The 57,671-nt window shown below is 32.7% G+C and carries 49 protein-coding genes (2 of these 49 cut by a window edge); 25 read left to right on the forward strand and 24 right to left on the reverse strand.

Going from position 1 to position 57,671, the window contains the following annotated elements; genetic code table 11:
* The 9 genes from mdh to IRZ83_RS04700 all read right to left on the reverse strand — a co-directional run.
* Window positions 1-831, reverse strand: the 5' portion of a protein-coding gene (gene mdh / locus IRZ83_RS04660) for a malate dehydrogenase (RefSeq protein WP_029268795.1). The gene continues 102 nt to the left of window position 1, outside the view; 831 of the gene's 933 nt are visible here — the first part of the coding sequence; its start codon is at window positions 829-831; the stop codon falls past the left edge of the window.
* A 109-nt stretch (window positions 832-940) separates the two neighbouring features.
* Window positions 941-2,881, reverse strand: coding sequence for a DNA topoisomerase (ATP-hydrolyzing) subunit B (gene gyrB, locus IRZ83_RS04665; RefSeq protein WP_029268794.1), 1,941 nt, complete (start codon window positions 2,879-2,881; stop codon window positions 941-943).
* A gap of 358 nt (window positions 2,882-3,239) precedes the next feature.
* On the reverse strand, window positions 3,240-5,972 hold the full coding sequence (locus IRZ83_RS04670; RefSeq protein WP_194567121.1) for a M16 family metallopeptidase: 2,733 nt from the start codon (window positions 5,970-5,972) through the stop codon (window positions 3,240-3,242).
* Between the two features lie 259 nt (window positions 5,973-6,231).
* Window positions 6,232-7,842: an asparagine synthase B gene (gene asnB, locus IRZ83_RS04675; protein ID WP_194567123.1), complete on the reverse strand. Its 1,611-nt coding sequence runs from the start codon at window positions 7,840-7,842 to the stop codon at window positions 6,232-6,234.
* A gap of 310 nt (window positions 7,843-8,152) precedes the next feature.
* Window positions 8,153-9,829 (reverse strand): asparagine synthase B, encoded by a 1,677-nt coding sequence (gene asnB / locus IRZ83_RS04680; RefSeq protein ID WP_194567125.1) that lies wholly within the window; start codon window positions 9,827-9,829, stop codon window positions 8,153-8,155.
* A 339-nt stretch (window positions 9,830-10,168) separates the two neighbouring features.
* Window positions 10,169-10,618 carry a hypothetical protein gene (locus tag IRZ83_RS04685; protein ID WP_194567127.1) on the reverse strand — a complete coding sequence of 150 codons (450 nt, stop codon included), beginning with the start codon at window positions 10,616-10,618 and terminating at the stop codon, window positions 10,169-10,171.
* Window positions 10,619-10,785: 167 nt separating this feature from the next.
* Window positions 10,786-12,537: a TonB-dependent receptor gene (locus IRZ83_RS04690; protein ID WP_194567129.1), complete on the reverse strand. Its 1,752-nt coding sequence runs from the start codon at window positions 12,535-12,537 to the stop codon at window positions 10,786-10,788.
* Window positions 12,538-12,683: 146 nt separating this feature from the next.
* Window positions 12,684-13,547: a PhzF family phenazine biosynthesis protein gene (locus IRZ83_RS04695; protein WP_194567131.1), complete on the reverse strand. Its 864-nt coding sequence runs from the start codon at window positions 13,545-13,547 to the stop codon at window positions 12,684-12,686.
* An 83-nt stretch (window positions 13,548-13,630) separates the two neighbouring features.
* Entirely contained in the window at window positions 13,631-16,645 is a 3,015-nt protein-coding gene (locus IRZ83_RS04700) for a tetratricopeptide repeat protein (RefSeq protein WP_194567133.1), read from the reverse strand.
* A 290-nt stretch (window positions 16,646-16,935) separates the two neighbouring features.
* Between IRZ83_RS04700 and IRZ83_RS04705 the strand changes: the two genes are divergently transcribed.
* Together IRZ83_RS04705 and IRZ83_RS04710 are read left to right on the forward strand one after the other, a co-directional pair.
* A complete protein-coding gene (locus tag IRZ83_RS04705; RefSeq protein WP_029268776.1) occupies window positions 16,936-17,619 on the forward strand; it encodes a cell division ATP-binding protein FtsE in 684 nt (227 codons plus the stop codon).
* Window positions 17,619-18,488 (forward strand): glycosyltransferase family 2 protein, encoded by an 870-nt coding sequence (locus tag IRZ83_RS04710; RefSeq protein WP_194567135.1) that lies wholly within the window; start codon window positions 17,619-17,621, stop codon window positions 18,486-18,488. The genes IRZ83_RS04705 and IRZ83_RS04710 overlap by 1 nt, the downstream gene beginning before the upstream one ends.
* Here IRZ83_RS04710 and IRZ83_RS04715 read toward each other — a convergent pair.
* From IRZ83_RS04715 to IRZ83_RS04725, 3 genes are read right to left on the reverse strand one after another with little or no spacing between them, the layout of a single operon-like run.
* A complete protein-coding gene (locus tag IRZ83_RS04715; protein WP_194567137.1) occupies window positions 18,465-19,568 on the reverse strand; it encodes a glycosyltransferase family 4 protein in 1,104 nt (367 codons plus the stop codon). The genes IRZ83_RS04710 and IRZ83_RS04715 overlap by 24 nt on opposite strands.
* Window positions 19,565-19,969, reverse strand: a complete 405-nt coding sequence (locus IRZ83_RS04720; RefSeq protein WP_029268769.1) for a sugar 3,4-ketoisomerase — start codon at window positions 19,967-19,969, stop codon at window positions 19,565-19,567. Before IRZ83_RS04720 ends, IRZ83_RS04715 begins: the two co-directional genes overlap by 4 nt.
* A 4-nt stretch (window positions 19,970-19,973) precedes the next feature.
* Entirely contained in the window at window positions 19,974-21,065 is a 1,092-nt protein-coding gene (locus IRZ83_RS04725) for a glycosyltransferase (protein WP_194567139.1), read from the reverse strand.
* 54 nt (window positions 21,066-21,119) lie between these two features.
* Here IRZ83_RS04725 and IRZ83_RS04730 point away from each other — a divergent pair, with 54 nt between their 5' ends.
* A complete protein-coding gene (locus IRZ83_RS04730; protein WP_194567141.1) occupies window positions 21,120-22,055 on the forward strand; it encodes a glycosyltransferase in 936 nt (311 codons plus the stop codon).
* Here the strand turns inward: IRZ83_RS04730 and IRZ83_RS04735 are convergent.
* From IRZ83_RS04735 to IRZ83_RS04765, 7 genes are all read right to left on the reverse strand, one after another.
* The gene (locus tag IRZ83_RS04735) at window positions 22,052-22,798 is read right to left on the reverse strand and encodes an acyltransferase (RefSeq protein WP_228520659.1); all 747 of its coding nucleotides are present in this window, start codon (window positions 22,796-22,798) and stop codon (window positions 22,052-22,054) included. The two genes, IRZ83_RS04730 and IRZ83_RS04735, sit on opposite strands and share 4 nt — an antisense overlap.
* Window positions 22,785-24,287 (reverse strand): oligosaccharide flippase family protein, encoded by a 1,503-nt coding sequence (locus IRZ83_RS04740; protein ID WP_194567142.1) that lies wholly within the window; start codon window positions 24,285-24,287, stop codon window positions 22,785-22,787. The genes IRZ83_RS04735 and IRZ83_RS04740 overlap by 14 nt, the downstream gene beginning before the upstream one ends.
* 3 nt (window positions 24,288-24,290) lie before the next feature.
* Complete coding sequence (locus IRZ83_RS04745; RefSeq protein ID WP_194567144.1) at window positions 24,291-25,403, reverse strand: DegT/DnrJ/EryC1/StrS family aminotransferase; 1,113 nt, start codon at window positions 25,401-25,403, stop codon at window positions 24,291-24,293.
* Window positions 25,400-26,350, reverse strand: coding sequence for a FemAB family protein (locus tag IRZ83_RS04750; RefSeq protein ID WP_194567146.1), 951 nt, complete (start codon window positions 26,348-26,350; stop codon window positions 25,400-25,402). Before IRZ83_RS04750 ends, IRZ83_RS04745 begins: the two co-directional genes overlap by 4 nt.
* A gap of 98 nt (window positions 26,351-26,448) precedes the next feature.
* Window positions 26,449-27,051 carry a trimeric intracellular cation channel family protein gene (locus tag IRZ83_RS04755; RefSeq protein ID WP_029268755.1) on the reverse strand — a complete coding sequence of 201 codons (603 nt, stop codon included), beginning with the start codon at window positions 27,049-27,051 and terminating at the stop codon, window positions 26,449-26,451.
* 206 nt (window positions 27,052-27,257) lie between these two features.
* Window positions 27,258-28,103: a hypothetical protein gene (locus IRZ83_RS04760; RefSeq protein ID WP_194567148.1), complete on the reverse strand. Its 846-nt coding sequence runs from the start codon at window positions 28,101-28,103 to the stop codon at window positions 27,258-27,260.
* Window positions 28,104-28,412: 309 nt separating this feature from the next.
* A complete protein-coding gene (locus IRZ83_RS04765; protein ID WP_029268750.1) occupies window positions 28,413-29,156 on the reverse strand; it encodes an RDD family protein in 744 nt (247 codons plus the stop codon).
* A gap of 20 nt (window positions 29,157-29,176) precedes the next feature.
* On the opposite strand from IRZ83_RS04765, the gene IRZ83_RS04770 reads away from it, so the two are divergent.
* The 16 genes from IRZ83_RS04770 (at window position 29,177) to IRZ83_RS04845 (ending at window position 45,738) form a co-directional block, all read left to right on the forward strand.
* Window positions 29,177-30,148 (forward strand): stage II sporulation protein M, encoded by a 972-nt coding sequence (locus IRZ83_RS04770; protein WP_194567150.1) that lies wholly within the window; start codon window positions 29,177-29,179, stop codon window positions 30,146-30,148.
* A gap of 21 nt (window positions 30,149-30,169) precedes the next feature.
* Window positions 30,170-30,943 carry a DUF4129 domain-containing protein gene (locus tag IRZ83_RS04775; protein WP_194567152.1) on the forward strand — a complete coding sequence of 258 codons (774 nt, stop codon included), beginning with the start codon at window positions 30,170-30,172 and terminating at the stop codon, window positions 30,941-30,943.
* Window positions 30,936-32,141 carry a DUF4350 domain-containing protein gene (locus IRZ83_RS04780; RefSeq protein ID WP_029268744.1) on the forward strand — a complete coding sequence of 402 codons (1,206 nt, stop codon included), beginning with the start codon at window positions 30,936-30,938 and terminating at the stop codon, window positions 32,139-32,141. The genes IRZ83_RS04775 and IRZ83_RS04780 overlap by 8 nt, the downstream gene beginning before the upstream one ends.
* Before the next feature lie 103 nt (window positions 32,142-32,244).
* Complete coding sequence (locus IRZ83_RS04785; RefSeq protein WP_194567154.1) at window positions 32,245-33,258, forward strand: AAA family ATPase; 1,014 nt, start codon at window positions 32,245-32,247, stop codon at window positions 33,256-33,258.
* A 48-nt stretch (window positions 33,259-33,306) separates the two neighbouring features.
* The gene (locus IRZ83_RS04790; RefSeq protein ID WP_194567156.1) at window positions 33,307-33,906 is read left to right on the forward strand and encodes a hypothetical protein; all 600 of its coding nucleotides are present in this window, start codon (window positions 33,307-33,309) and stop codon (window positions 33,904-33,906) included.
* Window positions 33,907-33,933: 27 nt separating this feature from the next.
* A complete protein-coding gene (locus IRZ83_RS04795) occupies window positions 33,934-35,265 on the forward strand; it encodes a DUF58 domain-containing protein (RefSeq protein WP_194567158.1) in 1,332 nt (443 codons plus the stop codon).
* 37 nt (window positions 35,266-35,302) lie between these two features.
* Window positions 35,303-35,656, forward strand: a complete 354-nt coding sequence (locus IRZ83_RS04800; RefSeq protein WP_194567160.1) for a hypothetical protein — start codon at window positions 35,303-35,305, stop codon at window positions 35,654-35,656.
* Window positions 35,657-35,763: 107 nt separating this feature from the next.
* Window positions 35,764-36,849, forward strand: coding sequence for a phosphoglyceromutase (locus tag IRZ83_RS04805; RefSeq protein ID WP_194567162.1), 1,086 nt, complete (start codon window positions 35,764-35,766; stop codon window positions 36,847-36,849).
* Window positions 36,850-36,894: 45 nt separating this feature from the next.
* Window positions 36,895-37,827, forward strand: coding sequence for a DUF2167 domain-containing protein (locus tag IRZ83_RS04810; RefSeq protein WP_194567163.1), 933 nt, complete (start codon window positions 36,895-36,897; stop codon window positions 37,825-37,827).
* Window positions 37,828-38,022: 195 nt separating this feature from the next.
* The gene (locus tag IRZ83_RS04815; protein WP_194567164.1) at window positions 38,023-38,811 is read left to right on the forward strand and encodes a TrmH family RNA methyltransferase; all 789 of its coding nucleotides are present in this window, start codon (window positions 38,023-38,025) and stop codon (window positions 38,809-38,811) included.
* Between the two features lie 251 nt (window positions 38,812-39,062).
* Entirely contained in the window at window positions 39,063-41,288 is a 2,226-nt protein-coding gene (locus IRZ83_RS04820; protein WP_029268730.1) for a RelA/SpoT family protein, read from the forward strand.
* Window positions 41,289-41,370: 82 nt separating this feature from the next.
* Window positions 41,371-41,913, forward strand: coding sequence for a hypothetical protein (locus IRZ83_RS04825; protein WP_194567165.1), 543 nt, complete (start codon window positions 41,371-41,373; stop codon window positions 41,911-41,913).
* A gap of 184 nt (window positions 41,914-42,097) precedes the next feature.
* Window positions 42,098-42,556, forward strand: coding sequence for a Fur family transcriptional regulator (locus tag IRZ83_RS04830; protein ID WP_029268726.1), 459 nt, complete (start codon window positions 42,098-42,100; stop codon window positions 42,554-42,556).
* Window positions 42,557-42,650: 94 nt separating this feature from the next.
* Complete coding sequence (locus tag IRZ83_RS04835; protein ID WP_194567166.1) at window positions 42,651-43,922, forward strand: adenylosuccinate synthase; 1,272 nt, start codon at window positions 42,651-42,653, stop codon at window positions 43,920-43,922.
* 54 nt (window positions 43,923-43,976) lie between these two features.
* Window positions 43,977-44,558 carry an NUDIX domain-containing protein gene (locus tag IRZ83_RS04840; RefSeq protein WP_029268722.1) on the forward strand — a complete coding sequence of 194 codons (582 nt, stop codon included), beginning with the start codon at window positions 43,977-43,979 and terminating at the stop codon, window positions 44,556-44,558.
* Window positions 44,559-44,850: 292 nt separating this feature from the next.
* Entirely contained in the window at window positions 44,851-45,738 is an 888-nt protein-coding gene (locus IRZ83_RS04845) for a L,D-transpeptidase (protein ID WP_029268720.1), read from the forward strand.
* Window positions 45,739-45,810: 72 nt separating this feature from the next.
* Here the strand turns inward: IRZ83_RS04845 and guaB are convergent, their stop codons facing one another.
* The 4 genes from guaB to IRZ83_RS04865 form a co-directional block, all read right to left on the reverse strand.
* Window positions 45,811-47,283 carry an IMP dehydrogenase gene (guaB, locus tag IRZ83_RS04850; RefSeq protein ID WP_194567167.1) on the reverse strand — a complete coding sequence of 491 codons (1,473 nt, stop codon included), beginning with the start codon at window positions 47,281-47,283 and terminating at the stop codon, window positions 45,811-45,813.
* 138 nt (window positions 47,284-47,421) lie between these two features.
* Window positions 47,422-48,822 carry a DUF5723 family protein gene (locus tag IRZ83_RS04855; RefSeq protein WP_194567169.1) on the reverse strand — a complete coding sequence of 467 codons (1,401 nt, stop codon included), beginning with the start codon at window positions 48,820-48,822 and terminating at the stop codon, window positions 47,422-47,424.
* Window positions 48,819-49,370: a hypothetical protein gene (locus IRZ83_RS04860; protein ID WP_029268713.1), complete on the reverse strand. Its 552-nt coding sequence runs from the start codon at window positions 49,368-49,370 to the stop codon at window positions 48,819-48,821. The genes IRZ83_RS04855 and IRZ83_RS04860 overlap by 4 nt, the downstream gene beginning before the upstream one ends.
* 74 nt (window positions 49,371-49,444) lie before the next feature.
* Entirely contained in the window at window positions 49,445-50,311 is an 867-nt protein-coding gene (locus IRZ83_RS04865) for a hydroxymethylglutaryl-CoA lyase (protein ID WP_194567171.1), read from the reverse strand.
* 214 nt (window positions 50,312-50,525) lie between these two features.
* Here IRZ83_RS04865 and IRZ83_RS04870 point away from each other — a divergent pair, with 214 nt between their 5' ends.
* Together IRZ83_RS04870 and IRZ83_RS04875 are read left to right on the forward strand one after the other, a co-directional pair.
* Window positions 50,526-51,140: a SatD family protein gene (locus IRZ83_RS04870; protein WP_194567172.1), complete on the forward strand. Its 615-nt coding sequence runs from the start codon at window positions 50,526-50,528 to the stop codon at window positions 51,138-51,140.
* The gene (locus IRZ83_RS04875) at window positions 51,137-51,853 is read left to right on the forward strand and encodes a DUF3307 domain-containing protein (RefSeq protein ID WP_194567173.1); all 717 of its coding nucleotides are present in this window, start codon (window positions 51,137-51,139) and stop codon (window positions 51,851-51,853) included. The genes IRZ83_RS04870 and IRZ83_RS04875 overlap by 4 nt, the downstream gene beginning before the upstream one ends.
* Here the strand turns inward: IRZ83_RS04875 and IRZ83_RS04880 are convergent.
* Window positions 51,839-52,873, reverse strand: coding sequence for a quinone-dependent dihydroorotate dehydrogenase (locus tag IRZ83_RS04880; protein ID WP_194567174.1), 1,035 nt, complete (start codon window positions 52,871-52,873; stop codon window positions 51,839-51,841). The two genes, IRZ83_RS04875 and IRZ83_RS04880, sit on opposite strands and share 15 nt — an antisense overlap.
* Window positions 52,874-53,136: 263 nt before the next feature.
* Here IRZ83_RS04880 and IRZ83_RS04885 point away from each other — a divergent pair, with 263 nt between their 5' ends.
* The 4 genes from IRZ83_RS04885 to pepT form a co-directional block, all read left to right on the forward strand.
* Window positions 53,137-54,357 carry an OprO/OprP family phosphate-selective porin gene (locus IRZ83_RS04885; RefSeq protein ID WP_194567175.1) on the forward strand — a complete coding sequence of 407 codons (1,221 nt, stop codon included), beginning with the start codon at window positions 53,137-53,139 and terminating at the stop codon, window positions 54,355-54,357.
* 155 nt (window positions 54,358-54,512) lie between these two features.
* Entirely contained in the window at window positions 54,513-55,460 is a 948-nt protein-coding gene (locus IRZ83_RS04890; protein ID WP_194567176.1) for a DUF6515 family protein, read from the forward strand.
* A 100-nt stretch (window positions 55,461-55,560) separates the two neighbouring features.
* On the forward strand, window positions 55,561-56,691 hold the full coding sequence (locus IRZ83_RS04895) for a formylglycine-generating enzyme family protein (protein WP_194567177.1): 1,131 nt from the start codon (window positions 55,561-55,563) through the stop codon (window positions 56,689-56,691).
* A 66-nt stretch (window positions 56,692-56,757) separates the two neighbouring features.
* A protein-coding gene (gene pepT / locus IRZ83_RS04900; RefSeq protein WP_194567179.1) for a peptidase T crosses the window boundary here: on the forward strand, window positions 56,758-57,671 show its 5' portion. It continues 364 nt past the right edge of the window; only the first 914 of its 1,278 coding nucleotides appear in the window; it begins with the start codon at window positions 56,758-56,760; its stop codon lies off the right edge, out of view.

The following is a 57,671-nucleotide window of genomic DNA, read 5'->3' on the forward strand; positions in this document are numbered from 1 at the left end:
TTCAACTCCGTTTTTACCTATTATACAAGGTACTCCAATACAGATATCTTTTTGTCCATATTCTCCTTCTACAAAAACAGAACAGGCAATCATTTTCTTTTGATCATTTAAAATACTATCTACTAAATAGGCAACAGAAGCTCCTGGCGCATACCAAGCAGAAGTTCCTAAAAGACCTGTAAGAGTAGCTCCACCAACCATTGTGTCAGCAGCTACTTTCTGCAATACTTCTTCTGAAAGAAATTCAGTTACAGGAATTCCGTTATAAGATGCCAAACGTGTTAATGGAATCATAGTAGTATCACCATGTCCTCCAATAACCATTGCTGAAATATCATTTGCCGGTTTATCTAAAGCCAAAGAAAGATAAGTTCTAAAACGAGAGCTGTCTAAAGCACCGCCCATACCTATAATTCTGTTTTTTGGCAATCCAGTTGATTTTAGTGCTAAATATGTCATCGTATCCATCGGATTCGAAACAACAACTATTATAGTATCAGGAGAATATTTCAATACATTTTCAGCAACTGTTTTTACAATTCCTGCGTTTATACCAATCAATTCTTCACGAGTCATTCCTGGTTTTCTTGGAATTCCAGATGTAATAACTACTACATCACTTCCAGCAGTTTTAGAATAGTCGTTAGTTACACCAGATACTTTGGTATTAAACCCTGTATTTGTTGCACATTGCATAATATCCAACGCTTTCCCTTCGGCAAAACCTTCTTTAATATCCAACAACACTACTTCGCTTGCAATTCCTCTATAAGAAATAACATCTGCACATGTAGCTCCAACATTTCCTGCTCCTACAATGGTAACTTTCATATTTTATACTTTATCGGTTATTAATTAGTTTGTTTATTTGATAAATCGACAATTCGTTTAATCGTTTAAGTAAATTTAAACAATTAAACGAATTGAAGGTTAAACTTTGTTATGCATCGATATTTGCGTAAACTGCATTTTTCTCAATGAATTCTCTACGTGGTGGCACTTCGTCTCCCATTAACATAGAGAAAACTCTATCAGCCTCAGCCAAACTGTCAATAGTTACCTGACGTAAAGTTCTGAAGTTTGGATCCATTGTAGTTTCCCATAATTGCTCCGCGTTCATCTCTCCAAGACCTTTATAACGTTGGATAGCTGCACTTCCTCCCATTCTTTCGTTAGCTTGATCACGCTGTACATCATTCCAAGCATATTCTTTTTTATTTCCTTTTTTAACTAAGTATAAAGGCGGCGCTGCAATATAAACGTGACCTTCTTCGATCAATTCTTTCATAAAACGGAAGAAGAACGTTAATATTAAGGTAGAAATGTGACTACCATCGACATCGGCATCACACATGATAATTACCTTATGATATCTTAGTTTTTCAAGATTTAAAGCCTTACTATCTTCTGCGGTTCCAACTGTAACTCCTAAAGCGGTGAAAATGTTACGAATCTCTTCGTTTTCGAATACTTTATGGTGCATCGCTTTTTCAACATTCAAAATCTTACCACGTAATGGCAAAATCGCTTGAAAATTACGGTCACGACCTTGTTTTGCTGTTCCTCCAGCCGAATCTCCCTCGACAAGATAAACTTCACATCTTGCAGGATCTTGTTCAGAACAATCAGATAATTTCCCTGGTAATCCTCCACCGCCCATAACGGTTTTACGTTGTACCATTTCACGTGCTTTTTTCGCCGCATGACGAGCCTGAGCCGCTAAAATTACTTTTTGAATAATGATTCGGGCATCATTTGGATTTTCTTCCAAATAATTTTCTAGCATTTCTCCAACTGCTTGAGAAACTGGAGAAACTACTTCTCTGTTTCCAAGTTTAGTTTTTGTCTGACCTTCGAATTGTGGTTCTGCAACTTTTACAGAAATAATAGCTGTTAAACCTTCACGGAAATCATCTCCTGCAATTTCGAATTTCAATTTATCCAACATTCCAGAGGCATCTGCGTATTTTTTAAGGGTTCTTGTTAAACCACTTCTAAAACCTTGTAAATGCGTTCCTCCTTCATGCGTATTAATATTATTTACATATGAGAAAATATTCTCTGTATAACTTGTATTGTAAATTAAGGCAACTTCAACAGGAATCTCACCTTTTTCGTTATCCATGCTGATTACATGAGAGATAATTGGCTCACGGTTTCCATCTAAATAACGGATGTATTCTTTAAGACCTTCATCAGAATGAAAAACTTCAACTTTAAATTCTCCTTTTTCGTCTACTTCTCTTTTATCTGTAAATGTGATTGTTATTCCTTTGTTTAAGAAAGAAAGCTCACGCATACGAGCTGATAACGTATCATAAGAGAACTCTGTAGTTTGAGTAAAGATGGTATCGTCTGGGTAAAAAGTCTGACGTGTACCCCTTTTATCTGTTTCTCCGATTTGTTTTACCGGATACATTGCTTTACCTCTTTCGTATTCTTGCTCGTAGATTTTTCCGTCTCTGAAAACTGTCGATTTCATGTGAACTGAAAGTGCATTTACTACAGAAACCCCAACACCGTGCAAACCTCCAGAAACTTTATAAGAATCTTTATCAAATTTACCTCCGGCACCAATTTTAGTCATTACTACCTCAAGAGCAGAAACTCCCTCTTTTTTATGTAAATCAACTGGAATACCACGACCGTTATCTTCAACTGTTACCGAACCGTCTTCGTTAATTGCAACACCAATGGTATCACAATGTCCGCCCATCGCCTCATCAATAGAGTTATCAACAACCTCATAAACCAAATGATGCAGCCCTCGAACCCCCACATCTCCAATATACATCGACGGACGCATTCTTACGTGCTCCATTCCTTCTAATGCCTGAATACTATCTGCTGAATAATTGTTCTTCTTGATTTCTTCGCTCATATAATTTATTCTAAAAAATGTAATTATTGTCTAACACGCAAATATATAAAAACGCAAATTATATATCCGTTAAAATACGATTTAAAGCACTTAAGTTATTAACACAATTGTCTGAAAAACCAAAAAATAAATTCCAAATTCAAAAAATTGGTGTCTTTAAAAAACCAAATTCCAAATTCTTGCCAAAATTCCAAATTCATAAAGATAAAACAATATATAAAATCAAATAATGAAACTCCATTTTAAAAAAACAAAATCCGAAACAACCAAATGTCATTTCGGATTTTATATTTTAAAACTAACAAACAATGCAATCCAATTGGAATTTGGAAGTCACGATGTTTGGAATTTCTTTTTATTATCTTTTATTAAAATCTCCAGCGTAAACAGATGTCATTTTATCTAAGGTTAAATATTTCTTTAAAACAGCATTCACTTCTTCTACTTTTAATGCTTTAACTTTATTTTCTAAAGTATCATAATCTTCTAAAGGAATTCCGTATTCTAAATAAGTATTCACTAAATTCATCAAAGTGTCATCATTTCCTAATCTTGTTTTTCTTTCATTTTGCCAGCTTTTTAAGTTTGATTTTAGCTCTTCATCTGTAAAACCATCTTTTAGCGCTTTTGCAATTTCTTCTTTAGTCGCCACTTCTACAGCACTCTTTTTTGTCGGATTTAAAAAAGCATAATATTCCCAATACGCTACATCATTTGTAATAGGCACATCAATGAAAGAACCTGCTCCATAACTTATCCCTTCTTTCTCTCTCAACCTCATTGGAATTCTAGCACTCAGAAAACCACCGCTTCCTAAAATTTCATTTGCCATAACAAATGCAGGAAAATCAGCACTGTTTCTGTTCATTTTAAAACTTATTTTTCCTAACGCTACAGCATTTTCTTTGTCTGGCGTAACAAAATCTTTATCTAGTTTTTTAGTTTCAAAATAAGTAGGTTTCGCAAGTTCGTATTTTGATTTAGAATTCCACTTTCCAAAAGTATTTTCTAAAATTTGTACTGTAGATTTTGATTCTAAATCTCCAACTACACTTCCTACTCCGTTGTTTCCTCCTAAAATATTTGCATAAAAATCAACCAGCTCTGATTGTTTTATTTTTTTATAAGCATCTATTTGTTCCTGAACTGTCGATGTATAAAAAATACTTTCTTTAGGATACGAAGATGTTTGCCTTGCTATCTCATTTACAGCAATAGATTGCGGATCATTAAGATTAGCCTCAAGATAGGTATTGTATTCACTAATTGTTTTAGTTAATTCGTTTTGTGGAAAAGTTGAATTTACAAGCAAATCGCCTAAAATCTCCATCACTTCTTTAAAATTCTCCTTGTAAGTATTGATGCTAACACCTAAAACCTGCCCAGAATAACTAAAATAGATACTAGATTTTAATTGATCTAATCGATCCTGAATCTGTTCTTTGCTTTTCGTTTTAGTGCCTGTTTTAAGAAGCTGTGCCATGATAGCTCCAACATCTGTTTTTCCTTGTAAATCTTTTTCGTTACTTACTGGAAATTTAAAATTAGCCTGAACTTTCCCTCCTTTTATTTCTTTTTTAATCAATCCGTATTTTAAGCCATTGCTAAGTTTTCCTTCTGTTAAGTTTTGTTTTAGATTTTTGATCGAAGCTTCAAATGGAGCTGCTTCTTTCTCCAAAGCTTTTCCTTTATAATCTTTCGTTAAAGCCACAACTTGCTCATCTGTATACTCAATAGATTTTACTCTTTGTTCGTCTTTCGACGGAATAAATATTCCAACTGTTCTATTATTGCTTCTAAAATATTTCTCTGCAACTCGCTGCACATCTTCTTTTGTCAATTTTTCAACAGCATCTCTGTACAAATATCCCAATCTAAAGTCACCGGCACCAATAATTTCGGTAAGATTAATAGCAAAAGAAATGGTATTATTTTTTATTCCATCTATTTGTTTTATAAGCTTCGCTTTAGCTCTCTCTACATCTTGATCTGTGTATTTGGTCGTCGCAATTTTATCCAATTCTCCTCTCACAATATCTTTTGTAGTTCTAATATCCTTATCGTTTGGGACTGCAACTCCAAAATACATAAAACTTGCATCTCTAACATTTGGCTGCCATACATACAAACTTGAAACTTTTTGGGCTTCTACTAAAGCTTTATATAAATATCCTGATGGATCTGAGGTCAGAATTTCACCCAACGCATCAATCGCAGCAAAATCTTTATCTGCATACGGCACTGTATGGTATAAGGCTCCAACATTTTTGCTGTCTCCTGCTCTATTTAACTCTACAAATTTTTCTCCATCTTGTGCTGGTTCAATAGTATACGTTTTATCCAAAACTCTTTTAGGTTTCGGAATAGCTCCAAAATATTGCCCAACATACTGCAAAGCTTTTTGCTCATCAAATTTACCAGCAATTATTAAAGTCGAATTGTCTGGCTGATAGTACTTTTCATAAAAAACTCTAAGTCTATTTGCTTTTACTCTTTCTATATCTTCTTTACTTCCAATGGTGCTTCTGCCGTAATTGTGCCATAAATAAGCTGCAGAAAGAATTCTTTCCTGCAAAACACCATCTGGATTATTTTCTCCTATTTCAAATTCGTTTCTTACTACTGAAAATTCTTTGTCAAGATCAGTTTGTAAAATAGTAGCATTAATCATTCTGTCAGCTTCCATTTCAAGGCTCCATTTTAAGTTCTCATCGCTTGACGGAAAAACTTCGTAATAATTAGTTCTGTCCAACCAAGTTGTTCCGTTGGCATTTCCTCCTTTGTCTGAGAGCATTTTTTTAATGTCACCTAAATTTTTAGTGCTTTTAAAAAGCATATGCTCTAACAAATGCGCCATTCCTTTTTCACCATATCCTTCATTTCGAGAACCAACACTATAAACAATATTGACTACCATATTGCTTTGAGAAGCATCTGGAATTAAAAGAACTTTCAATCCATTATTTAATGAATATTCTTTAACACCTTCGACATTTGTAATGTATTTGGGTGTTTCAGCTTTTTGCGCATAAACTGAACTCAACGAAACGAATGAGCAGTACAAAATTCCACTTAGTATTAGGTTTCTCATAGATTGTGTTTAATTATTTGGATTTAATTATTCTTGGTAATCAAATATAGTATTTTTCCTAAACACGCTAAACTGAAATTAACTTAGTTTTAATAATTTAGCTCAAAATAAAATGGCAATATTAAATTCTAATTTTTGAAATTCGAAATTCCAAAAATTGATTAAAAAAAAATCCGAAACAACATTTCAAATGTTAGTTTCGGATTTTGTATTTCTTTCCTAATTGGGATTTGTAATTTAATTTTTTTTTAAATTTAATCTAAATGCTAATAATAGATTTCAAAGCATCAGCTCTTACGTGTGCAGCATTTGCTCTTCCGCTCGGATCAAGATTGTCTTGCCATTTCGGAATCCATTTGCGAACCGTTTGCGCCGCACTAACCTGTGGATAAAATTTATGAAAAATGGATCTGTATAAATACGCTTCTTTTGTTGTTGGCGAATTATACGGAAATTCAGCAGCAGCGCCAGCCAATTGTTCATCTGAAACTTGAGAAGCACAATATTCGATCAATTCATCAACCCAGCTGTAACCAACTCCGTCAGAAAACTGCTCTTTTTGACGCCATAAAACTTCCGCCGGCAAGTACGGGTTTTCGGGTGTATCAAAAGCTTTTCTTAAGATATATTTTTCAATTCCATCATACGTTTTTGGCTGTTTCTCCTCTGTTTTAATTCGGATTGATACATCTAAAAAGGCTGCGTCTAAAAAAGGAGTTCTAGCTTCTAACCCATGAGCCATTGTTGTTTTATCCACACGCAATAAATCGGCAGTAAATAATTTTTGAACTCTTTCGATTGTTTCATCTTGAAATTCTTCTGTTGAAGGGGCGTTTCTAAAATACAAATGTCCTCCAAAAATCTCATCAGCACCTTCTCCAGATAAAACTACTTTTATTTCTTGTTCAGCAATCGCTTTAGAAAGCAAATACATTGGAACTCCCGATCTTACCGAAATAATATCATAAGTTTCTATATGATAAATTACTTTTTCTAAAATCTGGACCCCTTCTTCTACCGTAAAATGAACTTCATGATGTTCTGTTCCTAAAAACGCCGCTGCTATTCTTGCAGCTTTATTATCAGGAGCATCTGCATCTAAACCAATAGAAAACGAATGCAGCTTTTCGCCTTTATCTTTTAACAATCTCGAAGCAATTGATGAAATTAAAGAAGTATCTAAACCGCCTGATAACACAACTCCAACTGGAACTTCGCTCATTAAACGTTTACGAACCGCCTCGATTAAAGTTTCGCGTATTAAATCTAAATCAAGATTTTCAACCGCATTTCTGTGATCTTCGTATTCAGGCTGGTAATATTTTACAAAACCTGTTTTAGCAGTATAATAATGTCCCGGAGGAAAAGTCGAAAATGATTTACATTGATCTGCAATTGATTTCATTTCTGAAGAAAAATAAATTCTTCCTCTTTCATCTAAACCATAATACAAAGGCTTCACACCAATCGGGTCTCTTCCTGCAATATAATCATCACCGTCAATTATGACGAAAGCAAAATCTCCATCAAGTTTGTTACAGAAATTATAACCGAATTCCTCATACAAATGCACGATAACTTCAGAATCGGATTGCGTTCTAAATGTATGTTCTTTTAAAACCGTATTTTTTAATTCCTGATAATTATAAATCTCACCATCGTGTACCATCCAAGCTCGGTTTGTTCCTTGAATTGGCTGTTTTCCTGAATGCAAATCAATAATTGATAAACTTTCATGGCAAATAACACTGCCGTTATCCATAATATGCAAGTCACGTTCATCAGGCCCTCGATGCGACATTCTGTTAGAAAGCTCTTTTACGAGTTGCGGGTCTTTTCCTTTACCAATAACGGCCAATAATCCAGACATACTCTTCTATTTTTTATTTATTATTTTTTAATCGCTTCCCAAATAAAGCGAAGACTTATAAAACTGATTATAATTATGCAATATTTCGCAAAACTAATATTATTTTCTATTTTTCTTTACTATCAATATTATAATCTCACCGATTTAACTTTATTTAAGCAAATGCCAAATATAAAAAAGTAAAGCCAAATAATTGCCGAAAATTATTTTTAAGTAGTTGAAATAATAGAATTTAACAATTTAAGACACAAAAGACGTTCTCCTTCGAGAACGTCTTTGCTTAATATATACTAAATTCAAAAATTAATTATTATACTTTGGCATAGGCATCGTCATGTACACTTGCTACAGCTCTGCCTGACGGATCGTTCATGTTTTTGAAAGCTTCATCCCACTCTAAAGCGATTTTTGTACTGCAGGCAACACTTGCTTCCTGAGGTACGCATAAAGCGGCCGCATCACTTGGGAAATGTTCAGCAAAAATAGAACGATAGTAATATTCTTCTTTAGAAGTTGGCGTTTGAAGCGGGAATTTGTATCTCGCATTTGCCAATTGTTCATCTGAAACTTCTTTAGCTACAACTTCTTTCAAAGTGTCAATCCAGCTGTATCCTACACCATCAGAAAATTGTTCTTTTTGTCTCCATGCAACACTTTCTGGAAGCATATCTTCAAAAGCTTTACGAACTACCCATTTTTCCATCGGGTGTTCTTTGTTGATCATTTTATCTTGTGGGTTGATGCGCATTGCAACATCCATAAATTCTTTGTCTAAGAAAGGAACACGGCCTTCGATTCCCCAAGCTGCTAAACTTTTGTTTGCACGTAAACAATCGTACATATGAAGTTTTCCTAATTTACGAACGTTTTCTTCGTGAAATTCTCTAGCATTTGGCGCTTTGTGGAAATACAAATAGCCTCCAAATAACTCATCTGCGCCTTCTCCAGACAATACCATTTTAATTCCCATTGATTTAATAACTCTAGCCATTAACCACATAGGAGTTGAAGCTCTAACTGTAGTAACATCATACGTTTCTAAGTTGTAAATAACATCACGAACCGCATCTAAACCTTCTTGAATTGTAAATTTAATTTCGTGGTGAATCGTTCCGATATGCTTTGCAACAATTTGAGCAGCTGCTAAATCAGGTGAACCGTCTAGTCCAACTGAAAAAGAGTGCAATTGTGGATACCAAGCCTCTGTAGTATCATCAGACTCAATACGTTTTTGTGCAAATTTTTTGGCAACAGCCGAAGTGATAGACGAATCTAAACCTCCAGAAAGCAAAACTCCATAAGGAACGTCACTCATCAATTGTCTGTGAACTGCCGCTTCTAAAGCTTCTTTAATAGCAGGAATACTTGTTTCGTTGTCTTTTACAGCATCGTATTCTGTCCAGTCTCTTTTGTACCATTGTACAAATTCTCCGTCCTTGCTTGTCATATAATGTCCTGGAGGAAACAATTGAATTTTTGTGCAATATCCTTCTAATGCTTTTAGCTCAGATGCTACATAAAAAGTTCCATCCTGATCCCATCCAATATATAATGGAATAATTCCCATATGATCGCGGGCAATAAAATACTCGTCTTTCTCAACATCATAAATTGCAAATCCAAAGATTCCGTTCATTTCATCCACGAAATCAGGTCCTTTTTCTTTGTAAAGAGCCAAGATAACCTCGCAGTCGCTTTCAGTTTGAAAGTTATATTTTCCTTCAAATTGTTTACGCAATTCTCTGTGGTTGTAAATTTCACCATTTGCAGCCAAAACCAATTTTTTATCTTCTGTAAATAAAGGTTGTTTTCCTGAAGCTGGATCTACAATCGCCAAACGCTCATGAGATAAAATTGCTTTATCATTGCTGTAAATACCACTCCAGTCTGGTCCGCGGTGACGAATGATTTTAGACATTTCTAATACTTGAGGTCTTAAGGTTTCGGCTTTTTGTTTTAGATCAAAGGCACATACGATTCCACACATAACTATATATTTTTATTTTTAAATTTTATTTTGATAGGGCAAAGATGCGGTATTGGTTATAATTGAAAAACACAAATACGTATTTCAGTTATAATTTTAAATCATTATTTTGTTTTTACATATAAAATGTAAAATTTTAACCGCAAAAAAAGCCTTGAACTTGAAAATTTCAATTTTCAAGCCAAACCACGAGTTAAATTGAAGCTTTTGAAGAAATCTTTGAATTAAATCTTAAGATTTTAAATAAACGGTAAAGAATTTTCAATAGGAAGGACAAATCTTATTTTGAAATTATTTTATGCTCAATATTTTCAAACCTGTCAAAAGGTTAATTTAAAACTATTCAATACTTTGAATAATGTAATGAGTCTTATTAATTTCGAATTGAAACCCAACTTTATTTCCCATTAAATGCGAACCCAAAGGAGATTGTGGAGAAAGTGCAATAACAGTAATACCGTCAATGGTAATTTTTGGCAATGCTACACTTACAAATAAATAAATTCCGTTAGCCTTAACCAAACTTCCAGAAATGATGTTTTCAGTAATTTTAGCAGCATCTATTTTATCTAAAATTGCTTTTTGATTTATAGCTTCTTTTAGTTTATTTGTCAATTTTTCTTGTTCGATATGCATCATAGACAAAGCAGTTTCGTGTTTATCTCCTGCAGAACCTTTTGCATCATTTTTAGAATCTTCTGTCAAAGCCGAAATCATGTCTTTAAAAACATCTATTCGATCTTGAACCATTTGCAAATAATAAGAATGTATTTTTTGTTTGAAAGTCATTTTTTTGAATAGTGAGGTTCTGAGTTACAAAGATGCAAAGGTTTTTGAGGATGCAAAAAAAAATAGCCACGAATTCACGAATTTACTCCAAAAAATTCATGAACTCATGGCTGAAAGGCACTTTTATAAAAAACTTTGTGCCTTAGTTTCTTCCTGGCAAAACCTTCTTAAAAATCGAATTTATAATTTCCTCCAACTAAAACTTGGAATCCTTGAACTGGGTAGTTCAACCATCTTTCGTAGGCTTGATTCCCAATATTATTCAATTTCAAAAAGAAAGTCAAACGTTCGTTATATTTGTATCCTAAATGTGCATTTGCATCAAAATAACTTTTTAAAGTAACCGGAACTCCAAGAGTTGCCACATCAAAATTAGTCTGCATATCTTTACGTTCTCCAACAAAGAAAACATTCAAACCAGCATACCATTGTTTTGTAATATTTACATCTAAATTTGAGCTTAATTTCATCGATGGCAAGTTCCAAGCTTCTAAACCGTCTGTTTTATAACTATTAAAAGTTCCGTTGATTCCGAAAGAAACATTTTGAGAGAAATCAGCTTTTAATTCTGCATAAAAACGAAGTGTTCTTACGTCATCATAAACCACTCCAAACGAGTTTCCAAAGGCATAATTTTGATTTGAAAAATCTTCTGTATAATCATTGCTTTTAAACAATGCTTTATCTTTTTCATTCAAATATGAACCTGTCAAATTATAACTGATATTATTGGCTAATTTTCCTTTTAATCCAGCAAAAACATTATATTGAGTACTGCTTGGTCTCATATTTAAAGTTGGAGATAAAAACGGATTGTCAGTAACAAAATCAGCATAAGAATTTTGATTTAAACTACCATTTACACCTGTGTAAAAAATCATTAAATCGCCTACTAATTTATACGAAGCATTTACTTTTGGATAAATATAAAATTTGTTGCCGCTGTTCTCAGAATCTAAGCCGTAAAATAATCCAGCTCCTAATTCTAATGTCCAATCGTTTTCATGAACCACAAAACTTGGTTCAATTCCAAAATTAGTCAAACTGTATTTTACAGGTTCAATATTCGTTAAAGCATAATTATTTTCAAAAGATCCGCTAACGTGATCTACGATAATATTTGTGTTTATTGATTGATCCATTACATCCACTTTAAATGAAGGTTTCAAATAAAAACGATTTTCTGAAGAAGAAAAACTATCTGAAAAGTGGGTAAATCTGGTTGAAATTTTATTAAAAACCCCTTCATTAAATTCGATGTTTCCTCCTAATGAAATCGTGTTATAAGAATGATTTGGGTTAATTCCCCTAATTAAATCTTCCTGCTGTTCTGGTGGTAAAGTCATTCCAAAATCAGCCGGCAACCCGTACCAATTGTATATTTGATTTTGATAACCCAAATCGACACTCCATGACATATCACGATTGTTTACGCCATAACCAACATTTAAGGCAGTATCATAAAATTCGTCATTTAAATTCACATCTTTAATTCCGCCCTGAGACGAATGATGACGAAACATTCCAGCCACATAATCATTATTACCTAAATCTTGTGTTACAAATAATTCTGCATTCAGTGTTCCGTAATTTCCAACTCCTAAAGTAGCATAATTATTAAACAATCTTTCTTTTTTAGATTTTTCAACACCTTCAGCTTTCCCTTTTGAAGGGGTAAAAGTGGATGCAACAGGAACAGACAGAATACTATATTTAATAGTTTCTTTAGGCTGATTTCCCGAATCGTCAAGCGAAGGTGTTTCCTTTACTTTAAACGCATCAGATATTGTTGGCGAATATGGTTTTACTACGTTTACCGTTTCAGTTCCAATTGTTTCATTTTTCTTTTGAGAAAACGAAAGCTGAACAACAAACAACAGCAGTAAAATGATAATTTTATTTTGGCAATTAATTTTCATATTTCTTTATTTTTTTCAGAGAAAAGAAAATCGAATAAAGAGCATATACTTCTCTCGCTTTCTACAATTTCTTATTTCTTGACTCTATTTTCTTTTTCTAAAATCTATATTCTATTTTCTAAAATCTTTGTTCTTGGCTCTATTTTCTAGTTTTCCCACTCGCCTTTTGCAACAAATTGCGCTTTTCCTCCAATTTCAATATCAAACAAATTGTCCTTTACTTTTCCTTTAAAATAAATTTGGGACGGACGATTTATATAATCTCCCTGATAATTGATTAATTCAAATTCAGGTTTATGATATTTTAATAGAAAAGCCTGAAGGCATGTACTGGCGCTTCCTGTGGCGGCATCTTCTACTAATTGATTGTGCTCGATACACAACATTCTGCTAAACAATTTTGAGCCTTCTAAATAATAAAAATACAAGCCTCTGTGCGTTGTTTTACAATTCTTTTTCAGCCATTCATCTGTTTTATCTTTATCTAAAACTAAATTTTCGAGCGCTTTTTTATTGCTCAATCCAACCATTACAAAGGCACTCCCTGTTGTAACTTCCTGAATTGGAAATTGGTTTTCAAAATCTTCTTTTTTCAGATTACTGAATAACGTGAAATCTTCTTTCGAAAAAATATCCCAAAATTTCGGCTGTGCTGCTTTTAACCAAATTAAATCTTCCGTTTGATGAATTGGAATTTCTCCGATCGGAACATTCAATTTTATATTTTCAGGCGAGTTATCAAATATCTTATTAATCAAAACCCATGAAGTTCCAATTATCGGATGACCCGCAAACTGCATTTCTTGAGATGGTGTAAATATTTTAATCGCTGCTTTATTATTTTCCCTATCGAGTTTGGTAACAAAAGTGCTTTCTGCAAAATTAATTTCGCGAGCAATATTTTGCATTTCTTCTGAACTCAAATTTTCTGCATCCAAAAAAACGGCCAGCTGATTTCCAGCATATTTCTTATCAGCAAAAACATCAATTATATAAAAAGGTAAACTCATGATTTTTTTATTGGTGAAATGATTTTTGTGAAATGTAAAATGTTTGTTTTGTATACATTTCACATTTTCCACTTTACATCAAACTATTTATTAATAGACGAATTGGTTTTAGATTCTTCTAATTTAATAGCGCTTAATTCTTTTTTGGCTTCTTCAACGACATCTGGATAATCTGTAAAATTGTTTATTACGTTATCTAAAATATAAGTTGCCTGATAACTGTCTTTTAATCCGTAAAAGTTTTTCGCCATTAAAACTAAACTCTTCGCTCCGTAATATTTATAAGCCGAATAATTCTTTGCTAATTTTTGAACAGAAACATTCGAAGCATCAAATTTGCCTTCTTTTGTTTTAAAGTACGCGTCGTAATACAACGCTTCTGCCGCTAATTCTCCTTTTGAAGTTGCTGATAATTTAGCGTAAGCCGATTTAGCTTTATCTTCATCTCCAGTCTGCATTGCTGCACGTGCTACAATAATCTGTGCATCTGCTTTTACATTCACATCGGCTTTTGGGTTCTGCAAAACCTTGTCTGCAAAAATTACTGAGTTGCTATAATCTTTCTTATCATAATAACATTTCATTAAATTAGCTTGAGCAAAGTTTTTATTTTGCGGAAAATCAGCTTCATTTTCTAAGCGTGTCAAGACCGGAATCGATTTGTCGCAATCTTTAGCTTTTAGGAAAATTTGAGCCAACCTATTTAATGATTGTTCTGTAAATTCATTTCTTGGCTGATCAATTGCATATTGATAATTAGGCACTGATTTAGTTTCTGAACCTTCAGCATAATACAATTGTGCTAAGTAAAAATTAGCTTCTAAAGAATGCATTCCTGATGGAAATTTATTCACATAACCCATAAAACCTGTAATTGCAAGTTTGCTGTTATTTTGACTGTATTGTTTGAAAGCCGCATCATAAGTATCGTTATCTAACTCAGCATCTGTAACCGAAACAAAATCTAACGTACGCACCCAAGTTGCATATTCATCTACTTTTCCAGAATCAACATAAATTAATCTTGCTGTAGAAACTGCCTCTAAAGCTTCTGGAGTTTTTGGAAACTCAGCCGCTACTTTTTTGAATTTCACTAAAGCCTGCTCGTCACGATCTGAGTTGTAATAAATCAGACCTTGTTTTAAAATAGATTTTGAAGTAAAGGATCCGTTTTTATACTCTGAAATCAGCTGATCGTACGTTTTAATCGCCTGATCGTTCTTTTTCTCTGCTACATACGTATTTCCTAATTCATACAAAGCATCATCACGATATTCTGATTTTTTGTACATCTGAAGAAAATTATTCAGTTCGTCAACTTTCTTGTCATTTTTAGACATAAAACCGTATGAAATTGCTTTTTGAAATTGAGCATAATCAGCATCAACTCCTTTTGCCTCAATCGCTTTTGCATAAGCTTCATTCGCCTGAGCATATTTTGCACTTACAAAACGGCAATCTCCTAAACGCAAATACGAATCATTTAAACGTACTTTGTCTTCTTTTGAATTGTCAATCTGAGCTTGAAAGGAGTTCGCAGCCTGATCGTATTCTTTCAATTTAAAATAGGTGTAGCCAATATTATAGTTGATATTTTTATATTCATCAGTTGATTTGGCCGCTGCAAGTCCAGCAAACTGTTTGTAGCTTAATAAAGCATTCTGAAAGTCATCTGTAACATATTCTGTTTCAGCTTTCCAAAAAGTAGCGCGAGCTGTAAATTCAGGTGTTTTTTGTTCGCTGACAGCGCTTTTAAACATTTTCCCTGCTTCTGAATAATTTGATTCATTATACAATTCTAAACCTCTGTAAAAAAGCACTTTTTGATAAGCTGCCTTATTTTCGGCAGATTTGTTTTTCTCTAATAAAATTAAAGCTTCTTTATAGTTTTTAGACGAAATATAAGAATCGACCAATAACTTTTCTACTTCAGATTTACTTGAATTGTTTGGATATTTTTTCAAGAAATCAAGCAAAATTCCAGGAACAGTTTGGTAAGCATTTCCTATTTCATAACTCAATTTTGCATAATTTAAAGCACCATCTTCTTGAATCTGCGCATTAAATTCCATTTCAGAAGCGTTTTTAAATGCATTTAATGCTTCTTGTTTTTTACCGGTATTCAAATAACTTAAGCCTAAATGGTAGTAAGCATTTTGTGCAACGAAATCTTTTCCTTCAATAATTTTATTGAATTGAGAAATTGCTTTTTCATACTCCTTTTGCTCATAATAAGCATAACCTAATTGATAGAAATCAGTATTATTCCACTTTCCTTTTTTACCTTCGTATTGCTCTAAAAACGGAATCGCTTTTCCGTATTGCTTTAAATTGAAATAACTTTCTCCGATAATTTTATTCAGCTCTGATTTTTCAATCGCATTCGATTTAGCCATTGCAGTTTGACCTAAATCAATAGCTTTTTGAAAATTTCCTAATTTGAAATTCATATCAGCCTGATAATACGAAAGCTTTTCTTTGTATTTTTCCTCGCCTGAAACTTCGTCAAAATATTTGGTAGCCTCTTTATAATCATCGCCTTCGTAAGCCATAAATCCTAAATAATACTTGGCTTGAGAACCAAATTCAGGAGAATTCACTACTTTGTTAAAATAAGTAGTCGCTTCTTTTTTCTTTTTGGCATTGAAATAACTGTAACCTTTTTGGAAATTAAATTTATCCGAATCCGATTTGCTCATGTAGCTTTCATCGACTTTATCAAACCATTGCAAAGCTTTTGGGTAATTTCCCTGCTCGAAGTAAAACTGAGCCACTTCGATGTAAGCTTGATTTTGCTTTGTACTTGTTGGATAATCATTTACAAATTTTTCCATCAAGGCATCGGCATTTGCCTTATTGGTTCTAATAGCACAATTGGCAATGTAATAAGCACAATCTGATTGAACTTCTTCAGTTGTTGCATTGTTTTTTACATGTTCAAAAATAAGTTGTGCCGAAGCATATTGTTTGTCATTATATAAAGTCAGTGCTTTGTCAAAATCCTTTAAGTCGTAAGTGTAAATAGCTGATTTTTGTGCCGAAACTGTGGTCGAAATAAGGATTATTTGGAATAAAAAGAACCAGGAAAATTTACGCATTGTAATTATATTTAGTATTCAAATGTATCATTTTATACCGTCTATAACGAAACGTTTCTGGCTTTTATTATAAACTTTTTTTTAAATAGTCGTGATTTTAGACCGTTCTTACAGATTAAGTTTAACCATTGAGGTCATTTAATTAATTATAAATTAGATGCTTCTATATTATTCTCTGATGATGAACTTACATGACTTATATGGTTTGAAATTTTTATTCAGAAATGATTCAAATTTATTTTGAATCCAAGCGTTATCTTATTACTTTTACAAATCAAATCAATTTTACTATGTCACAAATCGTACTATCTCTTAAAGAAGTCACTATATATCAAGAAGGAAGAAAAATTTTATCTCATATTAATTTAGATGTTCAACACGGTGAATTCATCTATATTATCGGAAAAACGGGTTCAGGAAAAAGTAGTTTCATGAAAACTTTGTACGGAGATCTTCCTTTAACAGAAGGAGAAGGCCATATAGTTGAATTTGATTTGGCTGCTTTAAAAGAAAGTGAAATTCCGTATTTAAGACGTAAAATCGGAATCGTATTTCAAGACTTTAAATTGCTTCCAGACCGTTCTGTAAAAGACAACATGCTTTTTGTCTTAAAAGCAACTGGCTGGTCTGAAAAAGAAGCAATGGAACATAAAATTGACGAAGTTTTGGATAAAGTAGGCATGAAAGATTTTGTAAACAAAATGCCTCACCAACTTTCTGGAGGAGAACAACAGCGTGTTGCAATTGCAAGAGCTTTGCTGAATGATCCTGAATTTATTTTAGCTGATGAACCAACCGGAAATCTTGATCCGCAAACGAGTTCTGAGGTGCTAGAAGTATTGAAAAAAATTAACGCCAACGGAAAAACGGTTATCATGGCGACTCACGATTATGCTTTGTTGATGAAATTCCCATCTAAAACTTTAAAATGTGAAGATGAAAGAATTTTTGAAGTAGTGCAAAGAAGCGTGTAATGCTTTCCATTTTAATTCCGGTTTATAATTATAATGCTTTACCGCTAGTTACTGAACTTGTAAAGCAATGTAATTTTAATGGAATTACTTTTGAAATTCTTTGCCAAGACGATGCTTCAAACTCTCAAGAAAACATTCTAAATCAAGAAATTAATCTTATTTCCAATTCTTCTTTTTTTGTAAATGAACGGAATTTGGGAAGAGGAAAAAATATCAACTCATTAGCATTAAAAGCAAAATACAATTGGCTGTTAATTTTAGATTGTGATACTTTCCCGACTGCAAATAATTTTATTAAAAAGTATGCTGATTTAATTTCAAATGCAACTAAAAATATCTTTTTTGGAGGCATCATGTATGAAGATAAAAAGCCTGAAAAAGAACAGCTTTTACGTTGGATTTACGGGAAGAAAAGAGAAGCTGTTTCTGTTTTGACTTCTAATTTATTAATTAAAAAAGAAGTTTTTCTTCAATATCCTTTTGATGAATCGATCACAAAATATGGTTATGAAGATTTGCTCTTTTTTTCGGTTTTAAAATCAAATCATTTTCAATTTTTACAAATAGATAATCCCACTTATCATTTGAATTTAGAAACTTCCATTTTATTTTTAAAGAAAACTAAAACAGCTTTAGAAAACTTGGTTTTTCTTTATAATTCAAGGAAAATCTCCAAAGAAGAAAGTAAAATCATAAAAGCTTTTGAACTTTTAAAAAAGCTAAAACTAATTCGTTTTTCAGCTTTTCTTTTTAATACAAATCAAAAGAAAATCGAACGAAATTTGTTATCTCAAAAACCTTCTTTACTCCTATTTGACCTCTATAAACTGGGGTGTTTTTGCAATTTAAAAACTATTGCCAAGATTTAGATTTTCTAAAAAAGTTTCCCACTTCTTCATTACTTTATCAATATTAAATTGTTGTGAAGTTTTTTTCGCATTCAAACTAAATTTCGACCTCACTTCTTCATTTTCAATTAAAAAAGACAGCTTTTCTACAAACATTTCCTCATTATTATCAGGAATTAAAATACCATTTTCAGCATTTGTAATTATCGTTCTTGGGCCAATCGGGCAATCATAAGCAATACAAGGCAAACCCAAAGCCATAGCTTCTAACAAAACCATCGGAAAGCCTTCGGTTCTTGAAGTCATAGCGTAAATGGAAGCTTCTAGATAATTCTCTTGAATATTTTTTACAAATTTGAAATAATTTATTCCAGATTTTATTCCCAAGCTAATTGCTTTTTTCTCTAAAGATTCGATATCATCTGTGTAAATATCCAAAGTCCATTCTGGGTGTTTTTCACCAGCCTTCTTCCAAATTACCAACAAACGGTCTAATCCTTTTTCATATGAATTTCGGGCAGCCGTAATCACTTTTTTATTCTTTAAATCAGGAAAATTTTCGGTCTGAATCCAAGACGGATTCGGAATTACAACGCCATTTTTAACATTCCATTCTTTTAAACTTTCATCAGATAAAGCTACTATTTTAGTAAATCTTCTAACTGCAAAATCTTTGAACCTATATTTTAATTTTTGAATTAATTTGGATAATAAATTAGTTTTCTGACTTTGTTCTTCAATAAATTTAGAACCGTGACATTCAAATACAATGGGAGTTTTAGTTTTGATTATAAATGGAAAGACAAAAGCTTTCAAACCATTATCTGCAACTAAAATTACATCTGGATTAATCTGTTTTATTTTTTGCTTTACTTCTTTTGTATATGATTTTAAAAACTGAAAAGTATTGCCTTTCAAAATCATATTATGAAATACAACTTTAGAATTAAAATTATAGAAAGACAAATCCGTTTCTTCGTTTTGAGATAAAATATGAACTTCATACCCAAAATTCTCTATAAAATAATTTGCTTTTATAGACAAAACCCTAGCCACTCCGCCAGCATTTTTTATTTTGGGAACAATGTAAAGGAGTTTCATTTTTTAGAAATCAAAAAAGTTCCAAAATCCCTTATATAATCTGTTTCTTCAAACACATCTGAAGCCAAAACCAGACAAACCGAGCCTGACGAAAAATTTTCTAATTCTCTCCAGATTCCTTTTGGCAAATGCAAACCTATATTGGGTTTATTCAATAAAAAGCTTCTTTTACTGGTTCCATCATTCACTTTCACTTCAAAACTGCCGCTTAAAGCTATTAAAACTTCGTGTTGTTCGATATGCGAGTGTCCGCCACGAAAAGCAGAACTCGGAACATCAAAAAGATAGTAAACACGCTTAAATTCAAACGGAAGAATATCGTTTTGAATGAACGCTAAATTTCCTTTCAAATCTTCTACAACCGGAATTTTAAGGACTGTTATATCTTGAATTGTAGTCATATTTTTAATTTGCTTTCATCAAATTTAACCATTGCTGTCCAACTTTTTCTAATAAAAAAGGCTGAATGCTTTCAAATGCATTTTGTTTGCAATTTTGATATAAAACTTCATCTGAAACAAATACATTCATTGCTTCAGTCAACTTCTCCCAATTTTGATTTTCTACTAAAATACCATTTTCTAAAGATGTAATTATATCTCTTGGTCCAAAATCGCAATCAAAAGAGACAACTGGAGTTTTGCAAGCTAATGATTCTAAAATAACATTCGGAAATCCTTCGTTTTTACTGCTTAAAACTAGAAATTTAGCTTTGCTTACATATTTAAAAGGATTGCTTTGATAGCCTAAAAGATGAACAAAATCAGAAACTTTATTCTCTAAAATTGCTTTTTTAAGTTTTGATTTATCTCCATTTCCCACAATAACGAAATGAATATTTTTTTGAGGCAAAATCGATTTTGAATAACTTGAAATTAATTGATCAAACTGTTTTATTTGATTTTCATATTGTCCTACGGCGATAATAAAATTGAAATTAAAATCTATATTTTCATTTTGCTTATTCTGAATTTCCTCTACATAAACAGGGTTATGAATCGTGACCACATTTTGTAATTGATGTTTGTTTTCAATCAGTGTTTTCATTTCATCAGAAATAGCAACATTTGCGTAACAATGATTATACATCAACCTTGTCAGCCGAGAATTGTTTGACATATAATGATCAATCAAAAAACTGTGAACCGTAAAGATTGTTTTGGTATTATAAATAAATCTCGCCAAAATAAGTTCCTGAACAATCTTGGTACGAAACCGAAAATCAATTATAAAATCAAATTTATTTTCGTTTAAATACTTCCATAAAGCCCATAATCTCTTAGCTTTATTAAAAAGTCCATTGCTTTTATTTTTAAGCAAACCAAGATTTACTAATTTTCCTGAATACGGAAAACTAACTTCGTCTAAAACAATAATTATATCCACTTCAAAACCTTGATTTTCAAAAAAAATAGACAAATTTGCCATAACTTTATCACTTCCGCCTCCGCTTAAGCGATAACCAATTAAAGCAATTTTATTTTTTTTGTGAGACAATATCATTCGTGATTTATTATTTTCGTATCAAATATATAACTCTTTAAAAACAATATGCAAGATAAATCATTAGTGACCATTATTTGCTTGTGTTACAATCAAGAAAAGTATGTTGTGGAGAGTTTGCTTTCGGCTGTAAATCAAGATTATCCGTTTATTGAATTGATAATTGTAGATGATTTTAGCACGGATAATTCTAAAGAAACAATTCAAAATTGGCTTGTCGATTATCCTGAAATTCAATTTATTGCAAACGAAACGAATTTAGGAAGCACAAAATCGTTTAATAAAGCTTTAAAATTAGCCAAAGGCGATTATATTATTGATCTGGCTTGTGATGATATTTTATTGCCCAATTGTGTTTCATTACAACTAAAAGCCTTTCAGCAAAACCGCTTTAAAAATTTGGGAATTGTTTACGGAAATGCCGAATTAATTAATGAAAAAGGTAATTTTTACTTTTATTATTTCCCAGCTGATGCTTCAAAAAAAACAATCGAAAAAAGACAAATCGGAGATATTTATTTGAGTGTTATTTCAGGAGGCAATAGCATTTGCTCAGTTTCTTCAATGGTTAAAAAAACTGTTTTCGACGATCTAAAAGGTTATGATGAAGATTTAGCTTATGAAGATTTAGATCTTTGGATTCGTGCTTCTCGCAAATATGACTTTGATTATATTGATGAAATTTTAATTAAAAAAAGAATCTCAACAACATCTTTTGGAACTCATTTTCATTTAAAAAATGATTCAAGATCTAAGAAAATAAATTATTCTACGTATTTGATTATTCAAAAAGCAATTCATTTAAATAGATCTAAAATTGAGCATAAAGCCATTTTAAAAAGAATGCATTTTGAAATGATTTTGGCTTATAAAACAGCAAATTATAATTTGTTATTCAAATATATTTTGCTGGAAATAAAACAGCGTTTCCGCATAATAAAAAAAGGCTTTAGCGAATCTGTATCATACGCGTTGCATTTTTAAATTGTCAAAAAATCATCTAACTGCTGTTTTTCTCCTTGCCAGTCTCTTGAAATATTAGACCGAATTAATTTTGCTGGAATTCCTCCAATCAAAATATTTTTACCTAAAGAAGTATAATTTTTTGTACACAAACTATTCGATGCAATTGTACAAAAATCAGATGTTTGAGTTCCTTTTAGAACTGAAACTCTATTGCTTGCAAAATTGTAATTTCCGATGAGAATTGGTGCTGATTTCTCAAGTTTTTCGCCTGTTTCTGTGTCAATTAAATCATGAAAATTAGTGTCTATAATTTGAGCTTCTGAACCAAAGCGTGCATAATCGCCCAAAACAATTTTTTCAGTACAAATTATTTTACCGCTTGATGCCATCGATGCCATATTTCCGAGTTCGCAATTTGCATTTTCGCCAACGAAAACAAAACAATCCTTACCAAATTGAAATTTTCCTTTAAACGTTAATTTTCCTAAAATAAAAATTTCTGAAATGCCTTTTTGAGCTTTATTCAATTCATACGGCTGACCAAAACCAATCATGCCCTTTTTAATATTTCCGTCAATTTTAATTTCGCCAGCCACTGAAGTGAATTTTACTCTTCCGTAAAAGAAAACAGGCAGTTTTTTAGCAATTTGAAAAGGGAATTTCTTAAAATTAAAATATAGCGTCTTTGTCCAGTTTACCGAATAGTAAAACTTGAGTTTGTGATAAAAAGACCGGCATTTTCTATAACTATTCTGAATCATTTTTATCTTTTTTTCTTTGAACAAATGACGTGAATATTTCCCTTAAATTCATCTTTTTATTAATTTGATAAAAACTGAAACTCAGAGAAATAAAAATCATCAAAGTCAATAAACTGTATTTTAGAGCTGAAATTTCAATATAACGAATTAAAAAAGTACTAATACAAATTAAAAAACAAACAAGATAAGTTTCGTAAAAATCTTTGTCAAAATAAAAATTATATCTTTTTTTAGTGATGATTTTTAATCCGATAAAATGAAATAAAAAATAAAGACAAAAACTAAAGCCCAGCCCCTCTAATCCGTAAAAATAATAGCAAGAAATATTCATTATCAAAGACAAAATATTGAAGCCAAAAGCAGTTTTTAGGAACATTTTAGAATCGCCTTTTGCAATTAAAATAAAGCCCATTGCCCAGGAAACTGCCCTGAATAACATTCCTAAAATTCCAAAACAAACCATAGACGTTATTTCATTAAATTTTGGTGTGTAAATAACTTTAATTATCAATGAAATAAAAGTCAAAAACAAAACAATTATGGGCGTGATAATTAGGATTGATACAAAAGCTTGCTGTACAACACTGGACCTAACTTTTTTATTATCAGAATTTATCGAAGCTAATTTCGGAAAATAATCGGTACTCATAACGGTAAAAATAATTCCTACATACGAATTTAATAAAGTGAAACCTGCGTTATAAAAACCAACTTGTTCCAATCCTCCGTTTTCAGCAATATAGATCTGAATTAAATACGTTGATAAAAGTGTTAAAACACTGCTGATCGTCAGCATAAAACCCAATTTCACAATAGCTTTTCCTTCTTCTAAAAATACGGTTTTTGAAACTTTTTGTTTTTCAATTATTACTTTATTGGAATAATAAAAAGAGAAAATCAAAGCAGACAAAGAAGCAATTATAATTGTTGGAATTATCGCATCAATCTTTAAAAAATAATAAAGCGGAATCGAAAAAAGCAAACCAAATAAATTGCCGTGCAAATTAGCTTTTGCTAAAAATTTCATTTGTCGCAAACCTTGCAGAACAGCCAATTGTCCAGATGATAATTGTTTGAATAATACTGTTATCGCCAGAAATATAAAGGTATAGGTTTGACTAGAATCTCCAAAAGTAATGATACTTAGTGCTTTTGAAAAAATCGCAACAAGCAGCATACCTAAAATTCCTGTAAAAAAAACAATCTTTTTTACAATTTGAACTGTTACAGAAACTGTTTTTAAATCTTCTTTTTTAAAGTTTTCGGAGATGTTTTTTACGGCACTCGTTTCGATTCCTAAACCACAAATTCCACTGACAAGACTCAAAGTTGAATTTAATAATGCTATAATTCCCATTCCGCTTGGGCCAATAAAAACAGCTATCAATTTGGTTCTGATAATCGAAACTAAAATCGTAAAAAACTGTACGCCACCAAAAATTGAAGTTGTTTTTAGGATTTCTCTATATGAAGTTTTGCTGTCAGACACGAATTAATATTGGTTTAAAATTTCGATGATAAAGCTAACTTCGTCATCTGTCAAAACTGAACTGATCGGCAAACTCAAAACTTGGTTGTGGATTTTCTCTGTAATTGGAAAAAGTAGATTGTTCCATCCCGAAGTCTCAGAAGAAAATGCTTTTTGTTTGTGTGGCGGAATCGGATAATGAATTACGGTTTGAATATGATTATGAGTTAAATATTCTTGTAAACCTTCACGATTTTGAGTACGAATTACAAATAAATGAAATACATGATTGCTCGAAAAATCCCAAAACGGAAGGATTATTTTGTCATTTTTAATTTCAGACAAATAACGTTTTGCAATAGCGCGACGTTTGTCATTGTCCCTATTTAAATTTGGTAATTTAAGATTTAAAAACGAAGCCTGAAGTTCATCTAATCTCGAATTTACGCCAATGTATTCATTATGATATTTTTGTTCAGAACCATAATTGCGAAGCGAAAAAAGCACTTTTGCCAACTCTGAATCGTTTGTGGTAATCGCACCGCCGTCGCCTAAACATCCTAGATTTTTTCCGGGATAAAAACTGTAAGCAGAAGTATTTTTTAAATTATTAATTATTAATTGTTCATTGTAAATTGCCCCATGTGATTGGGCAGCATCTTCTACAACAATCAAATTATTTTGTACTGCAATTTCATCTAGCCTTTCCATTTCAGCCAATTGTCCATATAAATGAACGGCTAAAATGGCTTTTGTTTTTGGCGTAATTTTCTCCTGAATTAAATCGGGATTTATGTTGTAGGTTTCTAATTTTGGTTCAATCAAAACTGGAACTAAATCGGCTTGCAGAATGGCTAAAATAGTAGCGATATATGTATTTGCAGGAACGATAACTTCGTCGCCTCTTTGAAGTTTTCCGAGTTGAATATATCCTTTAAAAATCAAAACTAACGCATCAAAACCATTCCCCACTCCAATGCAGTATTTGGTTTGGTTATATTCGGCGAAAGCTCTTTCAAATGTTTCCAGTTCTTTTCCTAAAATATACCAGCCATTATTTAAAACCAATTTCAGTTTTTCCTGAAATGCAGTTTCATAAGGTTCGTTTATTTTTTTAAGGTCAAGAAATGGTATCATTTTATATCGAGTTTATAAAAATCCTGATTGTAAACGGAACAGCCCAATTCTTGTTTTTGTGTCAAAAGGCCCAAATCATACTCTTTTTCGTTATCTGAATTTACGATTCCCATATCAAAAAATAATTTACCTTTTCTTTTGTATTTATGGATCAAATTAATGAATAAAAAATCAACGGCACGCGCTTCTTCTCCTTGTTTAGAAGTAGCTGCATATTGTGATTTTATTACATTTTGGGTTTCAAAAATAGTTATTCCGGCAATAATCTCATCATTTTGGCAAACAGAATATTGTCTAATATTTTGAGGAAAATTTTGCTTCAACCAAGCCATTTCTTCTTTGGTATGAACTGGTTTTGCATCAAATTTTTCTAATAATCTCGGTTCTAAAATTTTATTCCAAAAAGGAGAAAAATGTTGTTCTTCTACAATGTCTAAATCAAGATTTTCAATTCTTCTGAAATGCTTCATTTTACTTTTAGAAATCTGCAAAGGCAATTGCAAATTAATGGCCAAATTCATTTCTTTTCGCTCTAAAACTGCTCCTCTTTTAAACAAGAAAAAATCTATTTCGTTGTTTCCTTCCGGAAAATAAAAACTCGGAATTGGCTTATAATAAAAAGTTTCAATTTGATTTTCATTAAAAAAAATTAAAATAGAATCTAAAATAGATTCTACTTTTTCACCTTTCAATTTAGAAGAAAAAACCAAACCTCCATATGTTAGACCTTGATGTGAGTAAACTGAATTTTCTTTTTTATTGGCAGGCAAAACTGCTTTTAATTTTTCACCTTCAAAAATCAAAAGCGAGAAATCTTCAAAACGATCTTGGTGATATTCCATAAAATCGCGATGAAATAAAAATGTGGCGTTTTTAGCTTGACCGATAAATTCGTTCCAAGTTTTGTAATCGCTTTTATGGTATTTTTTTACGGTATACTTTGTCATTTTCTTGCCACAGATTTATTTGATTTCAATGATTTTAATTCTAGCCAGAAAATCTTTTTTAATCTGTTAATCTGTGGCTAATATATTATTTTAAAATCTCATTTATGCTCAAATGCTGGTAAATACCATTTGAATTTTACCGCCATCAAACGTACAGTGATAATTACTATTGAAGTTAATAAATACAAAATATCGTCTTCTAAGTTTAGTTTTTTTAAGACAAAAAATACAATTCCGCCAAAAATACAAATCGTGGCATAAATTTCTCTTCTAAAAATAGTTGGAATTTCTGTACATAATATATCTCTGATTACACCTCCAAAACAAGCCGTCATCGTTCCTAAGGCAATACAAATGACTGGATGCAAACCAATCGAAATTCCTTTTTCGAGTCCGATTAAAGTAAAAACGCCAAGCCCGATTGTATCAAACAAAAACAATGAAGTTCTGAGCTTGTCAAACTTTTTTCGAAAAAGAATAGCCAGAATAAAACCTAAAATAATTACATAAACATACTGAAGGTCAAGCATCCATCCTACGGGCGTCCTGCCAATCAATACATCACGAAGCGTTCCGCCGCCTACCGCAGTTACAAAAGCAATTATAAAAACCCCAAACGGATCTAGTTTTTTATGCATTGCCGTTAAAGCGCCAGACATAGCAAACGCCATTGTACCAATAAGATCTAATAAGTGAAACATTTTTTTAGGTTCAGAGTGGCAAAGGTACAAAGGTTTTTTTTTTATTAGGCACAAAGGTTCAAAGAGACAGAGCAACAAAGATTATATATGTCTTGATTTTTTGTTCTTGTTTTTTGTTTCTATATTCTTTCTTCTTGGCTCTTTATTCTTTCTTCTTTACTCTTTATTCTTGCCTCTTCTTCTTGCCTCTTACCTTCTAAAAAAACCTACTTCTTCACATAAATCGGACTTCTTTTTAATAAATATGAGATAGAATCGATCCAGCTGTCTTTTAAGTTAAGAAAAGGTTTGCGGGTTTGTGAGTAAATTTTAGTATTATTTCGGTACATATCAAAATACACATTATAGTAATAATACATTTGTGAATTGGCAGTTGTTGTCGAATAATCATTTGACTTAATCTTTTTATCATTGTTACTTACAGTAGTGCTTCCGCTTCCGTAAGTTGATGCAGTTGAACTAGTTGACATTGTGTATGAAATTTTAGCAGCAACAATATTGTCTACCCCTAGAATTTTTTCAAGATCCTCAATTGGGGTTTCGTCTATATTGTTATGATTTATTCCTGCTTTGTGCAAAAGGCTGTTAGTTGTTCTTAAATCCTGAACCGTTAGCGGAAAAATATTTGCCGATTTATCTAACAATTTATTATACAAATCGTTTTGAGCAAATTTAGCCATATCTTCCGAGCTTTCCTGAGTATCTGAGTTTAAGTACGGCACGGGTAAAACAGCGATAGTATTGGGTTTCATTTCTGCAGTGGCTAAATCTGGTCCCGAATTATTTGCAGAACTTGATGCTGAAACATCAAAAGTTTGCGAACGCCCGCTGGCAAAATCAATTCTCGCGATCTGAGAAACATCAAGAGAAATCAGCAAAGTTTCGCCGGGCAGAGAATATTCAACCGTTTTATCAGATATTTTAGAAATAGTTCCTTCAATTATCTGATAATCTCTTTTAATTATTTTATCTAATTTTTTTCCGCCTTGAGCGAAATTAAAAACAGAAAAAAGCAACATAATTATAACTGCAAAAGTTTCTTTAATTCTCATAGTATTTCTAATTAAGTTTTGTACTAGGTTTTTCAGTCTGCCATTTAGGAGCAAATAATTATTAATTGTTCGCTTGTATAACAAAGTTAAGAAATCATCCAACGTTATTCTTATAGAAAAGTATTTTTTTGTAAGAATTAGCACAAATTTAAAGAGGAGCTGTTTCCTGCTGTCCGCTATATCTTTTCCTGGCTAAAGAAGCCAGAAAAAGGATACCGCTCCCATCAGGGCTAGGCAATACGTTTTCAATTGATGAATTTAGAAAAGTAAAAATGTTTTTTTTTAGCAAATTTCATCTTAAAAAACTTTCTACATATTTTGAGTATAGTAGTTGTAATCTTTTAAAACCACGCGAATAAAATCGCTGTTATCTCCAGATTGGTTTTTAATTCCTGTTACGCTTTCAATTTTGGCAACCAATTTATAAATGATTTCATGATCTTTTTTGGCTACAGCTTTTTTAAAGGTTTCTTTAATGATACGCATATCATTATCTGATAATTTAATAACCAAAGGATATGTGGGCACGTATGAAGTACCGATTTCCTCTAAAATAGTATGACTTATATTAATTCTGTTTTTTAAGGTAATCACAGCCGTTCCCGCTGCCATATCGCCCAAACGCTGTGTTTTTTTGCTAGAAACCATAGCGATGAGGCCAACAAGTCCGTACAATGCTGTAAAATCAATTATTCTAAAAAACCAGCGGATTAAATAATCTCCAAAACCGGCTTGATAACCATCTATTTTAACAACTTTTATTTTTATTAGTTTTTTGCCAAAGGTCTGGCCTTCAAAAATACTTTCTAAAGTTATCGAATATATTAAAATAGGAAAATACGCAATTATAACGAGTGCTCTTATCGTCCAAGAACCTGCTCCATTGAAAAATTTCCCTAAACTTAATACATAAAAAAATAGTCCGGTAAGTACCGCAACATAAGAGAATTTAATAAATAAATCGATAAAATAAGCACCTAGTCGTTCACCGACAGAAGCTGCGATAAAATTTATTTTAACATTTTGTGTTGTATTAATAGATAATTCTGACATATTTTATATTTTAGCCTGCAATGAGAGAAGTCGCCTTCATAAAACAAAATAAAGAAAAATGGCTGGAATTTGAGCTAGCTATTTTTGGTAAAGCTAAAAAAAATCCTGACGAGTTAGCTAATTTGTACATTCAAATGATGAATGATTTGTCGTATGCGCAAACGTATTATCCAAAAAGTAAAACAGTTATTTACTTGAACCACCTTGCGTCGCAGATTTATCAGAAGATTTACAAAACCAAAAGAACGGAGAAAAATAGAATCGTGGAATTTTTCGTTACTGAAGTTCCATTGCTTCTTTATGAATATAAACGATATTTGCTTTATGCCTTTATTCTTTTTGTTTCTCTAGTTTCAATTGGCGTCGTTTCTGCAAAATACGATCCAGATTTCGTTCGATTGATTTTGGGAGACGATTATGTAAACATGACTTTAGAAAACATCAAAAAGGGCAATCCAATGGCGGTTTATAAATCAGACACGAATTGGGGAAGTTTCGTCGGCATTACTTTTAATAACCTTTATGTAGGTGCAAAATGTTACTTTTTCGGAATTTTTGCCGGAATTTTGACTTTTTACATCTTCATGAGCAATTGTATTATGCTGGGTTCGTTTCAGTATTTCTTTTATGAACAGGGCGTTTTCTGGAAAAGTGTTCGAGGCATTTGGATTCACGGTTCTATGGAAATATTTGCGATTGTAATCGAAACTGCTGCCGGATTTATTCTTGGCGCATCTATATTGTTTCCAAAAACTTTTTCTAGATTAAATTCTTTTAAAATAGGTTTTAAAAACAGTTTTAAAATATATTTAAGTACAATTCCGTTTACCATAGCCGCCGGATTTTTAGAAGGTTTTATTACTCGATATGCTAACGAAATGCCAAATTGGTTAAGCGTGTCTATCATCTTATTTACATTAGGAATAATTTCATTTTATTATTTGGTTTATCCTTTTATTGTCCATAAAAAAATACAAAAACTATCAGCCTAATTGAATTAACTGGAAACCATAATGAATAGAATTTTCTTCATTTTTACTTTTCTTTTTTATTGCACTTTTTCAAATGCGCAGGATTCCTTGACGACTGAAGATCCGCCAAAAATAGATGCCGTAAAGTACACTGAAAAAGATATTCAAATCGACACAAGCACGACTGAAGCGAAAACCTTCGCTAAAGATTTCAAAAAAAAATATACCGATTCAGAATTTCAATACGAGCCAAAAAAGCCCGAAAGAACGTTTTGGGATGATTTTAAATCTTGGCTTGCAAGTATATTTAGAAAACTTTTTTCGTTCAGTAATCCACAGTCAGCAATAAACTTTGTTGGTATTTTACTAAGAGTATTGGCTGTATTGACTATTATGCTCGTTATATTCTTAATCGTAAAAGCGTTGATTAATAAGGAAGGACAATGGATTTTTGGAAAGAATTCTAAAAAACGTACCCTTTATTATTCTGATGCAGAGAAAAATATTCATCTTTTAGATTTCGAAAAATTAATAAAAGAGAGCATCCAGGCAGATGAAAAAAGAATTGCAATTCGTTATTATTATTTATGGCTGCTGAAAGTTATGGCGCAAAATAATTATATTGAATGGGATATCGAAAAAACGAATTCTGATTATTTATACGAACTTCAACGACCAATTCATAGAGAAGAATTTACTTATTTGTCGTACTTATACAATTATATTTGGTACGGAGAATTCGAAATTGATGAAGCTAAGTTCACCAAAACCGAAAACCGATTTAAAAAAGCAATAAAAACCTTTAGCAATGAATAAATCCATCAAAATTTATGTGGCTATTCTGGTTTTTGTTTTAGCCCTTATTATTATAACAGATCGCGATCAGCCAAAACCTATTGACTGGCGCCCAACCTTTTCTGTACATGATAAAATTCCGTACGGATTGTTTGTTTTTGACAAAGAAATCAAAGGACTTTTGAAAGGACAAAAAATAGAAAGAGTTTCTGCCGTTACGCCTTATGAATATTTAGATGCAAACTATAATTCTGATACTTTGGTAGAAGATTATAAAATAAAAGGAACCTTCTTTAATATTTCAGAATATGGTGCAATCGACGATCAGTCGGTAAAAGAGCTTTTTTATTTTGTTTCGCGCGGAAACAGCGCCTTTTTAAGCATGAGAAGTTTTCCACAGATTTTATTAGACAGTTTAAAACTAGATGTTCAGTCTAATTTACCAAGCTTAAACAGTACATCAATCTGGATGGCGAATAAAAAAGTCAGCACTAAAAAATATCTCTTTAAACAATCTGTGGAAGATTATTTTTCTAAAATTGACACTTTAAATACAACCGTTTTAGGCTATCAAAGCACAACGAAAAATGAGAAACATATAAATTTTATAAAAGTTCGCTATAGCGGAGGTTATTTTTATCTGCACACACAGCCCGCAGCTTTTACCAACTTTCATTTATTAAAAGGAAATCATTATCAGTATGCTGAAAATGTGCTGACTTATATTCCTAAAGGGAATGTTTTTTGGTATACGAAAGGGCAAAATGGTGAATCAATTTCAGGCTCGCCATTGCGTTATATTTTTAGTCAGCCTGGATTAAAATGGGCTTATTATTTTAGTATAATTGGCATTTTAATTTTTATGATTTTCAATGCCAAACGAAAACAGCGCATTGTGCCGATTATAAAGCCATTATCTAATTTGACCGTTGATTTTACAAAAACGATTGGAAATTTATATTATCAAGAAGGCGATCACGCCAATATTATAGATAAAAAAATTATATATTTCTTGGAGAAAATCCGAACGGAATATTTAATCGATACCACAAAACTGGATGACGATTTTATTAAAAAACTGCATCATAAAACAGGAAAAAATGAAACTGATATTCGAGAACTTGTATTTTTAATCAACGAACATCGAAATAGTTATCACGGAAGTCTCGAAGAAGATTTAATCCGAATTAATAATGCAATTGAAAAGATTTTACATTAAATAAAAACTGTCTGCTACAAATTAAAATAATTTTTAAATCTGTGAGAATCATTTACTCTGCGGCAGAAAAAAAATAAAATTCAACTTAAGAAACATACAAAACATGGACGATATTAATACCCCAGAAACCGAAATCACAAATGAAAATGTGAATTTTGAGACTAGAATAAATTTAACTCCTTTACTGGATCACATCAATATTATCAAAAAAGAATTAGAAACGGTAATTGTGGGACAGCATAAAATGATCGACCAGCTTTTGGTTGCTATTTTATCAAACGGACATGTTTTGCTTGAAGGTGTTCCTGGAGTTGCTAAAACTATTACAGCCAAATTACTTTCTAAAACATTAAATATTGGCTTTAGCCGAATTCAGTTTACTCCGGATTTGATGCCTTCTGATATTTTGGGAACTTCCATTTTCAACCTAAAAAGTTCAGAATTTGAGTTTAAAAAAGGCCCTATTTTCTCTAACCTGATTTTAATTGATGAGATTAACCGTGCTCCTGCCAAAACTCAGGCTGCACTTTTTGAAGTTATGGAAGAACGCCAGATTACGATTGATGGTTCTGCCTATCAGCTTGAAACGCCATTTTTAGTAATTGCAACTCAAAACCCAATTGAACAGGAAGGAACGTATCGTTTGCCAGAAGCCCAGCTAGATCGTTTTTTATTCAAAATCACAATTGATTATCCAAAATTAAACGAAGAAATTCTGATCATTCAAAGAGAACATTTATTGCAGGATCATGGCAAATTAGAATCCATTAAAACCGTTCTTTCTGCTGAAGAAATAAAAGGTTATCAAGCTTTAATAAAACAAATTAGAGTAGAACAAAATCTATTGGAATACATCGCTAGAATTGTGATCAATACTAGAGAAAATGCTTTTTTATATTTAGGAGCTTCGCCTCGTGCCTCTATCGCGATTTTGAATGCCGCTAAAGGTTTTGCTGCCATAAGAGGACGCGATTTTGTAACTCCAGAAGATATTAAGGAAGCTGCAATTCCGGTTTTACAGCACCGTGTTATTGTGGCTCCAGAACGCGAAATGGAAGGAATTTCGAGCATTGAAATTATCAAACAAATTCTTGAAACAGTAGAAATTCCGAGATAATTATTAATTGTAAATTTTTAATTATTAATACCACACAACCTTTTAAAAATGAGAGTATTTAAATTATTCTTTTTCTTCTTTATCGGAATTGTTTTGGTTGGTTTTAAACCAATTGAAAAAACAAATGCGTCAGTTTATTTCGCAAGCGACAAACAACAGCTCGAAATATTGATAAGAAAAGCGTATGAATGGATTGAGACTAAAAGCACGAAAACTGACTTTGACGTTGTGGAAAATAAAAAGGGCGACAAATATGTTGGACTAAATTTAAAAGCGCATAACAAAAAATTAGAGGAGCTTAAAAAAAGTAACTTTTTCTCCAAACAATTTCTTGATAATTACAATAAAATTGGATTGAAAATTGGCGACAATCTCAAAACTAATAAGATCGAATATTTTGTTGGCGACTTGCCTCCATATGGCAATGACACAAATTATTGGTGTGATTGTCAGGATAATCCGGAAGGATATTGGAAAACACTAAAAATAAACAATTTAAAAATTGAAACTAATAAAGCTAGTTTCTATTGGACATGGACGGAATGGAAAGAAACTCCAAAATATAAAGTAAAAGCCGTTAAGGAAAATGGAATCTGGAAAATTGATTATTTAGAGGGTTTGGATTATAACAGCCTGACTAAAGTATAAGCATTAAAACTTAAAATATATTTTAAATTGAAATTCATAAAAAGTCTATATCTCAATAACTTCTTCTTCTATGTGCTTTTGAGCATTATAGGCCTGTTTGTGTGCGCATATATTTTTCCGAATTTATATAATGCCGTTTGGTTTGGTGTTTTGGTCTTAGTTACTTTTTTAGGACTTGATATTTTGCTTTTATACTTGTCAAGAAACGGAATTGAAGCTACGAGAACTGTACCTGAAAAACTTTCAAATGGAGATTTAAATCCGATTAGCATCAGCTTAAAAAATCAGTATACTTTCCCTATTTTGGTTAAGATTATTGATGAAATTCCGGTGCAGTTTCAGGTTCGCGATTTTAAAATCGTAAAAACGATCAAAGCATCTTTTCAAGATGATCTTAAATATGAATTACGTCCGACAGAACGCGGTGAATATCATTTTGGTTATTTGAATATTTATGTTTCATCTCCTTTGAGGCTGATTTCGAGACGGTTTGTTTTCGATCATGATCAAATGGTTCCAACTTATCCTTCTTACATTCAATTGAGAAAATATGATTTATTGGCTTTTTCGAATAATTTGCATCAATATGGAATCAAAAAAATTCGCCGAATTGGACATACAATGGAATTTGAACAAATTAAAGAATATGTTCAGGGCGATGATCTTAGAACTTTAAATTGGAAAGCGACCGCGAAGAAAAATTCGCTGATGGTGAATCAATTTCAGGATGAAAAATCGCAGTCGGTTTATATGGCAATTGACAAAGGACGCGTTATGCAAATGCCTTTTGACGGATTGAGTTTGCTGGATTATGCAATTAATTCGACTTTGGTTTTATCAAATGTTATTTTGAAAAAACAAGATAAAGCTGGAATTTTTGCTTTCTCTAAAAAGGTCGAAAACAGAGTTTTTGCTGAAAAAAGAGGTTCACAAATGCAAAAAATCCTTGAAACTTTATACAACATTAAAACTGATTTTTTCGAAAGCGATTACAGCCGCCTTTATGTTGATATCAAGAAAAATATCAATCAAAGAAGTTTGATTATTTTGTATACCAATTTTGAAACGATGGATGGTATAAATCGTCAATTACCCTATTTAAAAGGAATTGCAAAGAGCCATTTATTGGTTGTTGTCTTTTTTCAGAATACAGAATTGAATGATATCATCAATAAAAAAACAGATACTATTCAGGAAGTTTACGATAAAGTAATTGCCGAAAAATTCATGTTCGAAAAAAGACTGATCGCCAACGAATTGAAGAAATATGGAATTCATTCGGTTTTAACGCAGCCTGAGAATTTGACTTTAGATGCTATTAATAAATATTTAGAAATTAAGGCGAGAGGTATTTTGTAAAGGATTCAAATGTTTTTCGATTAAAAAACAAAAAAGTATGCGAAACGTTACAATTCCTATTCTTATAATAATATCCATTTTATTATTTCTTATTTACAATTCAAAAAATGAATATTATAAAAAGAGTAAAGAATTTCATGAGAAGACTTTGAATGGAGAAATTCTTGAAATCGCAAAAAGTCGTGGAACAAAAATCTACTATGACAGAAACGATTTTTTTTATCAGAGTGATTATGAAGGTCCGGAATTATTTGTGGGTGATGTAATTAGGAAAAATGGAAGTGAAATAATAATTCTGCGAAAAGACTCAAAAGGTGATTACATTGAAGTTGGCAAAGGAAAAAGTGTAGAGCCTGAAAAAAGTTATTTCAATTACTTTTTTGGAATTTAAAGTCTTCTTAAAGAAAACATTATTAAAACATCAAATGCCCTTTGTAAATTAGAATTGATAAAAAAACTTTAAACCTTTGTCTTGTAAACTTTCTAACATAAAAGGCCATGAAAAAAACATTCTTAATTCTATTCATTTTAATCCGTTTTGTTTCACACGCACAAAAAACTGAAAACATAATCATCATCACAACAGATGGTTTTAGATGGCAAGAAGTTTTTAAAGGAATGGCTCCCGCGATTGCCAATGACAAAAAATTCAATCAGGGCGACAGTACTTACATTTATAAAAAATATTCAAGTGCTGACTTCAAAGAAAATCGTAAAAAACTTATGCCTTTTTTGTGGTCAGAAATTGCTTCAAAAGGGCAAATTTATGGAAACCGAGATTTAGGGAACAAAGTAGATGTTTCAAATCCGTACTGGTTTAGTTATCCTGGATACAGCGAAATTATGACCGGAAATGTCGATGTCGAAATTAACTCAAATGGTTATAAACCAAATCCAAATATAAATGTTTTAGAGTTTTTAAATCAACAATCAAAACTAAAAGGAAAAGTTGCCGCTTTTGGTGCCTGGGATGCTTTTGACCGAATTTTAAACGAAAAAAGAAGCGGATTTCCGGTAATCTCTGCCTTTGATAATGTTGGAGGAAATAAACCAACTCAAACTCAAAAGTTACTGAATGAAATGCGTGACAATTCGTTTAAGCCTTTTCATGAAGATGAATGCCTTGATGTTTTTACTCATTATGAAGCATTAAATGAACTAAAAACCAATAAACCAAAAGTACTTTATATCTCATACGGCGAAACGGACGAATGGGCTCACGCTGGACACTACATATCGTATCTTGATGCAGCAAATCAGGTTGATAAGTGGATTAAAGAAATTTGGAATTTTGTGCAAAATGATCCTCAATACAAAAATAAAACTACATTGCTGATTACCGTAGATCACGGACGTGGCGACAAAACCAAAACACAATGGACAGATCATGGCGCTAATGTTGTAGGCGCATCAGAAATTTGGTTTGCTGCAATCGGACCAGAAATTGCTCCAAAAGGCGAAATCAAAACAGAATCTCAATTGTATCAAAAACAATTTGCTCAAACTATTTCTAAAATTATGGGATACACTTTTACAGCACCACATCCTGTGGCTCCAGAAATTTCAGAAATCTTTCAAAAATAAACCAACAACCTTAAATAATTAACCATTTAAAACCAATCTATTTTAATGAAGAAAATTCTACTTACGTTATTTTTATCTGCTGTTTTTATTCCGAAAATAATAGCTCAAAAAAGTGACACTACTGCTGCATATTATGATAATATCGAAAAATCGATGAAGTACGAATCCGGAAAAATTAATTTAACCGAAGGAGACGGAACGCTAAATATTCCGAAAGGATTTAAATTTCTAAATGCAGAACAAACTCAAAGTATTTTAACCAATTTATGGGGAAACCCAGAAGATAAAAGCGTTTTAGGAGCACTTGTTCCCGATGGAAAAGGCGTAACTCATAGCAACAGCTGGATGTTTATTATTACATATCAAGGAGATGGCTATGTAAAAGATGACGATGCTGACGATATTGATTATGATGATTTGCTGAAAACGATGAAAGAAGATACTCAGGTAACAAATGAGGAAAGAAAAAAAGGAGGTTATCCTGAAGTTCAATTAGTTGGATGGGCATCAAAACCTTATTATGACAGCAACTTAAAAGTACTGCATTGGGCAAAAGAATTAAAATTCGGCAAAGATGAAGTGAATACTTTAAATTATGATTTAAGAGTTTTAGGTAGAAAAGGAATGTACAATATTTCTGCCGTTGCCAACATGGGCGAACTTGCAGAAGTAAAAGCCAGTATTCCTGGAATTGTAAAAAGTGTAGAATTCAACGACGGAAACAAATATTTAGATTTCGATGCGGATACAGACACTGTTGCCGCTTGGACTATTGGAGGATTAGTGGCCGGAAAAGTTTTGGCTAAAGTTGGTTTCTTTGCTATTCTGGCAAAATTTGGAAAAATCATTGTCGTTTCACTTATTGCAGGATTTGCAGCTGTCAAGAAATTCCTTTTTGGAAAAAAAGATCAAGTTGTAACAAGGCCTGTTGAAGAAGAAACTGCTCTTTTAGAAGAAAACAATTCGACTGAAGAATAATTTAGCCCCCACGAATTTCATAAATTTTCACAAATAGTTAATTGCTTTTATGCAGTAAAATTAGTGTGAATTCGTGAAATTCGTGGTTGTTTTTTTTTAAAAACCTCTGAACCTTTGCCACTCTCAGGCTTTGCCTCTATTTTAAAAAAAATCTCAGTACCTTAGCGCCTCAGAACCTAAGTACCTTTAAAAAAAATGAAACAAATAACTTCAATACAAAATCCGTTTATAAAATCGCTTGTTTTACTTCAGGAAAAGGCAAAAGCCCGCAAGCAGACTGGAACATTTTTGATTGAAGGTTTACGTGAAATATCATTAGCTATAAAAGGCGGTTATGAAATAGAAACCGTTTTATTTTTAGCAGAATTAGTTACTGAAAATGAAATTAACAAACTGGTTAAAACACCTGTCCAATTAATTGAAATCAATAAAGAAGTTTATCAAAAATTAGCATATCGCGATACTACTGAGGGAATTTTGGCCATAGCCAAAACCAAATCGATGCAATTATCAGATTTAAATTTATCTGAAAATCCGCTGATTTTAGTGGCAGAAGCTCCAGAAAAACCAGGAAATATTGGCGCGCTTTTACGTACTGCTGATGCTGCAAATCTCGATGCTGTTTTAATCGCAAATCCTAAAAGTGATTTATACAATCCAAACATTGTGCGTTCGAGCGTGGGCTGTTTGTTTACCAATCAAATTGCAACTGGAACGACAGCACAAATTATTGCTTTTTTAAAAGAAAAAAAAATCAATTTTTATTGTGCGACCTTGCAAAATTCAACTTCATATCATACACAAGATTTTACCACTCCAACAGCTTTAGTTGTGGGTACAGAAGCAACCGGACTTACACAGGAATGGCGTGATGCTGCCACACAAAATATCATTATTCCGATGCAAGGAGAAATAGACAGTATGAACGTTTCTGTTGCTGCAGCTATTTTAATTTTTGAAGCAAAAAGACAGAGAGGGTTTTGATTCTAGATTTTTAGATTTTTAGATTTTTAAAAAATCGCTTCGCTCTTTTTTGTTGGAATTTTAAATCTTTAAATTTATTTTTAAATAAACATTTATTTAAGCAGACGGAGCGAAGTCGAAGTCTTTTTAGATCTCAAAAAATCTGAAATTTATCCCGTCCTGAAGTTTCGTGATCTGGACTAAAATCAACAATCTTAAACCTTGCGTATATTCAAACTTATTCTTATTTTTAGTACTTGAACTATGCCGTTATGATAGAAATAGATATTGAAAAAGAAAACAAAGCAATTGCGCACGAATACAAAGAATTACTTCGAATAAGTTATCAGACTTTAAGCCCTGCTGATAAAAAATTAATCCGGAAAGCTTTTGATGTTGCTGTCGATGCTCATAAAGAACAAAGACGTAAATCTGGAGAAGCCTATATCTTTCATCCTATTGCAGTTGCGAAAATTGTTGCCTCAGAAATTGGTTTGGGAGCGACCTCTATTGCTGCGGCTTTATTGCATGATGTTGTCGAAGATACTCCAATAACGGTTGAAGATATTGAGCGTTTATTCAACCCAAAAGTGGCACAATTGGTTGAAGGTTTGACTAAAATTTCGATGGTTCAAAAAGATCTGAATGCATCCATGCAGGCAGAGAATTTTAGAAAAATGATCCTTACATTGAACGATGACGTTCGTGTAATTCTAATAAAATTAGCCGATCGTCTGCACAACATGCAGACAATGGACTCAATGGTCGAATACAAACAGACAAAAATCGCCTCTGAAACACTTTATATCTACGCGCCTCTCGCCCATCGTTTAGGACTTTACAATATTAAAACTAAGTTGGAAGATTTAGGATTAAAATATACTGAACCGAACGTTTATAATGATATTGTAAGCAAAATTCGAGAAACAAAAGAAGAACAAGATGCTTATATCAAAGATATTTCAGATGTTTTGAAAAAATCTTTAGACAATGAAGGCATCGATTATATCATAAAAGGACGTCCGAAATCTATTTATTCGATTCGACGAAAAATGCGCGCTCAAAATGTGAGTTTTGATGAAGTATATGATAAATTCGCTTTAAGAATTGTCTATAAATCAGATCCGCATGACGAAAAATTTGTCGCTTGGAAAATATATTCGATTGTAACAGATCACTACAGGCCGAGTCCGAGTCGTTTGCGTGACTGGATTTCATCACCAAAATCAACTGGTTATGAAGCTTTGCACATTACCGTTATGGGACCAAAAGGCCGTTGGGTCGAGGTACAGGTTCGAAGCGAACGTATGGATGAAATTGCTGAAAAAGGTTATGCCGCACATTACAAATATAAAAATGGAGCAACAGAAGAAAGCGGTTTGGATGTTTGGCTAAATTTACTTCGTGAAGCTTTAGAAAATCAAGAAACTAATGCGGTAGATTTTGTGGAAGATTTTAAAATGAATTTATATTCAAAAGAAATCTTTGTTTTTACACCGAAAGGAGAAATCAAATCCTTGCCAAAAGGAGCAACATCGCTGGATTTTGCTTTTAGCATACATTCAGAAATTGGAATTAAAACCAGAGGAACTCGTGTAAACGGGCGCTTAGTTCCGTTAAATCATGAATTAAAAAGTGGCGATCAAGTTGAAGTTATAACTTCTGCCAACCAAAAACCAACTGTAAACTGGCTGGAATATGTTACGACTTCGAGAGCAAAAAATAAAATCAAAAACGTTCTTAATGAGAACACTAAAAAAATTGCCGAAGAAGGAAAAGAACTTCTTACCAGAAAACTAAAACACTTAAAAGTAACTATAAGTGAACAAGTTATAAACGAATTAGTGAACTTCTTCAAACTAAAAACCAGCTTAGATTTATTTTACAGAGTTGGAATTGGAGCAATTGAAAATCAGCAATTGAAAGATTATGCTGCTCAAAAAAGCAATTCGTTTATCAATTTCTTCAAAAATAAAATCAAAAGAAATAAAGATACAACTACTGCTGCAGAAGATATTCACAAACCGGTCATCAGCAGTAATTATGATATGTTGGTTTTTGGAACCGAACATGACAAACTCGATTACAAACTTTCGCAATGCTGTAACCCAATTCCGGGAGACGACGTTTTTGGTTTTGTAACGATTAATGAAGGAATAAAAGTCCATAAAAAAGATTGTCCAAATGCAATCGGAATGCAGTCCAATTACGCGTACCGTATTATGAGTGCCAAATGGATTGATTCTTCTCAAGAAGAATTTAAAGCCATTATCAATATTACAGGAATGGATGTTCTAGGTCTTACAAATCAATTAACGAAAGTAATTTCGAACAATATGAGCGTTAATATCCAGAGTATTTCTTTAAGTACCGATGCTGGAATTTTTCATGGTCAGATTGCCGTAATTGTAAAAAATAATACCATTTTGAAAAAAATGATCAATGCGATCAAAAAAATTGACGGCGTTGATAAAGTAACCCGAGAATACAGGACGTAATAAGTCAAAAGTTTAAAGTCTTAAAGTCAAAAGGAATACTATATCGTGACTATTTTATGTAAACTATTGATATATTTTTTTTATGAAAACAGATTCTATAGAAATTCCTAAAATCAATTTTGATGAAAACGGAGCACTTTTAATTGTGGCTTCGGAATCTTCATCAAAAGATGATTTTGATTTTTTTCAAGGAAAATCTGTTATTCGGAATAAAAAATTAAAACAAAGATTTACAAATTCGAATGAATGGATTGAATTTCCGTCAACTCAGGAAATGTATAAGATTCTAAACGGAATTGGAAACATCGATAATTTTCTTGCCACTTTTGATGGAGAACCTTTCGAAGGCATGACGGTTCGCCTTTTTAATCCTAAAACAAAATTGTGGAGCATTTATTGGGCTGATTCAAACGCAGGAATTTTAGACAAACCCGTAGTAGGTTCATTTGAAAACAAAGTTGGGCATTTTTTTTCTAAAGATATTTACGAAGGCAAAAACGTAATTCAAGTATTTCGTTGGGATGCCAGAGATGAAAAAAATCCGGTTTGGAGCCAGGCAATGTCTGATGATCAAGGGAAAACGTGGGAATGGAACTGGTATATGTACATGACAAAAACCGAATAAAAATTTGTTAGTTTTATCATAAATAAAAATAATTATGTTAATTAAGTTCTTCTAAAATTATTCGAATTAATTGTTCTAAAACCTTGTATTTGGTGCGTTAGTATTAATTAAATCAAAATTTGAACGTTAAAGTTTAAACCCGAAACTTTTATTCATTAAAAATAAAAAATTATCTTTGCCGGATATGACACTCATTTCAACTGACAACACTAGAAATCAAGAAATTGTAAAAAATGTTTTTACAATGTATCTTGAACAAAAAGGGCATCGCAAAACTCCTGAGCGTTATGCTATACTTCAGGAAATTTACGATAGCGAAGAGCATTTTGACATAGAAAACCTTTATATCAAAATGAAAAACAAAAACTATCGTGTGAGTAGAGCAACTTTATACAACACGATCGAGTTATTGTTAGACTGCGCATTGGTTAGAAAACATCAATTTGGGCAAAATCAAGCTTACTACGAAAAATCATATTTCGACAAACAGCACGATCATATTATTATGACTGATTCTGGTGAAGTAATTGAATTTTGCGACCCAAGAATTCAAACCATCAAAAAAACAATCGAAGAAATATTTGATATCGAAATTACGAATCATTCACTTTATTTCTACGGAAACAAAAAACAAAAACAATAATCCAGAAAGGCATTATTCAAAAAATAAAAAAAAGAAAATTAACTACATTAATCAGTAGGGCAACTCAAATTGCCTCAACGCAAATTAAAACAGAATGACCGTAGATTTATTACTAGGATTACAATGGGGAGATGAAGGTAAAGGAAAAATTGTTGACGTTCTTACCTCAAATTATGATATTATTGCACGTTTTCAAGGAGGACCAAATGCAGGGCATACATTAGAATTTGACGGAATAAAACATGTACTTAGAACCATTCCTTCTGGAATTTTTCATAAAGATTCAATAAACATCATCGGGAATGGTGTTGTAATAGATCCGGTAGTTTTTCAAAAAGAAATTGAAGGTTTAGCAAAATTTAACCTTGACATCAAAAACAAGTTGATTATTTCAAGAAAAGCACATTTAATTTTACCAACACACCGTTTATTAGACGCAGCATCTGAAGCATCTAAAGGAAAAGCGAAAATTGGTTCTACTCTTAAAGGAATTGGTCCAACTTATATGGACAAAACCGGCAGAAACGGATTGCGTGTTGGAGATATCGAATTAGAAGATTTTAAAGAACGTTATAGAGCTTTAGCAGACAAACACGAAGCGATGATTGCCTTTTATGACGTTGCAATTCAATACAACTTAGCGGAACTTGAAAAAGAGTTTTTTGAAGCTATCGAAGAATTAAAAAAATTAGATTTTATTGACAGTGAAGAATACATGTACCAAGCTCAAAAAGCGGGTAAATCTATTCTATGCGAAGGAGCTCAAGGTTCTTTATTAGATGTTGATTTCGGAACTTATCCTTTCGTAACTTCATCAAATACTACTGCTGCCGGAGCTTGTACTGGTCTAGGAATTGCTCCTAACAAAATTAAAGAAGTATACGGAATTTTCAAAGCTTATGTTACTCGTGTTGGTAGTGGTCCTTTCCCAACTGAACTTTTTGACGAAGTTGGTGCTACAATGGCAAGAGTGGGTAACGAATTTGGATCTGTTACAGGAAGACAAAGACGTTGCGGATGGTTAGACATTGTAGCTTTAAAATATGCTGTTCAAGTAAATGGAGTAACACAATTGATGATGATGAAAGGCGATGTTCTTTCAGGATTCGAAACTTTAAAAGTTTGTATAGAATATAACTATAAAGGACAAAACATTTCTCACTTTCCATATAATATCGAGCCAGAAAATGTAACTCCTATTTATAAAGAATTTAAAGGATGGAAAGCTGATTTAACTGGATTGACAACTTACGATCAATTGCCAGTTGAGCTAAAAGAATATATTGAATTTATTGAAGCTGAAGTTGGCGTGCCAATTAAGATCGTATCTGTTGGACCAGACAGAAAGCAGACAATAACAAAATAACAATCTCTAAACGCTCTGATAATCAGGGCGTTTTTTTATATAAATATTTACGCCATGAAAAATCCGGAAATTAAAATCACCGAAACTTCTTTACTATCAGACAATTGGTACATCCTAAACAAAGTCACTTTCAATTACCAAAAAGAAAATGAAAAAATTCAAACACACGTTCGTGAAGTTTACGATCGCGGCAATGGAGCTGGAATTCTATTATACAATAAAACTAAAAAAACGGTTATTTTAACGCGTCAGTTTCGTTTGCCAACTTTCCTTAACGGAAATAAAAGCGGTATGATGATCGAAGTATGCGCTGGACTTTTAGACCAAGATAATCCGGAACAAGCTATTATTCGTGAAACCGAAGAAGAAACGGGCTACCGCATTCAAAAAGTTGAAAAAGCATTTGAAACGTATATGTCTCCCGGAGCTGTAACAGAAATTTTGTATCTGTTTACAGGCGAATATGATGAAAGTATGAAAGTGAGTGAAGGCGGTGGATTAGCCTCTGAACAAGAAAATATCCAGGTTTTAGAATATACTTTTGATGAAGCTTATGCGATGATTGAATCTGGCGAGATTTCTGATGCGAAAACTATTTTGCTGTTGCAGCATGCTAAAATAAAAGGACTGATTTAGTCAGTTCAAAATATACGGTTATGATTGAAAATTCTAAGACAAAATTAATTTTTGGGGAGAATTCGCAAAAGAAAATAACGGCGTTTTTAAAGTAGGCTATTATTGGATTTCTGATTCAGCAAAAATTGAATACAGAAAATGGAAAATTACTTTTGATAATTTTACCTTGTGGTTGGAATTTTGTTTAAGATGAATTCTATTAGTAAATGAAAATCAAACAAACAATTCCAGAAATTCTGTAATTCTTTTGAAGGGGTATTAAAATAACTTTACATCAATAAAAAACCAGTTTATGAAAAAGTTATATTACATATCAAATATCCTCCTTTTAGTAGTTTTAGTTGTGTTAGGTTCTTGCAAAAGAAACGAAACTGTTGCCAGAACCGAAAAAGCAACCCCTAAGAAAACAATTGAATATAAAAAGCCAGAATCATCTATTAGTTTTCATTTTGTAAAAACAAAACAATGGCTTGACTCTATAAAAAGTGATTCAACTAAACTAGATATAGCGTACGCTGTAAATAGAACTGACAAGGCGAATTTTGCCAAAATGGATTCAGTTGTAATTCCATCTGATCTAAGTGGTGATTTAGTTTATTATTTACCATTTCCTTTGCACGTTTCTGCTTTAGAAGATGTATCGAAAGTTTTAATATTTTCATATCCTACTCAAACTTTTGCTGCATATGAAAACGGTGAATTAGTTTATACAGGCCCAACTAATATGGGAAGAAAAAAAGATCAAACGCCAACTGGATTATTTTTTACCAATTGGAAAGCAGAAAAAACAACCAGTACGTTTAATGACGAATGGGACTTAAAATGGAATTTCAATATCGAAAATAAACTAGGTGTTGGTTTTCACCAATACGAATTGCCAGGTTATCCTGCTTCTCATTCTTGCTTGCGTTTATTAGAAAAAGATGCTAAATACCTTTACAAATGGGCAGACGAATGGATCTTAAAAGATGCAGAAAATGTAAAAGTAAAAGGAACTCCAGTTATCGTTTTTGGAAGCTACAATTTTGACGGACCAAAACCTTGGTTTGAATTAGTTAATGATCCTAAAGCATTAAATATCTCTGAAAGTGAATTAGAAACTCAAGTACAGCCCTTTGTTCAGAAGATATTAGAAAATCAAAAAGTAAGAGATACAGAAAAACAAACTGCTGCTCTTTAGAAAATATATTTTAAATAAAAAGGCGTAAGAATTTAGATTCTTACGCCTTTTTTTATGCAGAAAAACTAAAAATTATCTAGAATAATTTGGAGCTTCTTTTGTAATCGTTACGTTATGTGGATGGCTTTCAGTAATACCGCTTGACGTAATTCTAACAAAACGTCCCGTTTCTTGTAAAGTTGGAATATCTTTTGAACCACAGTATCCCATTCCGGCACGAAGACCTCCAATAAATTGAAGCATACTTTCGTTCAATTCGCCTTTGTAAGGAACACGGCCCACAATTCCTTCTGGAACTAATTTTTTAACATCATCTTCAACATCTTGAAAATAACGATCTTTTGAACCTGTTTGCATAGCTTCAACAGAACCCATTCCGCGGTAAGATTTGAATTTTCTTCCTTCGAAGATAATAGTTTCACCAGGAGATTCTTTTGTTCCAGCTAATAATGAACCCAACATTACACAGTCAGCACCTGCAGCGATTGCTTTAGGAATATCACCTGTATAACGAATTCCACCATCAGCAATAACCGGAACACCAGTTCCTTTAATAGCTGCAGCTACTTCAAGAACAGCTGAGAATTGAGGAAAACCAACCCCTGCAACGATACGAGTTGTACAGATAGAACCAGGTCCGATTCCAACTTTTACACCATCAGCACCATTTTCTACTAAGTATTTAGCAGCTTCTGGTGTTGCAATGTTTCCAACAATAACATCTATTTGAGGGAATCTTGATTTTACTTCTTTTAATGTATTAACCACACCTTCTGTGTGTCCGTGTGCTGTATCGATAATGATTGCATCTACACCTGCAGCAACTAAAGCAGCCGCTCTTTCGACAGCATCACCAGTTACTCCAATTGCTGCTGCAACTCTTAAACGACCAAAAGTATCTTTATTCGCGATTGGTTTTTGAGTCAGTTTTGTAATATCTCTGAAAGTAATTAAACCAACCAATTCGTTTTTAGCATTTACAACTGGCAGTTTTTCGATCTTATGACCTTGTAAAACTACCTCAGCTTGTTCTAATGACGTTCCTTCGGCAACAGTAACTAAGTTTGTACTTGTCATTACCTCAGCAATTGGTCTTGCCCCATTTTTTTCGAAACGCAAGTCACGGTTTGTAACGATTCCTTTTAAGATTTTGTTTTCGTCAACAATTGGAATTCCGCCAATTCCGAATTCTTTCATGGCATTTTTTGCATCTGCAATAGTTGAATTCATCGGTAAAGTTACGGGATCGATAATCATTCCTGATTCAGCGCGCTTAACTTTTCTAACCTTCGCCGCTTGCTGTTCAATGGTCATGTTTTTATGTAAAACACCAATTCCGCCTTCTTGCGCCATAGCAATTGCCATTGCACTTTCAGTAACAGTATCCATAGCAGCTGATACTATAGGAACATTTAGTGTTATATTTCGTGAAAATTTTGATTTGATACTCACTTCGCGAGGAAGCACATTCGAGTAGTTAGGTACTAATAATACATCGTCGTAAGTTAGACCTTCGCCGATAATCTTGGAGTTGTGTGCTATCATGTTGCAATTTCTAGTTGAATTGCGTGCAAATATAGTGAATAAATTGCAAACTTGAATACTAACTTTTTCTTAAATTTCTCATTATAAGAAAGGTATTACAAAAGTATATTTCACTTTTTTAATTGGAATTTTAAAAATTTAATCTTTACTGTCTTGAAAAATAAAATTGAGTCCGAATTGAAATGCTAGACTATTGGCCTTCGAGACATCTTTATATTCGAAAACATTATCAACTAATGCATAAATATTAAATTTCCCGATTGTTCCTGAAAGCCCCAATCCGATATTAGTTTTTGAATAAGAATCGAATGTATAAGTCGCTTTGACATCAAGTTTTTCTAAAAGACTGCGCTGATAAAAAGCTGTTAAAGCCACAAAAGGCTCATTTGGCATTGTCATTGCAAACAATTGTCCGCCGACTTTATTTATATACTTTCTTTTGATTGATCCTTTGCAATTGCATTCGTCGTCTGATCTTGCTTCTCCAAAAGAATATTGTATTGAGGAATATAATTTTGTTGGACGCCAAGTAGTGTATTTATTATAAAGCGTATCACGCGGAATTGCTTTTTCGAAATCATCAATTACATTTTCCGGCTCATTTGTAAAGTCAAAACTAGGGTTTACACCTTCGTATCTATATTCGCCTTTGTATGTTATAGTTTCAATATCTTTAGACTGATTTATAAATCCGAGATCAATAATACTGGCCGTAAATTGAAGATTTTCTTTAAAATAGTATGTAATTCCAGCATCTATTCCCAAACCTAAACTTCCGTTAAAAAAGGTGTTGTGTGCGATATCACTAGCAATATCTCCTTCATATTCATCTTTTGTAAACTTGGCAATTCCAGAAGTTTTAATTTCTAGATTTGATGAAATTACTTGTGTATAAATATTAGGAGTTCCAGCATTTTGAGCAGTATAAACAAAACCCGAATTTCGAGTAGAAGTAGCATTTGCCCCACTGGAATAAAGTTTAGCACGACCGCCTAAAACGAGTTTTTCATTTAACTTTTTATGAAATCCGACGTGTAATACTGATAGTACTTCTGCCCTTACATTTATATCCGCTAAATTGAATGATTTACCAATATAATCTCTATTTCCGTCTAAGGCAAAAATGGCAGGATCTTTTGGAACGTACGTTAGAAAATCAAATTCCTGATAGGCTCCAAATGAAATATACGATTGACTTTCCTTTCCTCCAACTCTAAAACCACCTGAAAATAATTCGAGCTGTTCATTTACCTGAGCCTTATCTTTGCTGGACGATTTGTTTATAATGTTTCTGACTTTATCATTAAAATCAACTCCATTATCTGCAAATAAATCATATGCTGAAAAACTGCTTGATCCTAAATTTGCTGAAATTCCAGATAAAATTGGCACTCCAAAATAAAACTTGTACGAAACATCGGCACCGGGATTTACCAATGACGATTGCGGAATTGCTGTAAAATTATACAGTAATTGTTTGTTTTGCGAAAAACAGATAAGCTGTAAAAACAGCATTAAAACCAGGCTGACTTTTTTCATTCAATCTCCATATAAACGGTTGCACTTGATCGTAATTTTAAATTACCTGAACTATTCGCGTTTATTGGAGGTCCAGATGCCATTCTAACAAAAAAACCAACTTTTGTAGTTTGTTTTAAAAGTGCTAATCTTTGGTTTTCAAAAACCTCTGTAGGATATTTTATAACATTAGAACTTCCTGAATAAGCCGGAACTTCAAAAGTTAAGGTTTGAAGAATTTCATCATTATCATTTAAAAGCAATAAATTAAGGGTAAAAGCTCTAGAAATAGTATTTTCTATTTCAAAATCCATTTCTGCCTTAACCAAGTTATCTCTGAAGAATTTCTTTTTAAAGGCATCAAAGTCTTGTACATCAAATGCAATTTGCTGTTCAGCTCCATTATCGTAAAACTGATTGGCAGGAACATTAAAATAAGCCAGATTCGCTACAAAAACGGGTTCTAATTTTAGATCGTTAACCTGATCAAAATCTAAATCACTCGAGCATGAAAAAAACAAGCATGCAAATACTAAAATTTTAATTCTATTTAAGAAGTTTGCGCTCATAATTAATAAATTAAACGTCAGTGGTACCGTTTTTTATTGAAGATTATTACATAAGATAATAAATATACTGCTTTTTAATGAAACTTCCCGAACAATTTTGATGCTTCGTTGTAAGCGCTTTCAAAACTTAACGAATTTAAGCCCGTTGTTTTTTTATTGGCCGTAAAATAAGAGATAAGTTTCTCCGTAGGCATATTTCCCGTCAATTTATCAGTCGCCATTGGGCATCCGCCAAACCCTTGAACAGCACCATCAAATCGCGTACATCCTGCTTTATGTGCTGCATCTATTTTTTCGAACCAACTGTTTGGTGTTGTATGCAAATGTGCGCCAAATTCAATCTGAGGATATTTCGGAATTAAATTTGAAAATAAATACGTAATAACTTCCGGTGTAGAACTTCCAACAGTATCTGAAAGCGACAATATTTTTACGCCCATTTTAGAAAGTCTTTCTGTCCATTCGCCCACAATTTCAACATTCCACGGATCTCCATACGGATTACCGAAACCCATTGAAAGATAGGTAACTACTTCTTTGTTTTTTTTATCGGCGATTTCAAGAATTTCCTGAAGTGTTACTAAAGATTCAGCAATTGTTTTATGTGTATTTCGCATCTGAAAGTTCTCAGATATCGAAAAAGGAAAACCTAAATATTGAATTGGCTCATGTTCTGAAGCCTGCGCAGCGCCTTGCGTATTGGCAATTATAGCCAGCAATTTGCTTGTAGTCTGCGAAAGATCAAGCTGTGCCAAAACTTCGGCAGTGTCCTGCATTTGCGGAATCGCTTTTGGAGACACAAAACTTCCAAAATCAATAGTATCAAAACCTACTCGTAGCAAAGCTTGTATGTACGAAACCTTATTTTTAGTCGGAATAAAATTTTTGATACCTTGCATGGCATCGCGCGGACATTCGATAATTTTGATTTCTTTATTCAAAGCTTATTCTTTAGTGAAGGCTAAGTTAGTTTCTTTTTTAAAGAAATAAAAGCTATAATTTTCATAAATTGAAATATTACCAAATATCGTAATACAAACAATTATTACCTAAAAACGTAATAAATATAAATATTACTAAAAAACGTAATAATTAATTTTATTACGTATATTTGTAATATCAGAATTTAATTTATTTTTAATTATATTTGAAACTATGACAAGCGTAATTACTGGTGATATCATCGATTCGAGAAAACAAAAATCAAAAGACTGGGTAGAAGATTTAAAGAAAATCTTATCTCCGTTTGGCGAAACACCTAGTCAATGGGAAGTTTACAGAGGTGATGAATTTCAAATCGAAATAAAAAATCCTCAAGAAGCATTGTTGTCTGCTATTTTAATAAAAGCGCATTTAAAAGCAAAAAAATTAGATGCCCGAATGAGTATTGGGTTTGGAGATAAAACACACAGCGCCGAAAAAATATCTGAAAGCAATGGAACAGCCTTTATACATTCAGGAGAGCTTTTTGAAACTTTAAAAAAACAAAAAGTAACATTGGCAATGAGAACTGGCGACTATAGGATTGATGAAAAAATAAACTTAATGCTCCAGCTGGCATTAACTTTTATGGACAGCTGGCTTGTGCAAGCAGCAGAATTTGTAGCTGTTGCCATAGAAAACCCAACTTTATCGCAAGAAGAATTGGGACAAAAATTAGGCATTAATCAGGCTGCAGTGAGCCGCAGACAAAAACGCGCGCAGTTTGATTTGGTTATGAATTTAGATCGTTATTTTAGAGCACAAATAAAACAAATTACAGCCTCATGATTTTATTTATAAAACTGCTTTTAGCTCATTTATTAGGAGATTTTATCTGGCAACCCAACTCTTGGGTTGCTGATAAAGAAACAAAAAAACACAAAAGTATTTACTTGTATCTTCATATTTTATTGCATGGTGTTTTAGCTGCAGCTTTAGCTGGAGAAATCGAGTTTATTCCCTATGCGATTTTAATTGCCGTTACGCATGGCATTATTGATCTAATCAAATTAAATTTTCAGAAGAAAAAAACAAAACGCACTTGGTTTGTGGCAGATCAAATTGCACATATTTTGATTTTAATTGGAATTGTATTAATCTATCAAAACAAAGGCATTATCTATTTTTGGCAAGATAACGAATTTTGGATTTTAGCAACTGGAATTTTATTGGTTACAAAACCAACTTCAATTTTTATTAAAACCATAATTTCAATCTGGAGTCCTGAAAACGAAAATAGCCACAAGGACAACTCGCTTGCCAGCGCAGGAAACTACATTGGCATATTAGAACGTTTATTCGTATTCGGTTTTATCTTGACCGGGCATTTTGAAGCAATAGGATTTTTATTAGCTGCTAAATCTATTTTTAGATTTGGAGATTTAAAAGAAGCCAAAGACCGAAAACTGACCGAATATGTTTTGATTGGTACTTTAATCAGTTTTGGAATCGCAATAGTTGTTGGATTAATTGTTCAGGCACTGCTTTTACAATTGCCCTAAAACTTTTTTATTTATTGCCTTAATCAACGCTGGACCTTCATAAATAAATCCTGTATACAATTGTACTAAACTTGCACCAGCGTTTAGCTTTTCGATAGCATCATCTGCAGAATGAATTCCTCCTACTCCAATAATTGGGAATGCTCGATTACTTTTTTCCGAAAGAAAACGAATTACTTCTGTAGAACGTTTTGTTAATGGTTTTCCAGATAATCCACCCATTTCTGATTGGTTTTGAGATTGTAAACCATCTCTTGAAATTGTTGTATTTGTAGCGATTACACCTGCAATCTGAGTTGTTTTTACAATATCAATAATATCTAATAATTGCTCGTCTGTAAGATCTGGAGCAATTTTTAAAAGAATCGGCTTTATTTTTTGAGTACTTGTTTTTTGCTTTTCTACATTTCTATTCTGCAATGTTTGAAGTAAAGTTGTCAAAGGTTCTTTGTCTTGTAGTGCTCTTAAATTTGGTGTATTTGGAGAGCTTACATTTACTACAAAATAATCTACATGATCGAAAAGCGCATCAAAACAAATTACATAATCGTCTACGGCATTTTCATTTGGAGTCACTTTGTTTTTTCCAATATTTCCTCCAATCAAAATTCCTGAATTCTTCTTCAAACGTTCTACAGCTTCCAGAACGCCGCCATTATTAAAACCCATTCGATTAATAATTGCCTTATCTTCTTTTAAACGAAATAAACGTTTTTTAGGATTTCCTTCTTGACCAACAGGCGTTACGGTTCCTATTTCGATAAAACCAAAACCAAAATCAGAAAGTTCTTTGTACAGCTTGGCATCTTTATCAAATCCTGCCGCAAGTCCAACTGGATTTTTAAATTTAATTCCGAAAACTTCTCTCTCTAATCGAGAATCTTTAACATCATAAATAGATCTTATGATTGAGGAAACGCCAGGAATTTTTGAAATGAATCTAACAAATGAAAAAGTAAAGTAATGTACTTCTTCTGGATCAAACCAAAAAAGTATCGGACGAATTATCAATTTATACATAAGAAAGCTGTGTTGTTTTTTCGGTTGCAAATTTAATTATAATACTTGAAAGACACTCGTTTTTATAAAAACAAATTATAAGACGTTGCAAATTATAAAATGAAACAAAGTCAAACCTTTACAAAGACTTGTAAAATCTATTTATACCTAATTTTGAAATATTTAAGAAAAAATTTATTTCAATTGCGTGTGATTTAAATAGTGAATTGCTTTTGAAGCAAAAAAATTACGAAGGAAATAGAAAATAAATTTAAAGTAAGAATATGTATAAAACTAGCATATTAATTCGTATTTCAAAAAATCTTCTGTCAGTCTTAATATTGCTATTAAGTCAAAATGGATGGACACAGCTGGAAAAAGACACAACCAAATTAATCAATGTCAGTTATGGAAGTAAGGGAATTGAACTGAGAACCAAAGACAATAAATTTCTTTTTCAATTACAAAGCCGATTGCAGTTTCGATTTTCTACGCCAAATGATACAGATCCGTTAACGTATGATGATTATAGTCAGGATAAAAAAACAACTTTTAAAATAAATCGCGCGCGACTAAAAGTAGGCGGCCACGCATTTGAACCTTGGCTGAAATATTATTGGGAATATGAACTCAGTCAATCTAATTTGCTTGATTTTAGAATTATGGTCGAAAAATGGGAATGGTTAAGTTTTAAAGCCGGCCAATGGAAAGTCGAATTTACCCGTGAACGTTTTATCAGCAGCGGTGAACAGCAAACCGTAGATCGATCTTTAATTAATCGCCCTTTTACGGCAGACAGACAAATGGGCGTTGAAATATACGGTCATCTTAAAGGAAGTGGTATTACTGATTTTAATTATTGGGCTGCCGCCTTAACGGGAACCGGAAGAGGAAATACCGCAAATGACGACAATAACCTAATGTATTTTGGAAGAGTACAATGGAATTTTTTAGGAAGATTTCTTGACTTTGAAGGGAGCGATATAGAATTTCACGAAAAACCAACTCCAATTATTGCCTTTTCGGCACTGACAAACCGAAGTCCGTATACTCGATTTTCGCAATCTGGGGGAGGTTCGCTGGAAGGTTATGAAAATGGTTCACCTGGTCAATATCGCGTTAATCAGTGGAATTTTGAAACTGCTTTTATGTACCGTGGCTTTTCGTGGCAAAGCGAATGGCATACCAAATACATCATTGATAAACTGGATAACGATAAGACTACCACCTTAAAAGGATATTATGCTCAAGCTGGTTATTTTTTTCACAATACCTTTAACTGGTGGCCCAAACATTTAGAAATGGCCGGAAGATTTGCTACTTATAGACCGAATAATGACATAAGAGATAATCTGCAAAACGAGAGTACTTTAGCCTTTAACTGGTTCTTTAAAGGCCACAAAAACAAACTCACTTCAGAAGTAAGCTATTTTGATTATCAGGATAAAACGCTGCCACTTGCTCAAGGATGGCGTTTTAGAATACAGTGGGATATTTCATTATAGATAAACAATTAAAAATCAAATTATTAAAAACAAAATGGTATTGTATTTGCAACAATTATAATAGAATTTTTATCATTTAGTATGAAATGATTTTGGATTTTTATAAAGCATTATTAATTTTTTTTAATAATTTTAATGAACATAAAACACTGAAAATGAAAAACATAAAAAAAACTCTTAGAAAAACAGCACTTATATGCTTTGTGGGATCATTTTTTTTGATTTCAATTGATAGTATAGCACAACATCGAGGCGGAGGCGGAGGTGCACGTAGAGGCGGAGGCGCAGTATCAAGACCTGCTGTAAGCAGACCGTCTGGCAGTTCAGGTATTAACAGACCAACTACAGCAAATAGACCTGGATCAAATGGATCTGGAACCCAAATTAGTAGACCCTCTACAGGCTCTAACTCTAAAATTGCAAATAACAACAGAAACTCAAATAATGTAAACAGAAACAACACCGGTAATAGAAACACTAATATTAGTGGCAATACTGTTAATAGAAATAACATTAATGTTGACAGAAGCCGAGACATTACTATTAATAACAATCATAATACGGTAGTCAGAAGAAACACTGTAATATACACACGTCCTCCTTATAGATATGGCGGTTATCGATATAATACATTTCATCCTTACTATTTTCATCCTTACCATCCTTATTATTGGGGACCAGTTTGGCATCCTTGGGGATTTTTTGTTGCTACTTTAGCCGTTACAGCAATTGTAGTTAGCGTAGAAAGCACACAATATCATTATGATCAAGGCGTTTGGTATGCTCCATCAAATGGAGGTTATACAGCTGTACCCGCACCAGTTGGAGGAACAGTCAATAATATTCCGAGCGGGGCTGAAACGGTCAATACTGGAACCGTCAATAATTATTATTATGGAGGCACCTATTACGAAAAAGACGGAAGCTCCTACAAAGTCGTTCCTCCAACAGCAGGAACTATTGTAGAAAATTTACCCGAAGGAGGTAAAGAAGTAACTATTGGAGATGTCAAATACGTAAAATTTGGTGAAACCTACTACCAGCCGATTCAAGTTGATGGTAAATCTAAATATGAAGTTGTTCTCGTAGAGGAAGATAAATAAAACAATAGTAACCTTATCAAATAAATAGAGTTTGATAAGGTTATTTTTTTTAATTTTATCTTATTAATTGACAACCACTACTCTATAAAATAAATCTACAATGAAAACTAAAACTTATTGGATTTTTGCAATACTTACAATCTCCATTATAACTATTGCTTACAGTTATACTAAACTTATTGTTCCTAAACAAAAGTTAGCAGCAATGGATTGTGCAGAAACTCCAAATACTTCAGGATCTTCTTTGTTTAAACCTACAATCGAAAATAAAAACACTCCTGCCGGAAAAGCACCAAAGGGAATGGTTTGGATTCCTGGCGGCGAATTCTCAATGGGAAGTAATGTGGAAGATGAAAGTTTATGCAGCATAAAAGGCGTTACAAAAGATGCAGCACCAATACATAGGGTCTATGTAGATGGCTACTATATGGATAAAACAGAAGTTACAAACGATCAGTTTGAAGCTTTTGTTAAAGCAACAGGCTATGTAACATTAGCTGAAAAAGCACCTACACATGAAGAATATCCTGATGCACCTTTAGAAAATTTAGTAGCCGGATCAGCCGTTTTTACTCCTACTCCTGCAAAAGTAGATCTGAATAATTATATGCAATGGTGGACTTATGTAAAAGGTGCCGACTGGAGACATCCTGAAGGGGCTGGAAGTTCTATAAAAGGCAGAGGCAATTATCCTGTAGTCCAGGTGTCTTATGATGATGCAGTGGCTTACGCTAAATGGGCCGGAAAAAGACTGCCGACAGAAGCAGAATGGGAATTTGCAGCTCGAGGCGGAAAAACTGGAGAACTGTACGCGTGGGGAAATACTTTAAAACCTAAAGGAAAATTTCAAGCTAATATTTATCAAGGCCATTTTCCGATTGAAAAAGGAGATACTGGTGAGGACGGTTATATCGGAATTGCACCAACAGCGCAATTTGCACCAAATGGTTATGGTCTTTATGATATTGGGGGAAATGTTTGGGAATGGACAAATGACTGGTACACTGCTGATTATTACACTGTTTCAAGCCAAAATGGTGAGGTTGTAAAAAATCCTAAAGGCCCAGAATCTTCATACGATCCGGGTGAACCCAATCTTCCTAAAAAAGTACAGCGGGGCGGATCATTCTTATGTACAGATCAATATTGTACCCGTTATATGGTAGGCACAAGAGGAAAAGGAGATTATAAGTCGCCTGCGAATCATATTGGTTTTAGATGCGTGCAATAAACTATTCTATAATTTGAAGCTTAAAAACGCCTGGATATTTGTTTATATTTGCCTAAAAAATAAAAAATGCAACATATTATAGATCGATTTATCAGTTATGTAACAATTGATACTGAGTCAGACCCAAATTCTAAAACTACACCAAGTACTGAAAAACAATGGAATCTTGCCAATAAATTAGTTGAAGAGCTAAAAATAATTGGTTTAGAAGATGTTACTATAGACGACAAGGCTTATATCATGGCGACTTTGCCAAGTAATGTTGATCATGAAGTTCCTGTAATTGGCTTTGTTTCACATTTTGATACGTCTCCAGATTTTTCAGGAGCAAATGTAAAGCCTCAAATTATTGAGAATTATGACGGAAAAGATATTATTTTAAATGCTGATAAAAACATTATTTTATCTCCAAATTATTTTAAAGATTTACTGCAATACAAAGGACAAACCATTATTACAACAGACGGAACAACTTTATTAGGTGCCGATGATAAAGCGGGAATTACAGAAATTGTTTCAGCAATGGAATATCTAATTCAGCATCCTGAAATCAAACACGGGAAAATCAGAATAGGTTTTACTCCTGATGAAGAAATTGGACGAGGAGCACATCATTTTGATGTTGAAAAATTTGGTGCACAATGGGCTTACACAATGGATGGAAGCCAGATTGGCGAATTAGAATATGAAAATTTTAACGCCGCTGGAGCTAAAATCACATTCAAAGGAAAAAGCGTTCATCCGGGTTATGCCAAAGGAAAAATGATCAATTCATTATTGATTGCTAATGATTTTATCAACGAGCTTCCAAAAGGAGAAACGCCTCAGGAAACAAAAGGCTATGAAGGATTTTTCCACGTTCACCATTTGACGGGAAGCATCGAAGAAACAGTTGTAGAATTGATTATTCGTGATCACAATAAGATTAAATTCGAAAAAAGGAAAGATCTAATTGAAAAAATTGCTAAAAAAATCAATAA

This window comes from Flavobacterium sp. JLP (genome assembly GCF_015350755.1).
Lineage (GTDB): Bacteria > Bacteroidota > Bacteroidia > Flavobacteriales > Flavobacteriaceae > Flavobacterium.

Bases quoted from the DNA above. Each gene is read 5' to 3' on its own strand.
- IRZ83_RS04880 (WP_194567174.1), bottom strand. From the start codon at position 52,873: ATGTATAAATTGATAATTCGTCCGATACTTTTTTGGTTTGATCCAGAA.
- IRZ83_RS04715 (WP_194567137.1), bottom strand. From the start codon at position 19,568: ATGAAACTCCTTTACATTGTTCCCAAAATAAAAAATGCTGGCGGAGTG.
- gyrB (WP_029268794.1), bottom strand. From the start codon at position 2,881: ATGAGCGAAGAAATCAAGAAGAACAATTATTCAGCAGATAGTATTCAG.
- IRZ83_RS04700 (WP_194567133.1), bottom strand. From the start codon at position 16,645: ATGCGTAAATTTTCCTGGTTCTTTTTATTCCAAATAATCCTTATTTCG.
- IRZ83_RS04895 (WP_194567177.1), top strand. From the start codon at position 55,561: ATGAAAACTAAAACTTATTGGATTTTTGCAATACTTACAATCTCCATT.
- IRZ83_RS04785 (WP_194567154.1), top strand. From the start codon at position 32,245: ATGGACGATATTAATACCCCAGAAACCGAAATCACAAATGAAAATGTG.
- asnB (WP_194567123.1), bottom strand. From the start codon at position 7,842: ATGTCTGGATTATTGGCCGTTATTGGTAAAGGAAAAGACCCGCAACTC.
- IRZ83_RS04770 (WP_194567150.1), top strand. From the start codon at position 29,177: ATGAGAGAAGTCGCCTTCATAAAACAAAATAAAGAAAAATGGCTGGAA.
- asnB (WP_194567125.1), bottom strand. From the start codon at position 9,829: ATGTGTGGAATCGTATGTGCCTTTGATCTAAAACAAAAAGCCGAAACC.
- IRZ83_RS04705 (WP_029268776.1), top strand. From the start codon at position 16,936: ATGTCACAAATCGTACTATCTCTTAAAGAAGTCACTATATATCAAGAA.
- IRZ83_RS04695 (WP_194567131.1), bottom strand. From the start codon at position 13,547: ATGAGTTTACCTTTTTATATAATTGATGTTTTTGCTGATAAGAAATAT.
- IRZ83_RS04790 (WP_194567156.1), top strand. From the start codon at position 33,307: ATGAGAGTATTTAAATTATTCTTTTTCTTCTTTATCGGAATTGTTTTG.
- IRZ83_RS04685 (WP_194567127.1), bottom strand. From the start codon at position 10,618: ATGACTTTCAAACAAAAAATACATTCTTATTATTTGCAAATGGTTCAA.
- IRZ83_RS04810 (WP_194567163.1), top strand. From the start codon at position 36,895: ATGAAGAAAATTCTACTTACGTTATTTTTATCTGCTGTTTTTATTCCG.
- IRZ83_RS04855 (WP_194567169.1), bottom strand. From the start codon at position 48,822: ATGAAAAAAGTCAGCCTGGTTTTAATGCTGTTTTTACAGCTTATCTGT.
- IRZ83_RS04835 (WP_194567166.1), top strand. From the start codon at position 42,651: ATGACCGTAGATTTATTACTAGGATTACAATGGGGAGATGAAGGTAAA.
- IRZ83_RS04840 (WP_029268722.1), top strand. From the start codon at position 43,977: ATGAAAAATCCGGAAATTAAAATCACCGAAACTTCTTTACTATCAGAC.
- IRZ83_RS04750 (WP_194567146.1), bottom strand. From the start codon at position 26,350: ATGACAAAGTATACCGTAAAAAAATACCATAAAAGCGATTACAAAACT.
- IRZ83_RS04830 (WP_029268726.1), top strand. From the start codon at position 42,098: ATGACACTCATTTCAACTGACAACACTAGAAATCAAGAAATTGTAAAA.
- IRZ83_RS04755 (WP_029268755.1), bottom strand. From the start codon at position 27,051: ATGTTTCACTTATTAGATCTTATTGGTACAATGGCGTTTGCTATGTCT.
- IRZ83_RS04815 (WP_194567164.1), top strand. From the start codon at position 38,023: ATGAAACAAATAACTTCAATACAAAATCCGTTTATAAAATCGCTTGTT.
- IRZ83_RS04800 (WP_194567160.1), top strand. From the start codon at position 35,303: ATGCGAAACGTTACAATTCCTATTCTTATAATAATATCCATTTTATTA.
- IRZ83_RS04780 (WP_029268744.1), top strand. From the start codon at position 30,936: ATGAATAAATCCATCAAAATTTATGTGGCTATTCTGGTTTTTGTTTTA.
- IRZ83_RS04875 (WP_194567173.1), top strand. From the start codon at position 51,137: ATGATTTTATTTATAAAACTGCTTTTAGCTCATTTATTAGGAGATTTT.
- IRZ83_RS04710 (WP_194567135.1), top strand. From the start codon at position 17,619: ATGCTTTCCATTTTAATTCCGGTTTATAATTATAATGCTTTACCGCTA.
- IRZ83_RS04805 (WP_194567162.1), top strand. From the start codon at position 35,764: ATGAAAAAAACATTCTTAATTCTATTCATTTTAATCCGTTTTGTTTCA.
- IRZ83_RS04845 (WP_029268720.1), top strand. From the start codon at position 44,851: ATGAAAAAGTTATATTACATATCAAATATCCTCCTTTTAGTAGTTTTA.
- IRZ83_RS04825 (WP_194567165.1), top strand. From the start codon at position 41,371: ATGAAAACAGATTCTATAGAAATTCCTAAAATCAATTTTGATGAAAAC.
- IRZ83_RS04860 (WP_029268713.1), bottom strand. From the start codon at position 49,370: ATGAGCGCAAACTTCTTAAATAGAATTAAAATTTTAGTATTTGCATGC.
- IRZ83_RS04735 (WP_228520659.1), bottom strand. From the start codon at position 22,798: ATGATTCAGAATAGTTATAGAAAATGCCGGTCTTTTTATCACAAACTC.
- IRZ83_RS04765 (WP_029268750.1), bottom strand. From the start codon at position 29,156: ATGTCAGAATTATCTATTAATACAACACAAAATGTTAAAATAAATTTT.
- IRZ83_RS04820 (WP_029268730.1), top strand. From the start codon at position 39,063: ATGATAGAAATAGATATTGAAAAAGAAAACAAAGCAATTGCGCACGAA.
- IRZ83_RS04885 (WP_194567175.1), top strand. From the start codon at position 53,137: ATGTATAAAACTAGCATATTAATTCGTATTTCAAAAAATCTTCTGTCA.
- IRZ83_RS04870 (WP_194567172.1), top strand. From the start codon at position 50,526: ATGACAAGCGTAATTACTGGTGATATCATCGATTCGAGAAAACAAAAA.
- IRZ83_RS04670 (WP_194567121.1), bottom strand. From the start codon at position 5,972: ATGAGAAACCTAATACTAAGTGGAATTTTGTACTGCTCATTCGTTTCG.
- IRZ83_RS04745 (WP_194567144.1), bottom strand. From the start codon at position 25,403: ATGATACCATTTCTTGACCTTAAAAAAATAAACGAACCTTATGAAACT.
- guaB (WP_194567167.1), bottom strand. From the start codon at position 47,283: ATGATAGCACACAACTCCAAGATTATCGGCGAAGGTCTAACTTACGAC.
- IRZ83_RS04690 (WP_194567129.1), bottom strand. From the start codon at position 12,537: ATGAAAATTAATTGCCAAAATAAAATTATCATTTTACTGCTGTTGTTT.
- IRZ83_RS04775 (WP_194567152.1), top strand. From the start codon at position 30,170: ATGAATAGAATTTTCTTCATTTTTACTTTTCTTTTTTATTGCACTTTT.
- IRZ83_RS04890 (WP_194567176.1), top strand. From the start codon at position 54,513: ATGAAAAACATAAAAAAAACTCTTAGAAAAACAGCACTTATATGCTTT.
- IRZ83_RS04730 (WP_194567141.1), top strand. From the start codon at position 21,120: ATGCAAGATAAATCATTAGTGACCATTATTTGCTTGTGTTACAATCAA.
- IRZ83_RS04760 (WP_194567148.1), bottom strand. From the start codon at position 28,103: ATGAGAATTAAAGAAACTTTTGCAGTTATAATTATGTTGCTTTTTTCT.
- IRZ83_RS04720 (WP_029268769.1), bottom strand. From the start codon at position 19,969: ATGACTACAATTCAAGATATAACAGTCCTTAAAATTCCGGTTGTAGAA.